A 55,996-nucleotide genomic window follows, 5' to 3' on the forward strand; every position below is an offset into this window, starting at 1 on the left:
ACCCCAGAGCTTTTCGCTCGTTATCCGGCAAGGAATGCAATATCGACGCATAAAAATCATCAGCGCCATGCAGATGCTGACCCTGCTCGTCTCGCGCCTGATATCGACCCTCTCCATCGAATATCAGTACTTTGCGTACCGGCGCATCCTCAGGGCCGATGCTCGCATGCATCTCGCCGCTGAACGAAAACGCACGGATTTCGATGCGCACATTGGGCGACCAGCCTGGCAGGGTCGCCAAAGACGCCAGCTCAAGCCTGAGGGTGTCGCCGTTTTCCAGCGGCTTAAGGTAGAGCCCCTCATAAGCCCGACTCAATCGCACACGAGCTTGCGCGCTTCGCACTTGTTCACGCAGGCGCAACGGAAGGCGCTTCTTCTCTGACAAGTACCGCAGATCTTCAGCTTCTGCATCGAGTAGCAGCTCGTCGGCAACAGCACTCGGCAGCTGTGGAGATTCATTGAATAACAGCGCGGTCCTGGGATCGCCGGACACATCGCGTTGTCGGTAGAGAGCCTCGAACAAGCGTTTTTGATGCATCTCGGCCTGACTGGTCAGCTGGTTTTGCAATACCTCGATACGCGCTTGCCGGTCACTGGAGACGCCATCGCCGAGGAGTTCATGAATTTCCCGTTCACTGAAATTCTCGATGACTCGTTGTGGCAGTTGACCGGTTCGAAGCTGAGCGCGGGTAAGCTTGATGTTGCCGGAACTCTTCGCATCGATGTTGCCGTAAATGACGGGTTTACCCGTCAACCCAGGACCTTCGAACAGCTCCACAGCTCTGGACTGGGGCCAATTGGACAACTCGGTCATGAAGGCCGGAATAAAGCCCTCCAGCTCTTCGGGAGCCCGGTTGGCGAGTATCTGCCGGCTGAACTCGCCGGCATCGGCCCAGGCCTTGAAACGCTTGAAGGTGTCGACCAGCATCGCCGGAGGGGATTCGTGCTCGACATGCAGCCTGCGCAATGCATTTTCCGGCACGCCGCTAACAGTCAGCATTTGCTCGAGGGCTTCATCGGACCACGCATCCGCCGATGCCCCTAACCGGCGTAACAGCCGGATCTTGTCCCATTCAAGCGGCTGGTCGAGTTCGGTCTTCCAGCTCCCGGCGCCGTTATGCTCCAGGACAGGCTGATAGGCCCTTGGCCGGGTGGGATGCTTGAGACGGTGCTGTCCGGTCTCGGAATCCTGCGTGACCACATAGTGTTTGTCATCGAGACGCAGGACTTCCTGTCCTTCATGTGAATAAAGCCCCAGATCGCTTGCCTGCGTGTTTTCGGGCAACGCGATCGAGTGCTCGTAAGACGTCAGATCGGGATTCCAGAGACGCTCCTTGCCATTGACTTCTATGGGTTTCAGGTTATCGACGAAAGGCGAGACCTTGATCGGCGTAAGCGTCCCTCGGGGCAAAACGTGTCCAGCCCCCATCAAGGCCAACTGGGCAAAGTTGATCAGGACCCCGTTCAAGTGCGCCGCGGCCTCCTCCTTGTCGCCCTTGCTCCAGTCCTCAATGCCCTCCAGCAGTTCGGCGGCCATCTGCGCCACCATCAAGCCCAGCACGGCTTCGCCCAGCCCCGGCACCAACATCGCGCCAACGTTGAAAATGTTCCAGCCAATATCCAGATAACTGGTCAGACGCTTCCAGCGAGTCGTTGCATCTTCATCAGCGGTGGGCACCGCGATGGCCCGCGAATCGCTAATGGCCTTGTCACGTTTTTCACGGTAAAGGCCTTGCCACAGATCACCCGAGATCAGATTGGTGATGGGCTCGGCGTTGGGATTCTCGACTGCGCTCTCCCGCCACCATGGCCCCATGTCCAGTGGCTCGCGCTGCTGCCAGGTGATCCGCGTCAGACGCTCGTTGACCCGTGCGAAAAATCTTCCCTTATCTTTTTGCGCCACAAAGCGGCTGAAAAACTCCTGATAGTCCGACTGTCGTAACTGGCTGATCAGCTCTTTCATGAAATCCGCCAACGAGTCGTACTCTTTGAGCGGGTGCAACGGGTCATCCGGGATATAGGCAATCAAGGGGCCGCTCAAATGGCTTTGCTTATAGATGCCGTCCCGGCGCAGCATCTCTTCACTGACGCCGCTCGGGCCATTGGCAAAAAACGACTGCAACAGTTTGAACTTCTCGTACGGGTTACCCGACAACGCGGGCACACGTTGCGACCATGTGGTCCAGAACTTGAGCGCATCCGGTGTCAGCTCATCAATCGCTGCCTCAATCTTTGACGGCTCGCTCAGGACACTGAACAACACGATGCCGCGCAGCCTGAACCCCATCAGCGACAGCCGATGACTGTGCAACGGGCGATCATGAAACCTGATCTCGCCTTTGTTATTGCCTATTCCCCGGAGTATTCCGTACGCATACGAGCTGATGTCTTTTTTCAAATAGGCGATCAGTGCGTCCAGCTTGAACGTCGCTTTTTCGCTGGCGACTGCCGTCTGCTCCAGCGCTTGCCTTGCGCTTGGATCGGCAGGCAAAAGTATGCTTTTTATATGAGTCTGATACTGCGCACCAATGTCCAGCCGACGACACAGCGTGGCTATTTTACTGATGCTCATTACCGGTACGAGACTAAGTTCTCCTCTGGCGTTTTTCCGATACACGCCTGAGCCGCTGCCAAAATAATCGGCAGCGGTTTCAGGCTCTTCAAAGTTATGCAGCGCAGCGTCCAATAGCGAGGATTCACGCAAGCGGCTGGCGCCACTATTGATACCGAAGATGATCGTGTCCGGAATGTACAATTTCAGCGTCAGCGTGCTGACGTCTTCGTGGCTGTTGAAGTTCGAGCTGATTAACGATGAGAACAACTGTTTGGCAAACGCTTGTATGTCCTGTTGCAGGTTTTCCAGAGGGCCGTCCACTTGCCTCTGCAATCGCCAACGCTCATCAAACAACTCCTTGAGATACTGCCGTTGGATCTCGGAAGCGTTCAGATACCATTCCGGCATTTTTGTTACACTTGACTCAGCCAATAATGACAGTCGAGCCGGCGGTGCATCTTTAATGGCGGCCGGCAGCGCTTTAATAATAGTTTCATAATGAACACCTTTATTTTCCCGCAACGAGCCAGCTCTTCCTTCTACACGTTCGGACCGGTTCAACTCAGACATAATGCAATAACCAAAGATAACAGTAGGAACCGCCAGCTTAAGCAAAAGCCCGCCCAACAAAAAAACTAAAAACCTGCTCAGCAGCTTCTGAAAAAGACCTTAACCATTCGAATATTAAAGAGCCAAAACTATATATATAACGCCATTATTTTCCGTTGGTCTCATGCCGCCGTTACACACTGTTTTACTCCAGCGCCATGGCGTTATGATGGAAGTACTTTCAGTCCTCACTGCCCGAGGGCATTCGACCATGCGTTTAGCTGAGTTCATCGTGCAACACGTCGACCGTATCGTCGATGAATGGGAGCAGTTCGCCAGAACCATAGCCCCCGACCCTGACTCCATGGACCGGACACTCCTGCGCGACCACGCCACGTCGATCCTGCTGGCCGCTTCCCGTGACATGACCACCGCCCAGACCGCCCGCGAACAAGCGGCCAAAGCCAGAGGCGAAGGCCCGGAAAAAACCCCAAGCCTGGACGAGGCCGCGGCCAGTCATGGCGAGCTTCGGCATAACGTGGGTTTTGATCTGGTGCAGATGACCTCTGAGTTCCGGCATTTACGGGCCAGCGTGATCCGCCTGTGGGTCAACAGCCTGGAGTCGCCGGACGTGGCGTACTTGCAGGACATGATCCGTTTCAACGAAGCCATCGACGAAGCCCTGGCCGAGTCCACCGCAGCGTACGCCGAGCAGGTCAATCGTTCGCGGGACATCTTCCTGGCCATTCTCGGCCATGACCTGCGCACGCCTTTGCAAGCGGTGAACATGTCCACCGAGATGCTGCTGCGCAAGGCCAAACTGGACACTGACGCCCAGGCCTATGTGACGAGCATCAAGAGCAGTGCCCGGCACATGGCGGCGATGGTCAGCGATTTGCTGGAACTGGTGCGCAGCCGCCTGGGCAGCAGCCTGCCGATCGAACCGGCACCGATGGACCTGGCCTCCGCTGCAAAAGCTGCGCTGGACGAAGCCGGCGCCGGGCAGCCGGACTGCACCTCACAACTGATAGTCGAAGGCGACACCCATGGCATCTGGGACCGCACGCGCCTCGGCCAACTGCTGCAAAACCTTGTCGGTAATGCCTTGCAGCACGGGGCCAATCGACACCCTGTGACGCTGAGAATCATTGGAGAAAAAGATCAGGTGACGCTGACCATGCACAACCATGGCGACCCGATTCCCGCCGACGCACTGCCGACGATTTTCGACCCACTGGTACGCAGCTCCAACGAAGACCTCACCGGCCCGTCGACCAGCCTCGGGCTCGGCCTGTTCATCGTCAAACAAGTGGTGGACGCACACCAGGGCACGATCGAGGTCAGCTCCAGTGAGGCCGAAGGCACGACGTTCAGCGTGGTGTTGCCGAGGGTGTCGCGGGTGGTTTCGTAGGCGCAAGTGACGATCTTTAATGGTTCAACACCAGCCGGGAATTACCCGACGTGTTTTAACAGTCGTAATCAACGACGAGCAACTCCCCGGGTTCATGGCTCCATAGTCCCCCTGCATTTGCCCGAACCCCCCATGTCTGCTAGTGTCGCGCCGGTTAAACGTCTACCGGAAATTGCCGCCATGGCCCGCAAAAAAGCTGCACTGGATTTCGAACAATCCCTCGCCGACCTGCAAACGCTGGTCGAGCGCCTGGAGAACGGCGAGCTGTCGCTGGAAGACTCGTTGACCGCTTTCGAGCAAGGCATCGGTCTGACCCGTGATTGCCAGGCTGCGCTGGCGCAGGCCGAGCAGAAGGTTCAGGTGCTGCTTGAGCGTGATGGCGAGCTGACCGAGGCTCCCTTTGACGCGGAACAGCCAGAATGATCGCGGCGTATTCGGCCACCAGCCAGGCCCGGGTCAACGCGGCACTCGAAACCCTGTTCAACGCGCCGAGCCCTGAACTCGAACGCTTATATGAAGCCATGCGCTACAGCGTGATGAATGGCGGCAAACGCGTTCGTCCGTTGCTGGCCTATGCGGCCTGCGAAGCGCTGGGCGGTGAGGCTGAGCAAGCCAACGGCGCGGCCTGTGCGGTGGAGCTGATCCACGCGTACTCGCTGGTGCACGACGATTTGCCGGCGATGGACGACGACGATCTGCGTCGCGGCCAACCGACCACGCATAAAAAATTCGACGAAGCCTGCGCGATTCTCGCTGGTGACGGCCTGCAAAGCCTGGCGTTCAGCGCCCTGCTCGACCCGCGCCTGAATTCAGCCGATGCTGAAATTCGCCTGCAAATGGTCAGCGCCCTGGCGTTGGCGGCAGGCCCGGCCGGGATGGTTGGCGGTCAGGCCATCGACCTGGGGTCGGTCGGCTTGAAGCTTGATCAGAACGCTCTCGAATACATGCACCGGCACAAGACCGGCGCGCTGATCGAAGCCAGCGTCAAGCTTGGCGCCCTGGCCAGCGGCCGCGCCGAGAAAGACCAACTGAAATCCTTGCAGACCTATGCACAGGCCATCGGCCTGGCATTTCAGGTGCAGGACGACATTCTCGATGTCGAAAGCGATACCGAAACCCTCGGCAAGCGCCAGGGCGCCGATATCGCCCGGGACAAACCGACTTACCCGGCGCTGCTCGGCCTCGATGCGGCCAAGGCCTATGCCCTGGAACTGCGCGATCAGGCCCTGCACGCACTGCGACCGTTTGACGCGTCGGCCGAGCCGCTGCGTGATCTGGCGCGCTATATCGTCGAACGCCGCAGCTGATCCGGCGCCCGTTGCCCACCGTAAATCGGCCAAGTTCCGAGCTCTGCGTGGGCAGCGTGCGATGCATCAGGTAAACTGCCGCATCTTTTATACCTATAACGATTCGCCTGATGCCCACGACGTTTCATGAGATTCCCCGCAAGCGCCCGACCACGCCCCTGCTCGACCGTGCCAACACGCCGGACGGCCTGCGCCGGTTAGGCGAAGCCGAGCTGGAAACCCTGGCGAATGAGTTGCGCCTGGAATTGCTCTACACGGTCGGTCAGACCGGCGGGCATTTCGGTGCTGGCCTGGGTGTCATCGAGCTGACTATCGCATTGCATTACGTTTTCGACACCCCGGACGACCGGCTGGTGTGGGACGTAGGTCATCAGGCCTATCCGCACAAGATCCTCACCGGTCGCCGCGAGCGCATGGCCACCCTGCGCCAGAAGGACGGCCTTGCGGCCTTCCCGCGTCGTTCCGAGAGCGAGTACGACACCTTTGGCGTCGGCCACTCCAGCACCTCGATCAGCGCAGCGCTGGGCATGGCGATTGCCGCCCGCCTGCAAAACAGCGATCGCAAGGCGATCGCGGTGATCGGCGACGGCGCACTGACCGCGGGCATGGCGTTCGAAGCGCTGAACCACGCGCCGGAAGTCGACGCCAACATGCTGGTGATCCTCAACGACAACGACATGTCGATCTCGCGCAACGTCGGCGGGCTGTCGAATTACCTGGCGAAAATCCTCTCCAGCCGCACTTACGCCAGCATGCGTGAAGGCAGCAAGAAGGTCCTGTCGCGCCTGCCCGGCGCCTGGGAAATCGCCCGTCGTACCGAAGAATACGCAAAAGGCATGCTGGTGCCCGGCACCCTGTTCGAAGAACTGGGCTGGAACTACATCGGCCCGATCGACGGCCATGACCTGCCCACCCTGATCGCTACCCTGCGCAACATGCGTGACCTCAAGGGCCCGCAGTTCCTGCACGTCGTGACCAAAAAAGGCAAAGGCTTCGCCCCAGCGGAAGTCGACCCGATCGGTTACCACGCGATCACCAAGCTCGAACCGCTGGACGCTCCAGCTGCCGCGCCGAAAAAAGCCGGCGGGCCAAAGTACTCCGGCGTGTTTGGCGAGTGGCTGTGCGACATGGCTGCGGCTGACCCGCGCCTGGTCGGTATCACCCCGGCAATGAAAGAAGGCTCCGACCTGGTGGCCTTCAGCGAGCGCTTCCCGCTGCGCTACTTCGACGTGGCGATTGCCGAGCAACACGCGGTCACTTTCGCGGCCGGCATGGCCTGCGAAGGCGCCAAACCGGTGGTGGCGATCTATTCGACGTTCCTGCAACGCGGTTACGACCAACTGATCCATGACGTCGCGGTGCAAAACCTCGACGTGCTGTTCGCCATCGACCGTGCAGGCCTGGTGGGCGAAGACGGCCCGACTCACGCCGGCAGTTTCGACCTGTCGTTCCTGCGCTGCATCCCCGGCATGGTGGTGATGACCCCGAGCGACGAAAACGAATTGCGCAAAATGCTCAGCACCGGCCATCTGTACAACGGCCCGGCGGCAGTGCGTTACCCGCGCGGCACCGGCCCGAATGCTCCAATCGAGAAGAACCTCGAACCGATCGAAATCGGCAAAGGCGTGATTCGTCGCCAGGGCAGCACCGTCGCCCTGCTGGTGTTCGGCGTGCAATTGGCCGAAGCACTGAAAGTCGCTGAAAAAATCGATGCGACCGTGGTCGACATGCGCTTCGTCAAACCGCTGGATGAAGCGTTGGTGCGCGAGATCGCCGGCAGCCATGAGTTGCTGGTGACCATCGAAGAAAACGCCATCATGGGCGGCGCCGGTAGCGCGGTCAGCGAGTTCCTTGCCCGCGAGAACATCCTCAAGTCGATGCTGCACCTGGGCCTGCCGGACGTCTACGTCGAGCACGCCAAGCCAGCGCAAATGCTCGCCGAATGCGGTCTGGATGAAGCGGGTATCGAAGCGGCCATCCGCGAGCGCCTGCAACTGCTGAACCTCTAAACGCAGCCCCCTGTGGGAGCGAGCTTGCTCGCGATAGCGGACTGTCAGTCAACTTGGATGTTGCCTGACACACCGTCATCGCGAGCAAGCCCGCTCCCACATTGGTTTTCGTCACCCGCGAATTTTCATCCGCTCCAAACCGCCAATGGACTGCCCATGAAACTCCCCCGCCTCGCCCTGACGTTGAGCCTTTTGCCTGCCGGTCAGCTTTTAGCCGACACCTTCGAGCGCGAGCAAGCTCTGAAACTGCCCGACGTACTGATCAGCGCCAACCGCCAGGTCGAAGCGCGCAACGACAGCAGCGCCGCCAACACTGTGTTTACCCGTGATGACATCGACCGCCTGCAACCAAGCAGCGTGACCGACCTGCTGAGCCGGGTGCCGGGCGTACAAGTCGCGCAAAGCGGTGGCCGTGGCAGCCTGCCGGGGATCTATATTCGCGGCACCAACTCAGCGCAAACGCTGGTATTGGTCGACGGTCAGCGCATCGGCAACTCGACGTCCGGCGACAGTAATCTGCAGCACCTGAATATCCAGCAGATCGAGCGCGTGGAAGTACTGCGTGGTTCACGCTCGGTGATTTACGGCAGCGACGCGATTGGCGGAGTGATTCAGATCTTTACCCGTCGTGGCGCCGAGTCAGGCCTGCAACCGCGCTTGCACATGGGTTTTGGCAGTCACCAGACATGGGAGCGCAGCCTGGGCTTGTCCGGGGGCGACGCGCAAACCCGTTTCAACCTCGGCGCCAGCCTTGATGACACGGCTGGGATCAATCGCACTCACGCGTCCTACCCCAGCGATGACGACCACGATGCCTATCGCAACCAGTCCGTCAGCCTGAGCCTGAGCCATGCCATCAATGACGATATCGAGGCCGGCCTGAACATCCTCGATAACCGTGGCAAAAACGAGTTCGATAACCCGTTCGGTCGCTACGACATCAGCTCCGGCAACAGTGTCCAGCAAAAGCCCTACAACGATTTCACCGTGAGCAGCGTCAGCAGTTATGTCGACGCACGCATCAACGATGCGTGGAAGTCCCGCGTGGAACTGGGCCACAGCGAAAACCGCGAAGAGACCTTCGACAAACTCAGCAACGATCACAGCGTGTTCAACACTTACCGCAACTCGCTGAACTGGCAGAACGACCTGACACTCAACCCGCAGAACAGCCTGATTCTTGGCGGCGATTGGTACGAAGACCGGGTCAACAGCAGCACAGCGTTTGCCGAAGACAGTCGCTGGAACCGCGCGGTGTTTATCCAGCATCGTTTCCAGGCTGAAAGTTTCTCTACCGAACTGGGTCTGCGTCGCGACCAGAATCAGCAGTTTGGCGGACAGAACAGTTGGAGCGGCACCCTTACCGTGCCGCTGAACCCGGATAACGACGTGTTGCTGAGCTACAGCGAAGGCTTCCGCGCGCCGACTTTCAACGACCTCTACTACCCGGACTTCAGCAACCCGAACCTGAATCCCGAAACCTCGAAAAGCTACGAGGTACAGTGGCGCAGCCAGCTGAGCGAAACCAGTCGGCTGGAAACCTCGCTGTACCGCACCGACCTTGAGGATGCGATCATCTTCGGCAGCCATTCACGCCCGGAAAACATTGCGTCGGCGCGGATCAATGGTTTCGAAGCCGCCCTCAAGCAGGAGTGGTTCGGCTGGTAGAGCAACCTCGGCGTTGCGATCATCGATCCACGGGATCAAGACAGCGGCCACACCCTGGCCCGCCGTGCACGACGGACCTTGAGCCTGGATCTGGACCGTCAGTTTGATCGGCTCGGCCTCGGCGCCAGCTGGCAAGCGGTGAGTGGCAGCTATGACGACAAGGACAACCGCCAGCCGCTGGGCGGTTATGCCCTGCTCGGGTTACGCAGCCGTTGGGCGGCGAGTCACGAGGTCACGCTGGAGCTGAAAGTCGATAACCTGCTGAACAAGAACTACAGCCGCGCGCTCTACGAGCATGACGGTAGCCAGTACGGGTATCGGGAAGAAGGTCGGGCGTTAATGTTTGGGGTGACGTGGATGCCGCAGATTTAACCCCTGGAATTGGTTGTGTTTTGACTGGCCCCATCGCGAGCAAGCTCGCTCCCACAGGAGATCTATGGGCGACATAGATCCAGTGTGGGAGCGAGCTTGCTCGCGATGGCCGCACCTCGGTCTCACCGGGCAGGCGCGATCAACCGGCACAACTTGGCGGTCGCTTCGATCATCTGCCCGCTCGGCCGCTCCAGGCCTTTATCCGCCACCAACAGCAATTGCCCCTGAGCCACCGCCGTCATCTGCGGCCAGGCTTTCCAGGCGTCGAGCTGTGCCTGGCTGCCGGCGAGTATCACCTGGGGATTACGCGAAAGCACAGACTCCACACTGACCTGCGGCGCCGGCAAGGTCATGTCGGCGAACACGTTGCGCGCACCGCACACTTCAAGCGCATCGCTGATGATCTGCCCGCCGCCCACGGTGTAGAGCGGCCGATCCCAGACCTGATAAAACACCCGAAGCGGTTCTTTGCGCTGATAGCGCTGGCGTAAATCGTCGAGCTGCTTGCGCAGATCAACCGCCAGCGTGTGCCCACGCTCGGGTCGGCCGAGCTGCTTGGCGATCGCTTCGATTTGGCGGGTCAGTTGTTTGAGGTTATGCGGTTCGGCGACGTAGGTCGGGATCCCCAACCGGCTCAGTTGCTCACGCTGCGCCGGGCCGACACTGCCAGGCCAGAGCAACAGTAAATCCGGCTTGAGACTGAGCAGACGCTCCATATCCAGCTGACCGTAGCGGCCAACAGACGGGATGGCATTGAGTTCTGCAGGACGCTCGCCGGCATCGAGCACGCCTACCAGCAGGTCGGCCGAGCCCAGTTCAACGACGATTTCCGAGAGTGACGGCGCGAGGCTGACCACCCGCTCTACCGCTGCCACCGAGCCACTGATGGCCAGCAGCAGAACCGCCAGCCAGCTTCGCATCAGCCGAGTTGACGCGGAATACGGTAAAGGTAGAACAGCACCGCGGTCGACAGCGCCAGCAGGACCAAAGGCACCGCTTCGAGGCCGACGAACACCGCCAGAGCACCGATCCAGGCCGGCAAGGCCGCGACAAGGAATGCCTGACGGCGTTTAGCCGCCAGGGCAACCCAGGCAGCAGGTTCTTCCGGGGTATCGAGGGCTTTCTGGGTGGCGATCAAGGCGTGTTTGTAGCCGCCGAAAAACCGCAGGCTGACAAACATTGAGGCCACCCCGGCAATGAAAAACGGCATCGCCAGCACTGGCAAAAACGCCTCGCTCTGGCCGAACACAGCGTTGATCACCAGCAGCGGCAACAAGGCCAGCGCCAGGTATTGCCACCAGCTGACGGACAGTCGCCGCCGGACCTGGCCGCGAGTCACGCCCGGTCTGCCTCGCCCTGATGCTCGTTGCCCATCATGTGGTCGAGCTTGCTGGCCTTGGTCGCCAGGTAGAGCTTGTTGTGCGGATTGTGGCCGGTGTGCAGCGGCACGCGCTCGGCAACCACGATGCCCATATCGGTCAAGGCTTTGACCTTGCGCGGGTTGTTGGTCATCAGGCGCAAGGATTTCACGCCCAGGTGCTCGAGCATCGGCAGGCACATGGCGTAGTCGCGCTGGTCGGCGGCAAAGCCCAGACGCTCGTTGGCTTCCACGGTGTCGGCGCCGCCATCTTGCAATTCATAGGCGCGGATCTTGTTCAGCAGGCCAATGCCACGGCCTTCCTGACGCAGATAAAGCAACACGCCGCGACCTTCGCGGGCGATCGCCTGCAACGCCGCCTCGAGTTGCGAGCCGCAGTCGCAACGCTGGCTGAACAAGGCGTCGCCGGTCAGGCATTCGGAGTGCAACCGGCCGAGTACCGGGGCACCGTCGGCAACATCACCCAGGCTCAGTACGACATGCTCGCGGCCAGTGGCCTCATCGAGAAAGCCATGCATGGTGAATTGCGCAAAAGGCGTTGGCAGCTTGGAAGCGGCGACAAAAACGACAGGCACCGGTGTGCTCCTGATCTGTATGTACTGGAGATTCGCAGAGGCGGCATTGTAACAGCAGGTTCCGACAGACGCTTAGGCTGAATTATCGCCCATAACGATCAAAAAGTTTGATCACTGAGCCGCCGATACACATCCCCGTAGCAGCTGGCGCAGCCTGCGTTCGGCGGCGAAGCCGCCGCAAAACCATGCACTGCGGTGCATCATGCTGACCGAGTCGTCAGGATTTACGTGCGCTGCGCACACGAACGCAGGCTGCGCCAGCTGCTACGGGGTGGCGCCAGTAGCTACTGTGTCGAATGGATAGGGTTGTTTCCAATGCTCGAAAATCGGTTTCAACTGGCCGGTTTTGACCAACAACTCCATGCGCTTGTCATACAGCGCCATCAAGGCACGGGCCCGTGGTGTATCGGCGAAACCAAGGTACAACGGCAATTCGGTCAAGTGTGTGCGCCGGTACAGGGACGGATCCTCTGCGTCTGCAAGCACTTCATTGATTTCCGTCAGCGCGTCGATATAGAAGTCCGCCCGAGCCTGCTTGAGCATCGGCAAAATTCCGGTGCGGCGTTCGATCTGGTTATAGCGGTGGATGTTCGGCAGGTAACTTTCGTAGCGATAGCCACGCACCCAGGCCAGTCGGTACGCACCCAGAGTTGCCAGGGTCGGCTCCGGGTCGCTCGCAAGACCCAGGGCATAGATATGATCAGAGTCGAAATTCCAGTGGGGATACAGCAGCTGATCGGCCTCATTGGAATAAGAGCCAACCAGCGCGTCCACTTCACGACGCTGTGCCAGCCCCACCGAACGGGTGTAAGGCACGGTGCGAATATCCAGTTTCACCCCGGCCGGCTCGAACACGGCGCGCAAAATGTCCCAGGCCAAGCCATGACCATCGGCGGCGGTGTAGTCATCCCAGTCCTCGCTGGCCAGATGAATCACGGCCGGTGTCGTCGGCACATCCGCCGCACGGGCGAGCGAACAGAACACCGCAAAAACCAGAACCCACAGCCAGCGCCCACCCATCCCCCAGCCCCTCAATCCATCCGCCACTCAATCAGCCTATCAGGCGAAATACCGGACCAGCCCCTGCAGCGCCAACCAGGCAAACACGCCTGCCAGCACGTCATCGAGCATGATCCCGATACCGCCATGCACATGTCGGTCGATCCAGCGAATCGGCCATGGCTTGAGAATGTCGAAGAAGCGGAACAGCAGGAACCCCGCCAATAGCCAGTACCAACCTGCCGGCACCAGCCACAGGGTGATCCACATCCCGACCATTTCGTCCCAGACGATGCCTTCGTGGTCGTGCACCCGCAAATCGTCAGCAACCTTGCCGCACAGCCAGAAGCCGAACAGCATTGTGATGCCGAGCATCAGCCAGTAACCCCAGTCGGGCAACATCTGCCATAACGGAATAAAGGGCAGTGCAACCAGCGAGCCCCAGGTGCCCGGCGCCTTGGGCAAGGTGCCCGAGCCGAAACCGAAAGCCAGGAAATGCCAGGGATTACGCCAGACCGATGGCGGCACGCGTCCTGCCGGACTCTGCTTGGGATGATCTGTCACGGTGTCTCCCGAAAATGTTGATAACCCCGGGCTTGCGGGGTGATGTCTTGCCCGTTCGCGTCCAGCAGCGCCACGCCCTGCCCCGCCACGACCTGCCCGATAACGTGAATCGGCCAGCCGTCGGCGAGCAAGGCAGGCAAGTGCCCGGAAGGCAAAGTGAACGCCAGTACGTAGTCGTCGCCGCCACTCAAGGCCGCCACGCGGGCGGCATTCTCACCGAGAAAGCTCACCAGTGCAGTGGACAGCGGCAGCTTTTCGCTTTCGATCAGCAAGCCGACAGCTGAGGCCTTGGCGATATGCCCGCAATCGGCGAGCAAACCGTCAGAGATATCCAGTGCCGCGGTAGCTTTGCCGCGCAACGCCATGCCCAATTCAAGCTGCGGCTGTGGCGACCAATAATGCGCCAACAACGGCCCGGCAACATCGGCGGGCGCGACGCGCTCACCCAACACCAACGACAATGCACCGGCGGCGTTGCCCAGTTCACCGCCCACGCACACCAGATCACCGGGTTGCGCACCGCTGCGGGTCAGCGCCTTGCCTGCCGGGACCTGACCGAACACGGTCATGGTCAGGCTCAGCGGGCCGCGTGTGGTATCGCCGCCCACCAGCTGTACGCCGCAGTTTTGCGCCATGGCGTTCAAGCCTCGGGCGAAGGCGTCCAGCCAATCGGCGGTCACCGTCGGCAAGGTCAGGGCAAGGGTAAAGGCAATCGGGGTGGCGCCCATGGCAGCCAGATCGCTGACCGCCACAGCCAGCGAACGCTGACCGAGCAGAAACGGGTCGCAAGGGTCTGCGAAATGCACACCGGCCACGAGCGTGTCGGTGGAAATTGCCAGCTGCTCCCCTGCGGGAACAGCGAGCAAGGCGCAGTCGTCGCCGATCCCCAGGGCAACGCCTTCGCCGCCCTGCGCACAAGGCGCGGCGGCAAAGTAATTGCGGATCAGCTCAAACTCGCCCATGGCAATGGCAGTTCAAGCGCCGATCAGCGCTTGAACGCCTTCACTTCAGCTTCACGCAGGCGCGGGGCCAGCTTGTCGAGTACACCGTTGACGAACTTGTGGCCATCGGTGGAACCGAAGACTTTAGCCAACTCGATGCCTTCGTTGATCACCACGCGGTAAGGCACGTCGACACGCTTGAGCAGTTCCCAGGTGGACAGGCGCAGAACCGCCAGTTCAACCGGGTCCAACTCTTCGATTTCGATGTCCAGGCATGGCTTGAGCGCGGTGTCGATTTCGGTCCTGTTCGCTGGAACCCCGTGGAGGATTTCGCGGAAGTAAGCACCATCGACATCGGTGAAATCGTTATCGACCCGGAACTGCGCTTCGATCTCGTTCAGCGATTGCTTGGCCATGTGCCATTGATACAACGCCTGGGTCGCGAGCTGACGAGCTTCGCGACGCTTGACGCTTTTCGATGGTTTGCCAGCATCCGCAGGCTTTGGATCGCGCGGGTTGAAACGATCGCTTTCGTCGCTAATCACTTGGCCTCCAACTGCGCCAGCAGGCTGACCATTTCCAGAGCGGACAAGGCAGCTTCAGCACCTTTGTTGCCGGCCTTGGTGCCGGAACGTTCGATGGCTTGCTCGATCGAGTCGACGGTCAGTACGCCGAAAGCGACCGGTACGCCGAATTCCATGGACACCTGGGCCAGGCCCTTGGTGCACTCGCCAGCCACGTATTCGAAGTGCGGGGTACCGCCACGAATGACCGCGCCCAGCGCGATGATTGCCGCGAACTCGCCCTTCTGAGCGACTTTCTGCGCAACCAGCGGGATTTCGAAGGCGCCAGGGGCACGGATGATGGTGATGTCGCTTTCGCTCACGCCATGGCGAACCAGGGCATCAACAGCACCGCTTACCAGGCTTTCAACAACGAAGCTGTTGAAGCGGCCAACAACCAAAGCGTAGCGGCCTTTGGGGGCGATGAAGGTACCTTCGATGGTCTTCAGGGTCATTCGACAAATCTCTTAAAGAGCCAGAGCGCGTTCAGTACGCGCTCTTTAGTGATATTTGAACCGCGAATTCAAGACAAAAACAGCCGGTCTTTATTCGGAGGGCACGTATTCTACAACTTCCAGATCGAAACCGGATATCGCATTAAATTTCATTGGCGCACTCATCAGGCGCATTTTGCGTACGCCCAGGTCACGCAGGATCTGCGAACCGGCACCGACGATGCTGTAGGTGGTCGGTTTTTTCGGCTGCGCGTGATCGGCGGTTTCGCGGATATGCGCCAGCAACACGTCGCCGTCGAGCGGGTGACCGAGCAACAGCACCACACCGCTGCCGGCCTCGGCAACCGCGGCCATGGCGGCGCGCAGGCTCCAGCGGCCTGGCTGCTTGACCATCAACAGGTCGCGCAGCGGGTCCATGTTGTGCACGCGAACCAGGGTCGGTTCTTCGGCGCAAATGGTGCCCAGGGTCAGTGCCATGTGCACGTCGCCTTCCACCGAATCACGATAGGTCACCAGATTGAACTGGCCCAGTTCGCTGTCCAGCGGCTGCTCGGCAATCCGCTGAACGGTACGTTCATGGATCATCCGGTAGTGAATCAGGTCGGCGATGGTACCGATCTTGATGTTGTGTTCGGCGGCGAAGGTTTCCAGCTCGGCGCGACGGGACATGGTGCCGTCGTCGTTCATCACTTCGCAGATCACCCCGCTCGGCTCGAAACCGGCCATGCGCGCCAGGTCGCAAGCGGCTTCGGTGTGGCCGGCGCGGGCCAGGGTGCCGCCGGCCTGGGCCATCAGCGGGAAAATGTGGCCAGGGCTGACGATGTCTTCGGCCTTGGCGTCTTTGGCGGCGGCAGCTTGCACGGTGCGCGCACGGTCAGCCGCAGAGATGCCGGTGGTGACACCGACAGCGGCTTCGATGGACACGGTGAACTTGGTGCCGAAACCGGAACCGTTACGCGGCGCCATCAAGGGCAGCTTGAGCAGCTCGCAGCGCTCGCGGCTCATCGGCATGCAGATCAGGCCACGGGCGTGCTTGGCCATGAAGTTGATGTGTTCAGGCTGGCAGCACTCGGCGGCCATGATCAGGTCGCCTTCGTTCTCGCGGTCTTCGTCATCCATGAGGATGACCATCTTGCCTTGGCGGATGTCTTCAACCAGTTCTTCGATGCTATTGAGCGCCACGCGGCACCCCCTTGAGTCAGGATTTGAGGTAGCCGTTGGCGGCCAGAAAGCTTTCGGTAATGTTGCCCTTCGAGGATTCTGCGGCCTTGTCACCCAGCAGCAGACGCTCCAGGTAACGGGCCAGCAGATCGACCTCAAGGTTGACCCGGCGACCTGGCTGGTAAGACGCCATGATGGTTTCGCTCAGGGTGTGAGGAATGATCGTCAGCAAGAACTCGGCGCCGTCGACCGCGTTCACCGTCAGGCTGGTGCCGTCGACAGTGATCGAGCCTTTATGGGCGATGTATTTGGCCAGGTCTTTCGGCGCACGAATGCGGAACTCCACGGCACGGGCATTCTCGGTACGCGCAACCACTTCGCCGACGCCGTCGACATGGCCACTGACCAGATGTCCACCAAGACGGGTGGTCGGAGTCAGGGCTTTTTCCAGGTTCACCGGGCTGCCGCTTTTCAGGTCATTCATGGCGGTGCAGTCGAGGGTTTCGCGACTGACGTCCGCTGCAAAGCCATTGCCCGGCAGTTCAACGGCGGTCAGGCAGACGCCATTGACCGCGATACTATCGCCGAGTTTGACGTCGCTCAGGTCGAGCTTGCCGGTTTCTACGTGAACCCGCACATCGCCGCCTTTTGGGGTCAATGCACGGATGCTGCCGATGGATTCGATGATGCCGGTAAACATGGAGTCCTCCTCGAGAACAAAACCTTCGCTTGTGGCGCAGGTCGGGAATTATACGCTCGCTGGCGGAACGGGAACCGCGATGACTCGCCAGTCATCGCCCACCGCGCGGATTTCTGTGATTTTCAGCTCTGGCGCATCCTTCATTTGCGCGAGTGGCCAGTCCAGCAATGGTCGCGCCGTGGAGCCAAGGAACTTGCCCGCGATGAAGATCTGGAATTCGTCCACCAACCCTTGCTGGGCAAACGCTCCAGCCAGACGCGGGCCGGCTTCCACCAGCACTTCGTTGACGCCCCGGGCGGCGAGTTCGACCAGCAGCTTGCGCAGGTCGACCTGGCCATCGTCGCCGGGCACGATCAGGCATTCGGGGCCGTTGGCGTATTGCTCTTCCACCGCGACACAGGTGGCGACCAGCGCCGGGCCGGCCTTGAAAAACGGCGCGTCGAGCGGCACACGCAGGCGGCCGTCGATCAGCACGCGAAGCGGCGGGCGGCTCATGGCGAGTGCAGTTTGCTCGGCATCCAGGCCCAACTCATCGGCGCGCACGGTCAAGCGTGCGTCATCGGCCAGCACCGTATCGGCACCGGTCAACACGACGCTGGCCTGAGCCCGCAGACGCTGCACCGCCGAGCGGGCGGCGGGACCGGTGATCCATTGGCTTTCGCCGCTGGCCATGGCGGTGCGACCGTCGAGGCTCATCGCCAACTTGACCCGCACGAACGGCAAACCGTGTTCCATGCGCTTGAGAAAACCTTCATTGAGCTTGCGCGCCTCACCTTCGAGTACGCCGCTGCGGGTCTCGATGCCCGCCTGCTCCAGACGCTGCAGGCCGCGACCGGCAACTTCCGGGTTCGGGTCCTGCATCGCCGCAACCACCCGCGCCAGGCCGGCGTTCACCAGCGCATCGGCGCACGGCGGCGTGCGGCCATGATGGCTGCACGGTTCCAGCGTGACGTAGGCGGTGGCGCCCCGGGCGTTTTCGCCGGCAGCGCGCAGGGCGTGGACTTCGGCATGCGGTTCGCCGGCGCGCACATGCCAGCCTTCGCCGACAATCTGCCCGTCACGCACGATCACGCAGCCCACCCGAGGGTTGGGATGGGTGGTGTAGTGACCTTTGCGCGCCAGTTCCAGCGCGCGCGCCATGTAATGGGCGTCGAGAATCGCTTGTTCTGAAGAAATCGTCATGGTTTGACCGGCTCACGGGCCAGGCGATCGATCTCTTCGCGGAACTCGTTGAGGTCCTGGAAGCGGCGATACACCGAAGCGAAACGAATGTAGGCGACTTCATCGAGCTTTTGCAGCTCGGCCATCACCAGCTCACCGACCACGAGGGATTTGACCTCGCGCTCGCCGGTCGCCCGTAGTTTGTGTTTGATATGGGCCAGCGCCGCTTCCAGGCGCTCGACGCTCACCGGGCGCTTCTCCAGCGCTCGCTGCATGCCGGCGCGAAGTTTTTCTTCGTCGAACGGCTGACGGCTGCCGTCGGTTTTGATCAGGCGCGGCAACACCAGTTCGGCGGTTTCGAACGTCGTGAAACGTTCGCCGCAGGCCAGACATTCGCGCCGGCGGCGCACCTGTTCGCCCTCGGCGACCAGACGCGAGTCGATAACCTTGGTGTCGTTGGCACCGCAGAAGGGACAGTGCATGGTGGCAGGCAACAAAAAAAGGGAGGGCCATGGTAGCGCATCCCACTGGCAAGACAAGCCATAGGGTTTGCGGTATATAGACGGGCTACACTGACTGATCGATGGATTTCATTTTGCTGGAGCCGCAAATGCCGCTAAGACCGCTTGTTTTACTCAGTCTCATCGGCCTGATGGTCGCGTGTAGCAGCGCGCCCAAACCGGCGGCGCCGACCCCGGGCCCTGCACCGCAGATGGCCCAGAAGAAAGCCCAGGCCTCGGCCGACCTCGGACCGCTGCCCGCGTATCAACGGGAATTGAGCGGCACCTTGCAGGGCGTGCCGGCCGGCGCCGAGGTTGAGCTGGCGCTGCTGGTGATCGACGAACGCTCCCGGCCGCAGCAATTGCTCGCCAGCGCCAACCTGATCGGCAACAACAAGGCTCTGCCATTCCATCTGCGATTCAATCCCGACTCGTTCCCGGTCGGTGCACGCGTCGAACTGCGGGGGCGCGCCAGCCAATCCGGACAGTTGATTCTGCACCTGCCGGCGCAACGCATCTTTGAGCCGAAGACCCAGGCCTTGGGCCAGCTGCAGTTCCTCAAAGCGCCATGAATGCACCGCTCGACCTGCAACTGGCATTAACTGAACTGCTCGGCGATGCACAGCTTGTCCCGTGTCCGTTGCCCGAGACCACGCTGAAACTCTGGCTGATCGACGGCGACAACATGGACCGCGCCTTCAGCCCGGAAGAAACCCGGCGCATTCTCCACGAACCACCGTACTGGAGCTTTTGCTGGGCCAGCGGCCTGGCGATGGCCCGTTACCTGGCGGAACATCCGCAGTGGGTTGCCGGCAAGCGCGTGCTGGACTTCGGTGCCGGCTCCGGTGTCGCGGGGATTGCGGCAGTCAAGGCCGGAGCGCTGGAAGTGGTGGCCTGCGACCTAGATCCACTGGCGATTGCGGCCTGCCGGGCAAATGCCGAACTCAATGACGTCACGCTCAGCTACTCGACAGACTTTTTTGCCGAGGCCGATCGTTTTGATCTGATTCTGGTGGCCGACGTGTTGTACGACCGGGCCAACCTGCCGTTGCTCGATGAGTTTCTCAGCCGTGGCCGCGAGGCGTTGGTGGCAGACTCGCGGGTGCGGGATTTCCGTCATCCGTTGTATCAGCGGCTGGAAATGCTTGAAGCGATGACATTGCCGGATCTGGCGGAACCGGAAGAGTTTCGGCATGTGAGCCTGTACCACGCCAAACGTACATGATCGCAGTCCGTAGCAGCTGCCGAGCCTGCGAGGCTGCGTTCGAGGACGCAGTCCTCGTAAATCCCGGGTACACGGTTTGCCTGAAAGAACGTGCTGCCTGAATCCACGACTGCTTCGCAGCCGAACGCAGCCTCGCAGGCTCGACAGCTGCTACGGGCGCTGGAGCAGAAAGTTGTGTAGATACTTATGCCCATCGCCGCCAGCCCTTATAGTTCCCCCATTCACGTTTCTTCGAGATGCCTCATGAGTCAAGACACGCCGTATATCTTCGACGCCAGCACTGCCGATTTCGACCAGTCGGTGATCGAGAACTCGTTCCACAAGCCGGTGCTGGTGGATTTCTGGGCTGAATGGTGTGCGCCGTGCAAGGCGCTGATGCCGATGCTGCAATCCATCGCCGAGAGCTATCAGGGCGAGTTGCTGCTGGCCAAGGTCAACTGCGACGTCGAGCCGGACATCGTTTCGCGTTTTGGTATTCGCAGCCTGCCGACAGTGGTGCTGTTCAAGGACGGTCAGCCGGTGGATGGCTTTGCCGGCGCACAACCTGAGTCCGCTGTTCGCGCACTGCTTGAGCCACACGTGAAAATGCCACCGCCGGCTGCTACCGACCCGATCGAACAGGCTCAGGCGCTGTTCGACGAAGGTCGTTTCGCGGATGCCGAAGCCATGCTGAAAGTGCTGCTGGGCGAGGACAACACCAACGCCCGCGCGCTGATCCTTTACGCGCGTTGCCTGACCGAACGTGGCGAACTGGGTGAAGCTCAGGTCGTGCTCGATGCGGTGAAAAGCGATGAACACAAAGCGGCACTGGCCGGCGCCAAGGCGCAGATCAAGTTTCTCGGCCAGGCTGCTGACTTGCCGGATGTCGCCGATCTGAAATCCCGTCTGGCGCAAAACCAGCAGGACGATGAAGCCGTCTATCAGTTGGCGATCCAGCAACTGGCCCGTCAACAATACGAGCCGGCACTGGACTCTCTGCTCAAGCTGTTCATCCGCAACCGCAGTTACAGCGAAGGGTTGCCGCACAAGACACTGCTGCAAGTGTTCGAACTGCTGGGCAACGATCACCCGCTGGTGACCGTTTACCGCCGCAAGCTGTTTGCAGCGCTCTACTAGGCCTGCTCGATCCAACTATAGAGCGGCGTATCCCCGCCGCTCACGACCTTGACCTCCGGGCTATGGCGCAAGCGCACCAGCAGACGTTTGCCGGCGACGGTGTTGCCGGTCAAACCCTGCAGTTGCTCCAGCAGGTCCGGCCCCGTCAATTGCCCGGACTTGCGCAGCAGATCCTTGGCGAGTTGCCACAGCAGCTCATCCTGATTGACCGGTTTGACCACCGGATCGGCCACTGCTGCACTGTTTTCTGATTGGCTTGCCTGCAACTGCGCGCCAAGCCTCGCCCAATCCCCATCATCCAGCTCCAGGGTCAAATCCACCGGCCAATCGCCGATGCTTCCACGAATGCGCAACATTGGGCTTTCCTCAGGTTTATGACGAACATGCTCCCACGCGTCTTGCGCAACGCCAAGCAGACAGTCAAACTCTCGCCATTCTTGTTATAAGATTACATAACAAAGTTTTCATCTTCCTTCCCGGAGAGATTCCATGCGCCGTCTGTTACTCGCTTTGCCGTTTGCCCTGTTGCCGCTGGCTATCGCTCAGGCCGCTGAAGTTCATGATCACGAGCACGAACACGGCAGCCTGGGCGCCCACGAGCACGGCGTCGGACGTTTGAACGCAGCGCTGGACGGTCAGACGCTGGAGCTGGAGCTGGAAAGCCCGGCGATGAATCTGGTGGGCTTTGAACACGTTGCCAGCACTGATGCAGACAAGGCCAAAGTCGCCGCCGCCCGTGCGCAACTAGAGAAACCGCTGGCGCTGTTCAGCCTGCCAAAAGCCGCCAACTGCGTAGTCAGCCAGCAAGAATTGAAGAGCCCGCTGTTCGGTGACAAACCGGATGCCGATGATCATGACGACGATGACGACCACGCGACCGACGGTAAAGGCCTGGCTGCCGAAGAACATCACCACGATCACAGCGAAATCCACGCGCATTACCAATTCACCTGTGCCGCTCCTGGCGCGCTGAAGAACCTGGACTTGTCGCAAGTGTTCACGACCTTCCCCGCGACGCAGAAAATTCAGGTACAACTCATCAGCCCAAGCGGCCAGCAAGGGGTTGAAGTGACCTCGAAGGCTGCAGCGCTGAAATTCTGATACCCCCGCACATCCAATGTGGGAGCGAGCTTGCTCGCGATGAGGCCAGCACATTTAACATTGATGTGATTGTAAGACCGCTATCGCGAGCAAGCTCGCTCCCACAGGGTTCACCATCAATCCGACCGGTTTCACATGACCCAAGCACTCATCGAACTGTCAGACCTGGGCTTCAACTGGCCCGGTCATCCGCCTTTACTGGATATCCCGGCGTTTCGTCTGGAGCCCGGTGAAACGCTGTTTCTCAAAGGTCCCAGCGGCAGTGGCAAGACCACCCTGCTCGGCCTGCTCGGTGGCGTGCAGAAACCCAATCGCGGGAGCATCCGCCTGCTCGGCCAGGAGCTGACCGAACTGTCCGCCGGCGCCCGCGATCACTTTCGGGTCGACCACACGGGCTACATCTTCCAGCAGTTCAACCTGCTGCCGTTTCTCTCGGTGCGCGAGAACGTCGAGCTGCCGTGCCACTTCTCCAAGCTGCGCGCCAGCCGCGCAATTCAGCGCCACGGCAGCATTGACCAGGCGGCTGCGACCTTACTCGCGCACCTGGGGCTCAAGGATGGAAACATGCTCGGCCGCCGTGCCGATTCACTGTCCATCGGCCAACAGCAGCGGGTCGCCGCCGCCCGCGCGCTGATCGGCCAGCCGGAACTGGTGATCGCCGACGAACCGACCTCAGCGCTGGATTACGACGCCCGCGAGGCATTTATCCGTTTGCTGTTCGCCGAGTGCCGCGAAGCCGGTTCCAGCCTGCTGTTCGTCAGCCACGACCAGAGCCTGGCACCGCTGTTCGATCGCCACCTGTCGCTGGCCGAACTCAATCGCGCCGCCACGCCGCTCGAGGTCTGAAATGTATTTGTTTCGTCTAGCCATGGCCAGCCTGGCTAACCGCCGCTTCACCGCGCTCCTCACTGCATTCGCCATCGCCCTGTCGGTCTGCCTGTTGCTGGCGGTGGAACGGGTGCGCACCGAAGCCAAGGCCAGCTTCGCCAGCACCATCAGCGGCACCGACCTGATTGTCGGCGCGCGCTCGGGCTCGGTGAACCTGTTGCTGTACTCGGTGTTTCGCATCGGCAACGCCACCAACAACATCCGGTGGGACAGCTTCGAGCACTTCGCCAACAACCCGAAAGTGAAATGGGCAATCCCGATTTCCCTCGGTGACTCCCATCGCGGTTATCGAGTGATGGGCACCACCGACGCCTACTTCCAGCATTACCAGTACGGCCGTCAGCAAAACCTGCAACTGGCCAGCGGCCGGGCGTTTGCCACGGATCCGTTCGAAGTGGTGCTGGGTGCCGAAGTGGCCGATGCGCTGCATTACAAACTCGGCGACAAACTGGTACTGGCTCACGGCGTGGCAGTGATCAGCCTGGTCAAGCACGACGACAAACCGTTCACCGTGGTCGGCATCCTGAAACGCACCGGCACCCCGGTCGACCGCACGTTGCACATCAGCCTCGGCGGTATGGAGGCGATTCATATAGATTGGCACAACGGTGTGCCGGCTCAGGGCAACGGTCGTATCAGCGCCGATCAGGCGCGCAACATGGACCTCACGCCGCAAGCCATCACCGCGTTCATGCTCGGCCTGAACAACAAGATTTCGACCTTCGCCGTGCAACGCGAGATCAATGAATTCCGTGGCGAACCAATGCTGGCGATCTTGCCGGGCGTCGCCTTGCAGGAACTCTGGAGCCTGATGGGCACCGCCGAAAAAGCGCTGTTCGTGGTGTCGCTGTTCGTCGTGCTGACCGGGTTGATCGGCATGCTCACGGCGATTCTCACCAGCCTCAACGAACGTCGCCGCGAGATGGCGATCCTGCGTTCGGTCGGTGCCCGGCCTTGGCACATCGCAACACTGTTGGTGCTGGAGGCCTTTGCGTTGGCGCTGTCCGGGGTGGTTGCGGGCCTGGCGCTGCTGTATGTGTGCATCGCCGCCGCCCAGGGCTACGTGCAATCGACCTACGGCTTATACCTGCCACTGGCCTGGCCAAGCGAGTATGAATGGACACTGCTCGGTGGCATCCTGATCGCCGCGCTGCTGATGGGCAGCGTGCCGGCCTGGCGCGCCTATCGCCAATCGTTGGCCGATGGTCTGTCGATCCGTTTATGAGGACACTGAAGATGCTCCGCGCTCTGCCTGCGCTGTTGATGCTGGTCGCCCTGCCCCTGTGGGCGGCCGCACCGAAAGACCTGACCTGGGCGGAAATGATCCCGCCCGACGCACCGGCAGAAGTGCCGAACATGAAACCGCTGCACGACCTGTCGCAGATGAGCAGCGCGTTGTCCGCCGAGTCCGCGCCGGCGGCCAAGCAAGACATGCCCAATGCGCCGGTGGTGAAGAACCTCGACGGCAAGAACATCCGCTTGCCGGGTTACATCGTGCCGCTGGAAGTCAGCGAGGAAGGTCGCACCACCGATTTTCTGCTGGTGCCGTATTTCGGCGCATGCATCCACGTACCGCCTCCGCCGTCGAACCAGATCGTCCACGTCAAAAGCGCGGTTGGGGTGAAGCTCGATGAGCTGTATCAGCCGTACTGGATTGAAGGTGCAATGCAGGTCAAGGCGTCGACCAGCGAATTGGCGGATGCCGGGTATCAGATGGATGCGGACAAGATCTACGTGTACGAATTGCCGGAGTGAACCCGGTAGTTATTCGTCGTCTGCAAGATAGCCATCGCGAGCAAGCTCGCTCCCACATTCGATTTGTGCATCAACACAATCCACTGTGGGAGCGAGCTTGCTCGCGATGAGGCCATCATAGTCGCCAACGAAATCAGGGCCATCACTGTTTCATTGAGCTGAGTCAAAAGCGCCGTTCCTGACGCTTCGTACCATTGGACATAGATAATTTGAATCGTCCTTTGGAGCCCCCATGCACAAGTCATTGCTTAGCGCTTCCCTCATTGCATTCGCGCTTGCAGCCCCGTTCGCCCAGGCCCATGAAGCCGGTGACATCATCGTTCGGGCCGGTGCAATCACCGTCAACCCGACCGCTGGCAGTTCCAGCGTCAAGGTTGATCGCGGTCCATTGGCGGGTGCGGATCTGGGTGGCAAGGCGACCATGGACAGCAACACGCAGCTGGGCCTGAACTTCGCGTACATGCTCACCCCCGATATCGGCATCGAGCTGCTCGCCGCCTCGCCGTTCCAACATGACGTGAACCTCAAAGGCACCTCCCTGGGCGCGGCCAACGGTAAGCTCGGCACCCTCAAACACCTGCCGCCGACCCTGAGCGTGGTTTACTACCCGCTCAACAACAAGTCTGCATTCCAGCCGTATGTGGGCGCCGGTATCAACTACACCTGGATCTACGACGAAAAGCTCAGTAACGAAGCGCAAGCCAACGGCTTCAGCAATTTCAAGACGAAAAACTCCTGGGGCCTCGCATGGCAGGTCGGTGCCGATTACATGCTGACCGACCACATCATGCTCAACGGCCAAGTGCGCTACATCGACATCGACACCACCGGCTACGTGGACAACAACGCAGTCGCTCCCGGCACCCGCGCCAAGGTCAACATCGACGTGGACCCGTGGATCTACATGGTGGGTCTGGGTTACAAGTTCTAAACCCGAGGTAACGCGAAAGGCCCTTTTGAGGCCAATACCAGAACTTGTGGGAGCGAGCTTGCTCGCTCCCACATGGGGTTAGCCAGGTTTTCAGGCTGCGAAAAGCTTAGCGCCCCAACAGCCGCGCCAGTCCGACGCTCATCGGCGTCTGCTCGGGGAAGGTGAAACGCTGCAACAAACGCTGGTTGTTCGCCCGCGAATGGCGGATGTCACCAGAGCGCGCCGGGCCGTAGGTGATCGGTGGCAACTGCCCCACTACTTCCTCCAACGCCTGAAGCATTTGCTTGAGGGTCGTCGCCTGGTTCCAGCCGACATTCACCGCACCCACTTCAAGCGTCGGCGTTTCGATGGCCTGCACCAGCAGGTCGACCAGGTCTTCGACATAGACAAAATCGCGGGTCTGTTCGCCGTCACCGAACACGGTGATCGGCAGACCTTTCTGCGCACGCTCGCTGAAAATGCTGATCACCCCGGAGTACGGCGACGAGGGATCCTGACGCGGGCCGAAGATATTGAAGAAACGGAATATCGCCGGTTCCAGGCCGTGCTGACGACGGTAGAAGTCGAGGTAGTACTCGCCTGCCAGCTTGTCTGAGGCGTACGGCGTGAGCGGTGACTTGGCGGTCTCTTCGTCGATCGACTCGCCTTCACCGTTATTGCCGTAGACAGCTGCGCTTGAAGCGAACAGCACGCGCTTGACGCCGGCCTGACGCATCGCTTCGCAGACATTCAAGGTGCCGATGAAATTGCTCTGGTGAGTGCGCACCGGATCATCCACCGAGGCCTGAACCGACGCCACGGCGGCCAAATGCGCGACCGCGCTGCAACCGACCATCACCTTTGCCACCAGAGAGGCATCGGCCACGTCACCCTCGATCAGTTCGACCCGTGGATTATCCAGCGGCAGGTTACTGCGCTTGCCGGTAGACAGGTCGTCGAGGATACGCACCGAATACCCTTTGGCGAGCAAGGCATCAGCAAGGTGCGAACCAATGAAGCCGGCACCGCCGGTGATCAAAACAGGGCCATCAGCCATGACGATAAAACCTATCCAGTAAGCCCGGGAGCGCTGCGCGCCAGGCGCGCGGCTTGATCCCGAAGGTGTGCAGAATTTTCTTGCAGGCGAGTACCGCGTGCTGCGGTTCTTCGGCGGCATCCGGCCGTGCGGCGTGAGCCTGCGCTGTCGGTGCTTCAATCGCCAGCGGGTGCAGATTGCGCGCTTCGGCGAGGATCGCCTGCCCCAGCGCCAGCGGCGTGGTCGCCTCGTGCCCGGCGTAATGGTAAGTGCCCCACAGTGGCGCTGCGCAATCGAGTTGCTTGAGCACCGAAATGATCACCCGCGCCGCATCGTCCACCGGTGTCGGGTTGCCACGCCGGTCATCGGCCATCAGCAGTTCTTCAGGCAGTTCGGCACGCGCGAGGAAACGCCCCAGGGTGCCGTCGACGCTGTCATCGAGCAGCCAGCCAAAACGCAGCATCACGTGTTGCGGGCAAGTCGCGCGCACGCTTTGCTCGATACGCCACAAGGCCTGGCCACGCAGCCCCAGCGGTACCGGTTCGTCTTTTTCGCTGTAGGCCGTCGCCCGCGAGCCATCGAACACCCGATAGCTGGAAGGCTGCACCAGGACAATATTGTGATGCTGGCACAGTTCGGCCAGCCGCTCGATCGCCCGCTCCTGAGCAGCCAAACGCGCCTCGGCCACGCTCTCCGCCTGAAACCAGTCAAAGTAATAGGCGAGATTGATCAGCGCGTCGGGACGAGTGTCGTCGAGCAGCTGCGTCAGGCTCGCGGCGTCCCAGCCATCTTGCGGTGGACGGGGGGCGAGGAAACCGATGTCTTCCTCTGCACCGAGGCGAATCAGCGCCTGCCCAAGGGCATTTCCGCCACCCAGTAACATAAGGCGCATTCGCATAGAGTCAGCAGGCCCAGTCTGTTTGGAACGATGATTTTATCGGCACAGCCCGCAGGCTTTGCCGTTGAGAATTGCCAGAATCGTTGCATTTTGCGGGTTTAAAGCGCAACCGTCACCCGTAAAGTGTAGATACCTTGGACACAGGGTGCTGCTACTGGCCCCATCGCGAGCAAGCTCGCTCCCACAGGGGATGTGCGTAGATTACAAAACCCCGGCCCGCCGCAGCCCCCATGTGGGAGCGAGCTTGCTCGCGATGGGGCACCAAGGATCGCAGGAGATCTCAAGCGGTACTTGCAACTTCCTGCCCCCAGCCGCATAAATTACCCCATGAACCTCCCCGTATCAGCCGACAGCGCCCTGGCAGGCTTCCACCCTGCCGTCAGCGCCTGGTTCAACAGCACTTTCCCGGCGGTCACCGCCGCGCAAGCCGGCGCGTGGCCGTTGATTCGCCAGCGTCGTTCGACGCTGGTCGCCGCGCCGACCGGCTCCGGCAAAACCCTCACGGCGTTTCTTGCGGTCATTGACGATCTGGTCCATCAAGGCCTGGCCCAGGGTGGCAAATTACCTGACGAAACCCTGGTGGTTTACGTCTCGCCCCTCAAGGCGTTGTCCAACGACATTCAGATCAACTTGCAAACCCCGCTGGCCGGTATCACCGAGCAACTGCAACGCCTGGGTTTCCCCGAATTACAGATCAACACCGCCGTACGCACTGGCGACACTCCGCAAAAGGACCGCTCGGCGATGCGCAAAAGCGCGCCGCACATTCTGGTTACCACCCCGGAGTCGCTGTACGTACTGCTCGGCTCCGACTCCGGCCGGCGCATGCTCGCCAGCACCCGCACAGTGATCGTCGACGAAATCCACGCCATCGCCGGCAGCAAACGTGGCAGCCACCTGGCGCTGAGCCTGGAGCGCTTGCAGGCTTTGTGTCTGGAACCGCTGATGCGCATCGGCCTGTCCGCCACGCAGAAACCCATCGAAGCGGTTTCGCGTTTTCTGGTGGGCACCGGCCGCCCCTGCGAGATCGTCGATATCGGCCATGCCCGCCGACGGGACCTGGGCATCGAAGTGCCGCCGGTGCCACTGTCGGCGGTAATGGCCAACGATGTCTGGGAGCTGGTCTATGACCGTATCGCTGAACTCGCACGCGAGCATCGGACCACGCTGATTTTCGTCAACACTCGACGGTTGGCCGAGCGATTGAGCCGTCACCTCAGCGAGCGCTTGGGCAAGGACGCCGTCGCCGCCCACCACGGCAGCCTGGCCAAGGAGTTTCGCCTCGATGCCGAACAGCGGCTCAAGCGTGGCGACCTGCAAGTGCTGATCGCCACCGCGTCGCTGGAACTGGGCATCGACATCGGCGACGTCGACCTGGTCTGCCAGATCGCCTCGCCGCGTTCGATCGCCGGGTTTCTGCAACGGGTCGGACGCTCCGGGCACCAGGTCGGCGCCACGCCCAAGGGCCGTCTGTTTGCCACCACCCGCGACGACCTGATCGAGTGCGCCGCCCTGCTCGACTGCGTGCGCCGGGGTGAACTCGATACCCTACTGATCCCCACCGCACCGCTGGACGTACTGGCGCAGCAGGTCGTCGCCGAGGTCAGTTGCCAGGAATGGCAGGAGCAGGCGCTGCTAGAGGTACTGCGCCGCGCATCACCCTACGCCGAGCTCGACGACACACACTATCAAGCGCTGCTGCAGATGCTTGCCGAAGGCTATAACGGCCGCCAGGGAATCCGCAGCGCTTACCTGCACCGCGACGCGGTCACTCGCACATTACGTGGCCGGCGCGGTGCCAAACTGACGGCGGTGACCAGTGGCGGGACGATTCCCGACAACGCCGATTACAGCGTGCTGCTGGAGCCGCAAGGGCTGAACATCGGCAGCGTCAACGAAGACTTCGCGGTGGAAAGCATTGCTGGCGATGTCTTTCAACTGGGCAACACTTCGTACCGGATCCTGCGGGTCGAAACCGGCAAGATCCGCGTCGAAGACGCTCAAGGCCAACCGCCGACCATTCCGTTCTGGCTCGGCGAAGCGCCGGGGCGCAGTGCCGAATTGTCGCTCGCTGTAGCGCGCCTACATGCGCACCTCGATGAGCTGCTGAGCGCCACGCCCGGCGATCTACAACCGAGCATCAACTGGCTGACCGAGACCCTCGGCCTGAACCTCGCCAGCGCCGAACAACTGGTGGACTACCTCGCCCGCGCCCGGCTGACACTCGGTGCCCTGCCGTCTCAGGACTCGCTGCTGATGGAGCGCTTTTTCGACGAGTCCGGCGGTACTCAGTTGATCATTCACTCACTGTTCGGCAGCCGTATCAACCGCGCCTGGGGCCTGGCCTTGCGCAAGCGCTTTTGCCGCACCTTCAACTTCGAATTGCAGGCCGCTGCCAGCGAAGACGCCATCGTCTTGTCGCTGTCCAGCAGCCACAGTTTCGAGCTGGACGAGGTCTGGCGTTATCTGCACAGCAACAGCGCCGAACAGATCCTGATTCAAGCGGTACTCGACGCGCCGCTATTCGGTGTGCGCTGGCGCTGGAACGCCGGCGTCGCCCTCGCGTTGCCGCGGTACAGCGGCGGACGCAAAGTGCCGCCGCAGATCCAGCGGATGAAAAGCGAAGACCTGATCGCCAGCGTGTTTCCCGACCAGATCGCCTGCCTGGAAAACCTCGTCGGCGAGCGCGAAATTCCCGATCACCCGCTGGTCGAGCAAACCCTCGACGATTGCCTGCACGAAGCCATGGACTGCGACGGCTGGCTGGCGCTGTTGCGACGTATGGAACGCGGTGAAGTGCGCTTGATCAGCCGCGACTTGCCCGCGCCCTCGCCGCTGGCGGCGGAAATTCTCAGCGCCCGGCCCTACACCTTTCTCGACGATGCGCCGCTGGAAGAACGCCGTACTCAAGCGGTGCTCAATCGGCGCTGGAGCGACCCGCAATCGACCGATGACCTCGGCGCACTGGATGCCGAGGCTATTCAATCAGTGCGCGATGAGGCCTGGCCACTGCCCACCAGCGTCGATGAAATGCATGAAGCGCTGATGAGCCTGGCCGCCATCAGCGACGCCGAAGCGCAGGCCAATCCGCAGTGGCTGCACTGGCTGCAAACCCTGGCGGATGGAGGGCGCGCCAGCCGTTTGCAGATCAACGCGGACCAAGCGATATGGCTGGCACTGGAGCGCCTGACCTGCCTGCAAGCAATCTACCCACACGCCGCGTTGTTACCGCCGTTGCAGGCCTTGCCGGGTTTCGATGAAGCCTGGGACACCGACGAGGCTCTGGTCGAACTGATCCGCGCTCGCCTCGGTGCATTTGGTCCGTTGCCGATTCATGCGATTGCTCAACCGCTGGGGCTTTCGACGGCTCAAGTCACCCAGGCACTGGCGCAACTGGAGCGCGAAGGCTACGTGTTGCGCGGGCGCTTCAGCCCGGCGGCCTCGCAAGAAGAATGGTGCGAACGGCATTTGCTGGCGCGCATTCATCGCTACACGGTCAAACGCCTGCGGCGGGAAATCGAGCCCGTGGCATTGCAGGACTTCATGCGCTTTCTGTTTGACTGGCAGCATCTGTCGCCAGCCACCCAAGGCCAGGGCAGCGCGGTGTTGCCGGCGATTGTCAGTCAGTTCGAAGGCTACCCGGCGGCCGCATCTGCCTGGGACAGCGATCTTCTGCCGGCGCGGCTCAAGAACTATTCATCGACGTGGCTGGATGAGCTGTGCCGCAGCGGCAAACTGGTCTGGACCCGGCTGACGGTGCGCAACAAAGCCACTGGCGCAGCGCTGCGCAGCACGCCGATTGTGTTGCTGCCACGGGCGCAGGTCCCGCTCTGGAGCAGCCTGACCGAGCCACTGGAGGTCAGCGAACTGTCGCCCAAAACCCAGAAAGTCCATCAAGCGCTGAGCCAGCAGGGTGCGTTGTTCTTCGATGAGCTACTGCACGAAGCCCATCTGCTGCGCAGTGAACTGGAGGTCGCCTTGCAGGAGCTGGTCGGCGCCGGGCTGGTCAACGCCGACAGCTTCGCTGGCCTGCGCGCGTTGATTACACCCGCCAGCAAACGCCAGGCGCGCAGCAGCCGACGTGGACGCGGAGCGTTTGTCGGTGGAATGGACGATGCCGGGCGCTGGGCCTTGTTGCGCCGTCAATCGACGCCGCCGGTTGTGGATAACCGTGGCACCCCGAGCGAAACCCTCGAACACATCGCCCTGACCTTGCTCAGGCGTTACGGCGTGGTGTTCTGGCGGCTGCTGGAACGCGAGGCCGAGTGGCTGCCGAGCTGGCGCGAATTGCTGCGTACCTTTCACCGGCTGGAGGCGCGTGGAGAGATTCGCGGCGGACGTTTTGTCAGCGGTCTGGCGGGCGAACAATTCGCCTTGCCCGAAGCGATCCCGCTGCTGCGCGAAGTGCGCCGCCGCCCGCATGACGGCAGCCTGATCAGTGTTTGCGGCGTCGACCCGCTGAACCTCGCCGGCACCCTGCTGCCGGGCCACAAAGTCCCCGCCCTCGCCAGCAACCGGTTGGTGTATCGCGATGGCCTGCCGGCCGCCGCCGAGATCGCCGGTACGCAGCATTACTGGCTGGAACTGGATCAGCCCCATACCGCTGAGTTGCACAAAAAACTGACCCAATACAGAACCCTGTAAGAGGTCTTTGGTTACGCGCCTTTGATCTTTGCTTAAAGGTCAAATATCAAATGCCCGTCTCGCTATTTTTCCGCAAGAACCCAACCCCGACACTGCGCTCCTGAATCAAACCACCGGAGTTGCAGCCATGCCCATTGCCTTGCTCGCGCTGACCCTTAGCGCTTTTGCCATCGGGACGACCGAGTTCGTCATCGTTGGCCTGTTACCCACCATCGGTGCCGACCTTGGGGTCAGCCTGCCGTCGGCCGGTCTGCTGGTCAGCCTTTACGCGCTGGGTGTCGCCATTGGCGCGCCCGTGCTCACCGCCCTGACGGGCAAAGTCCCACGCAAATTGTTGCTGCTGTCGCTGATGGTGCTGTTCACACTCGGCAACCTGCTGGCCTGGAAAGCCCCGAGTTACGAATCGCTGGTCATTGCACGCATCGTCACCGGCCTGGCCCACGGGGTGTTCTTCTCGATTGGCTCGACCATCGCCACCAGCCTGGTGCCGAAAGAAAAAGCCGCCAGCGCGATTGCCATCATGTTCACCGGCCTGACCGTGGCCCTGGTGACCGGCGTGCCGTTGGGGACCTTTATCGGTCAACATTTCGGCTGGCGCGAAACCTTCCTCGCCGTGTCGGCGCTGGGTGTGATTGCGTTCATCGGCAGCCTGATCTATGTGCCAAAAAACATCGCCCACAGCAAACCCGCGTCGTTGTTGCAGCAATTGCAGGTACTGAAACAACCGCGTTTGCTGCTGGTGTACGCCATGACGGCAGTCGGTTACGGCGGTTCGTTTATCGCCTTCACGTTCCTGGCACCGATTCTTCAGGATATTTCCGGCTTCAGCGCCAGCACCGTCAGCCTGGTGCTGCTGGTCTACGGAGTCTCGGTGGCCATCGGCAACATCTGGGGTGGCAAACTGGCCGATAAACGCGGCCCGATCAGTGCGCTGAAACTGATCTTCGCCCTGCTCGCCGCGGTGCTGTTCGTACTGACCTTCACCGCCGGTAATCCTTGGCTGGCACTGGCCACCGTACTGGTCTGGGGCGCCGTGGCGTTCGGCAACGTGCCCGGCCTGCAAGTGTATGTGGTGCGTCAGGCTGAGCATCACACGCCGAACGCGGTGGACGTTGCGTCCGGCCTGAACATCGCCGCCTTCAACCTCGGCATCGCTGGCGGTGCCTGGGGTGGCGGGTTGATCGTCGCCCACATGGGCTTGATCCATACCGCGTGGATCGGTGGTCTGGTGGTGTTGGTCGCGTTGGCGCTGACCGCCTGGAGCGGTCGTCTCGATCGCCTCGGCCCGGTGTATGCCGAGCCGGTGCAGGGTTCGGCACAGATTGTCGCCGGGCATTGATCCTTCAAACCAACGCAGCCTAAGGGCTGCGTTTTTGTATGCTTCACGTAGCAGCTGCCGAGCCCGCGAGGCTGCGTTTCTGCATGCTTCACGTAGCAGCTGCCGAGCCTGCGAGGCTGCGTTTCTGCATGCTTCACGTAGCAGCTGCCGAGCCTGCGAGGCTGCGTTCGGCTGCGTAGCAGTCGTAAACACTAAGTGCACAATTTAACTGAAAGACCGCATAGCCTGATTTCACGACTGCTACGCAGCCGAACGCAGCCTCGCGGGCTCGGCAGCTGCTACGGGGCTACGGGGGCCGTGTTGCTTATTGCCGTGCGGGGGGCGTCACCCCGAATCGTGCGCGATAATCGCTCGGCGCCAGGCCGGTGATTTTCTTGAACGTGGAGCGAAATGCACTCGGGTCCGAATACCCCACGTTCCAGGCGATGTGATCGATGGTGCCGTTGGTGAACTCGAGCATTTCCCGGGCCTTGCCGACTCGCAGGTGCTGGCAGTATTCGGTCGGTTTCAAACCGGTCGCGGCTCGAAAGCGCCGCAGGAACGTCCGCTCTTCCAGCCCTGCCTGCTGCGACATTACGCTCAGCGACACCTCCACCGCACCATTGGCTTGCAGCCAATGCTGAACCTTGAGAATCGCTGCATCGCCATGACTCAGAATCGGTGCGAAGTTACTGCCGCATTCGCTCGCACTGTCGCTGTGTTCGATCACCAGAAAACGCGCGGTACTGGTGGCAATACTCGGCCCCATCAGACGATTGACCAGCCGCAAACCCAGCTCCGACCAGGCCATCAACCCCGCGGTGGTAATCAGGTCACCATCGTCGACGATGGGCTTGTCGGCGTTGAGCGTGACCTTCGGGTAACGCTCGGCGAATTTTTTCGCCGAGGTCCAGTGAGTAGTGGCGCGGCGACCGTCGAGCAGGCCGCTTTCGGCCAACAGAATAGAGCCTACGCAAACCCCGCCAAGGGTCGCACCGGTCGCGTGTTGCTGGCGAATCCACTGGATCAGCGCTGGCGCTGCCTGGCCTTCTGAAAATCCGCCAATCGATGGCGGGATCAACAGCGCAATCAGCGCACCGTCGGCAGCGGGATGACTGTCGTAAATGCGTTGAGGCGCATGCTCGGCATCAGCCTGCCAGTGGCTGATCCGCAACAATGGCAGTTGCGCGCTCTGATGCTCGGCGGCGATGCGATTCGCCACTCCGAACAAATCCGTCAAACCATGCACCGCCGCCATCTGCGCGCCGGGATAGATCAGCACGCCCAACTCGGCGACTGCGCGTTCTACGCCCATTGTCAGTTTTCCCCCTTTTATTGTCGGTGCGGCCAATCCTCGAACGGCCGGTGAAACCCAATACTTCGTTCCACACCAACCCTTCCGAGGAAACACCCATGGCCAAGCAAGCACTCATCGTAGTCGATATCCAGAATGACTACTTCCCCCAAGGCAAATGGCCGCTGGTCGGGGCCGACGCGGCTGCCGACAACGCCGCGCGGGTGATCCGGGCCTTCCGTGATGCCGGTGATCAGGTGGTGCATATCCGCCATGAATTCACCTCTGACACCGCGCCGTTTTTCACTCCGGGCTCAGAGGGCGCGCAGTTACACCCAAAAGTCCGCAACCACAGCCATGAACCGGTGGTGCTCAAACACTTCGTCAACGCATTCCGCGAAACCGAACTGGAGTCGATCCTTGACCAACACGGCATCGACAACCTGGTGATCGTCGGCAGCATGAGCCACATGTGCATCGATGGCGCCGCACGTGCCGCGGCCGATCTTGGCTACGGCGTCACGGTGATCCACGACGCCTGCGCCACCCGAGACCTGGAGTTCAACGGCGTGACCGTCCCGGCCGCCCAGGTGCATGCCGCGTTCATGTCGGCCCTGGGCTTTGCCTACGCAACGGTGGTTTCCACCGATGATTATCTGGCGACCAATCACTGAATCTGACCCCGGCAAGACCCGAAGGCCCGCAGCACTGACACGCTGCGGGCCTTTTTTTGTGATGAAAATCAGTCGATTAAAAATCTCACGCGTGAGTTGTTGAGAGCGCTTGAATTTATCTGTAGTGTTATCACGCGTGATACAAAAAAGCGGAGCCACTGCAATGAAACGTCGCTCTCCAGCAGCCTCAGACACAACACCCGCGAGCAGCCAGGGAGAGCGCTCGAAACCTTCCGCGAAAAAACCATCGAGCTTCTATATGAAGCAGATGCGCGGAGGACTTAGCGCCGCCGGCTATGTGAAACATGAAACTTGGGTGCTTCCCGAAAACCGGAGCCTGCTCAAGCAAATGGAGAAACAGCTACGCCAGCCGATCCTGGCTGGTTCATTCATGTTGGAGGATTACATGAGCGCAGGTAACAACTGGAACATCGATCGCCTCTTCAGCGCCCTGCAGGCCCTTGATGAGGTGGTATCCAACGAAATCACCCTGACGTTGATTCAAGGCTCCGAGCAGAGCATCAAGCTTGAAATGAACGAGTTTGGCGGGCTGCCGATTTACATCGCGGTCGTCGGCGAGCAAATCATCGTCGACACCGTGCTGGTCGATCTCGAATCCATCAAGGACGTGCAGCGCTTCAACGATGCCGTGCTGCGCAGCCGGGAAATGTTCCCGCTGTCGTCGATTGGTATCGAATCCATGCCCAACGGCCAGACCGTCTACAGCATGTTCGGTGCGCTCAGTTCCGAGTCCAGCCTGACCAACGTCGTAACCGAGATCAAAACCCTCGTCGACAACGTTCAGCGCGCCAGCGAAGCCTTCGAAGGCTTCTTCAACTAATTTTCGGGAGTACCGAGTCATGCAAAACCAATCGATCTGGAGCAAGTTGTTCACCGCACTGCGTGGCGGCGCCAGCGAAGTCGGCGAAGCCATCGCCGACCAACAGGCCCTGCGCATCCTCGATCAGGAAATCCGCGACGCCGACAGCGCCCTGGCCAACGCCAAGCGCGAACTGGTCACCATCATGGCCAAGCACAAACTCTCGGCTGAACGCGTAGCGCAGTACAACGCCAAGATCAAGGACCTGGAATCCAAGGCCATGGCCGCGCTCCAGGCCAACCGTGAAGACCTGGCACTGGAAGTGGCCGAAGCCATTTCGACCCTGACCAACGAACTCGACGGCGAACAGAAGCAAACCACCGAGTTCGGCGCCTACGCCGACAAAATGCGCAAGGACATCACCAAGGCCGAAGCCCGCATCAAGAGCCTGCGCCAGCAAGTAGACATGGCCAAGGCCCGTGAAAGCGTGCAGAAAGCGCAGGTCAGCGCCTCCATCGCCAGCGGCGGCGCCAACGGCAAACTGGAAACCGCCGTCGGCACCTTGAATCGCCTGCAAGCCAAGCAGGAACAACGGGCTGCCGAGCTGGAAGCGAGCGACGAACTGGCGGACGCGTCCACCGGCAACGATCTGGAGCGCAAGCTGCGCGAAGCCGGAATCACCCCGGACCAAGGCAGCGCAAACGCAATTCTGGACCGACTGAAAAAACAATCGGCCGAGTAACCGGCTTACGCACTCATTCAAAAGGAAGGGCACCGGTGTAATGCCAGACAGTTAAGGGACTCCGAGTGCAACGCATGACCCGTAGCAGCTGGCGAAGCCTGCGTTCGGCTGCGAAGCAGTCGTAAAATCAGGGTATGCGTTACGTCAGGCAGACAGTGCAAGTAGAGCTCACGACGGCTACGCCGCCGAACGCAGGCTTCGCCAGCTGCTACAGGTCGCGTTACGGCGTAACTGACTGGCATTCACCGGCGTGCCCTTCTTTTTGTTGATTCGAGGACAAGGATGGACAGGGTAACCGGCTTCAAGATCATCGCAGGCCTGGCCATGCTGATGGTCGCGATCCAGCTGCTGAATGTGCTGACAGGCTACGGCCTGACGATGTTCGGCCTGGTCCCCCGAACTGCCCACGGCCTTGTCGGAATTGTGACCTCACCGTTCCTGCACGTGTCCTTTGCGCACTTGATCGCCAATCTGGTGCCGTTCCTGGTGCTGGGAACCCTGGTAATCGCCGAGGGTTTCAAACGCTTTGCGGCCGTCAGCGCGATCATTATTCTGGTCGGCGGCGCGCTGGTCTGGCTGTTCGGTTTCAACGGCGTTCATGTAGGCGCCAGCGCCTGGGTCTTTGGCCTCTGGGCGTACCTTCTGGCGCGTGCCTGGTTCCATCGCAGCTGGAGCAACGTACTGATCGCCGGCATTGTCGCATTCATCTATGCAAGCCTGATTTTTGGCTTTATTCCGCGCCAGGGTACCTCATTTGAAGGGCATATTAGCGGCGCATTCGCTGGATTTATTGCAGCACGGCTACTTCTCTCCAGGCCGCGCAGCAGGTCTAATGCAACCCGGTAAACAAGCGGGCACCAAAATGGTCCACGGCGGGTTTATTCGTCAAGGACGCGTCACCCCAGGGAGCCAGGGACAAATGTCGATTTTCCTCTTGTTACGCATGTACGCAGCGTCGCCCTTCCACAAGTCTGGATGGGCCGGCCTTGCCATTGCCTTGGGCGTACACGCTGCCACCGCCTGCCTGGGCGAGTTGGCGCTCCTCATCGGTCAACAGCCTTCGATCAACCCGCCCGGCGCCACCCGCGTCCCGGGTGGCGAACGTATCTATATCCCTTCCACCCGCCTGAAGGAAATCACCCATGGGATGGTTTAAACAGTTGATGGGCCTCGAAGCCCCGACACCCAAGGACAGTGCACCGGTTGCCGGCCCCCTCGGGCTCGGCCAGGGAAAAGCGCTGATGTTCGACACCACGCTCAAGCTGTTGCTTGACGAAAAAACCAGCGTAGTCATTCCCGGCACCCAGCAGATCTGGAGCGTCGGCACTGTCGACCTCGGCCAGTCGACCTGGCTCTCGCGCTACTACATGGACGACGAAGACTTCTGGCTGCAGGTCCACACCACCGGCGCCATCGCCGGCCAGGTCGAGTCGGTGATCCTGTTCAATTACCTAAGCTACGTCACCCTCAACAGTGAAGCCGAACTGCGCAGGCTCGCAGGGCCGGACAGCCTGATCGGCCTGCCGACCTATACCCATGACGGCGTCGAATACACCCGCGAATGGGGCTCCGAGGCCGGGCAGACCGAGCTGGTGGCCTTCACCGAGCAGGTCAGCAATCCGGATCAGTCCTACGTCGTGGAACATCGCTCGATGCTCTACGCCCGCGAGACCGGCCTGACCGACCGCCGCGAATTCCTGCTGTTCTCGGTGGAAGAAGACGCCGAAGGCAGCATCAGCTTGAGCACCTCACTGGGTATCTCGCTGTACACCACCGACCTCACTACTCTTTAAAAAGGAACAGCCCATGCTAGAAGCACTCTCCGTCTCGCTGAACAAAGCCGCCGTCCTGGGATTTGTTTCGTACATCATCGGCGCCGCCCTGCTGTTCGCGATTTTCCAGTTCGTCTACACCCGCATCACGCCGCACAAAGAGTTCGAACTGATTCGCTCCGGCAACACCGCGGCCGCCATCGCCCTGTCCGGTGCCATCATCGGTTTCGCTATCCCGGCGAGCAATGTGATTGCCTACTCGGTCAGCCTGCTGGACTTCGCGGTATGGGCACTGATTGCCGCAGTGGTGCAACTGCTGGCATTCCTGATGACCAGCCTGGTGCTCAAAGGCACCTCCGAACGCATCCGTAATGGTGAAATCGCTGCCGCCATCTACGTCGCAGCCGTCGCCATCAGCGTTGGCCTGCTCAATGCTGCGTGCATGACCCCTTCGCAGAACTGATCGCGCCACGGAGGCAATGATGAAACGAAGCAAGTACGTTCAACTGTCCCTGGCAGCATCGGTCGCCGTCGCGATATCAGGTTGCGGGCCGACAGAAAAAACCTACGCAGTGAATCAGAAGTTCAACTTTCAATCCGTGCAGCAGTGCGTGGATCAAAAGCTTCCGGTGAGTGTCTGCTCCAATGCCTACATGACCGCCCTCACCGAACACCGTCGCATTGCGCCGCTGTACGACAGCCAGGCCGATTGCGACGCCGACTTTGTCGCCGACTGGTGCCAGCAGGACTCCACCGGCAAGTTCATTCCTAAGCTCGGCGGCTTCGAGCTGGCAGCCAATGGCGAGGTCACCCAGACCCAGCTGGACGCCGCCAGAGCCCAACTGCCCGCCTCCGAAGTGAGCTCAGGCGGTTCAGGAGGAATGGTTAACGGTCTTCTGGCCGGCATGCTGATCAGCAACATGCTGAACAGCAACCGGGGCAGCTACAACTCCGAACCGGTTTACCGCTACCGCGACTCACGTGGCGATTACTCATCGTCGACGCTCAGCCAGCGCATCGCCACCGGATCGAGCTTCACCAAATCGGACCAGGCGAAATACGGTAGTGGCTACAGCAGCTCCACGTTCAAGTCGAGCAGCTCCAAGCCAATCTCGGTATCCTCATCCACTTCCCGGGGCGGTTTTGGTAGTCAGGCCAGCGCCCGCAGCGGCTGGGGCGGCTCGAGCAGTTTCGGTCGATCGAGCAGTTAAGGAGCGAGCGCCATGAAGAAAATCCTCTGCCAGGAACGTCACGACTGGAAGCAGACCGCCGAAAACCTCGGCTTCATGTTTCACACCATCGACGACGAACCCTACTGGGACGAGAGCGCGTATTACCAATTCACGCTCAAGCAGATCGAGAACGATCTCGAAGACCCGACTACCGAGATCCATGAGATGTGCATGGACCTGGTCGACCGGGTGGTGCAGAGCGAAGAACTGCTGGAGCGCCTGAGCATTCCGGCGCCCTTCTTCGATATGATTCGCACTTCATGGCGCGAAGGCCATCCGCACCTTTACGGTCGCCTGGACTTCTCCTACAACGGCACCAGCCCCGCCAAATTGCTGGAACTCAACTACGACACGCCCACCAGTTTGTACGAGGCCTCGGCGTTTCAGTGGGGCTGGCTGGAGCAATGCATCGAGCGCGGCTTGCTGCCCAGCCATGCCGACCAGTTCAACAGCATCGACACCAAGCTGCATCAGGCCTTTGCGCAGCTGCAGATCAAACAGCCTTTCTACTTCGCCTCGATGAAACAATCGGTCGAAGACAAGGGCACCACCGACTACTTGCGGCTGATCGCGGAAAAAGTCGGGATCGAGTCACGCCACATCGATATCGAAGACATCGGCCTCAACAGCGAAGGACGCTTCGTCGATCTCGAAGAACGCTGGATCCCTCACCTGTTCAAACTGCACGCCTGGGAATTCATTTTCCACGAGCCATTTGGTGAGGCCATCGCCCAGAGTGACACGCAGTTTTTCGAGCCGGCCTGGAAATCGATCATCTCGAACAAAGGCATCCTGCCCCTGCTGTGGGAGTTCAACAAAGGGCACCCGAACCTGCTCGCCACGCACCTGGATCCCGAGCCCGGCAAAGCGGTGCCAAAGGGCTGGGTGCGCAAGCCGTTCTTCTCCCGCGAAGGCGCCAACATCGAACTGCAGACCCCGGAGGGTCTGGTCGTGAAGGAAGACGGGCCGTACACCGATGCACCGTTCATCCTCCAGGAGTTCGCCCCGCTGCCGAAGTTCGGTGACAGCTACACGCTGATCGGCTCCTGGGTGATTGGCGATCAGGCCGCGGGCATTGGTGTGCGCGAGGACAACAGCCTGATCACCAAAGACTCAAGCCGGTTTTTGCCGCACCTGATACTCGACTGAAAAACCTCGCCCAGCAGGCAAATGCCAGTCAGTTAAGCGCAATCCATGTGGGAGCGAGCCTGCTCGCGATAGCGGTGGGTCAGTCAACATTGATGTTGAATGTTATGCCGTCATCGCGAGCAAGCTCGCTCCCACAAAAAAGGCCCATCGCATCAAGCGACGGGCCTTTTTATTTAGAACGGATTCAGCGACAAATCAGAACGGAATATCGTCATCAAAGCTGTCGAAATCCGGAGCTGGCTGCGGTGCGGCCTGCTGTGGCGCCGGAGCCGAACGCTGTTGCGGAGCCGACTGCTGCGGACGCGGAGCTTGCTGACGCGGAGCGGATTGCTGGTAGTTGTTACCGCCGCCCTGGCCCTGTTGGTCGCCCTGTGGACGGCCGCCCAGCAGTTGCATGGTGCCTTGCATGTCGACCACGATTTCAGTGGTGTAACGCTTGATACCGTCTTTTTCCCACTCGCGGGTTTGCAGCTTGCCTTCGATGTAGACCTGCGAACCTTTACGCAGGTATTCGCCGGCGATTTCCGCAACCTTGCCGAACATCGATACACGGTGCCATTCGGTCTTTTCGACTTTCTGGCCGGTTTGCTTGTCGGTCCATTGTTCGCTGGTCGCCAGACTCAGGTTGGTCACGGCGTTACCGTTAGGCAAGTAGCGAACTTCGGGATCCTGGCCGCAAGTGCCGACCAATATGACTTTGTTAACCCCACGGGCCATAACGTTCTCCTAGGCTTCGCACGCGGTCGGGGCCGGGTTGTTGACCAGGCTCTCGAGGGTCGTGCGATCCAATAGTTCGGTGTCCAATTTGATGTAAATGGCCGCTTCATCAGCAACCACCACTGCATCTGTTACCCCAACGACGGCCAGCAGGCGCTCGACCAAACCAGCTTCGCGGATCGCTTCAGGCGATAACGGCAAGCGCAGGCTCGTCACATAGGGAGGTTCACGCATGGTAACAGCAAAGGCCAACCAGAGGGCAGCCAGTCCTGCGCATCCAAGGAACACAGCCGACAGACCGCCATGCTGGAACATCCAGCCGCCCATGATCCCGCCCAGTGCCGAACCGAGGAACTGACTGGTGGAATAAACCCCCATCGCCGTACCCTTGCCGCCTGCCGGTGAAACCTTGCTGATCAGCGACGGCAACGAAGCTTCGAGCAGATTGAACGCGGTGAAGAACACCACCGTACCAATCACCAGAGCCCGCAAACTGTCGCCGAACTGCCAGAAGAATAGCTCAGTGAGCATCAGCGTACTGACCGCACCAAGTAAAACTCGTTTCATTTTGCGTTTCTTCTCGCCGTAGATAATGAACGGGATCATGGCGAAGAACGAAATCAGCAGCGCGGTCAGGTACACCCACCAGTGCTGCTCCTTGGGCAGCCCGGCCTTTTCGACCAGCGCCAATGGCAACGCGACGAAGCTCGACATCAACATCGCGTGCAACACAAAAATACCGAGGTCCAGGCGCAGCAGGTCCGGATGCTTGAGTGTCGGGATCAGCGCCTGACGGGCAACGCCGGATTCGCGGTGATGCAACGGGCTGGTGGCGCGCGGCACCATGAACATCACGATCACGATGCCAAACAGCGCCATGCCGCCCGTCGCCAGGAACAAACCGGACAGACCAAAGGCGCGGGTCAGCAACGGCCCGACCACCATGGCCACGGCGAACGACAGACCGATGGTCATGCCGATCATGGCCATGGCTTTGGTGCGGTGCTGTTCGCGGGTCAGGTCCGACAGCAAGGCCATGACCGCCGCGGAAATCGCCCCGGCGCCTTGCAGGACGCGTCCGGCGATCACACCCCAGATCGAGTCGGCATTGGCGGCCAAAACGCTACCGAGGGCGAAGACGATCAGCCCCAGGTAAATCACCGGGCGACGACCGATACGGTCGGAAATGATCCCGAACGGAATCTGAAAAATCGCCTGAGTCAGGCCGTAAGCGCCAATCGCCAGACCGATGAGGGCCGGGGTCGCTCCTGCGAGATCCATTCCATAGGTCGCCAACACCGGCAACACCATAAACATGCCAAGCATACGGAAGGCGAACACCAGGGCCAGACCGCTTGCTGCGCGGGTCTCGCCACCACTCATGCGTTCGCTGTGGGGATCGTGCATGGAATAACCTCATGTGAACCGGCGGCGATTCTACCAGTCCCATCGGTTGACGGGGTATAGGGCGACGCTTTGTCGCGAGCCTGCCTCGTGCCGTTGTCAGGCGCCGTTCAGCAAGCGTCATTTGATAGTGTGCATCCATCCAGTATTTGCCCGTATACTCCTACGTTTTCGACGCCCGCCAAGCGAGGCCACCTTGGACAAGATCCTGATTCGTGGGGCTCGAACCCACAACCTGAAGAACATCGACCTGACCCTGCCACGGGACAAACTGATCGTCATCACCGGTTTGTCCGGGTCCGGCAAGTCTTCCCTGGCATTCGACACGCTGTATGCCGAGGGTCAGCGACGCTATGTCGAGTCGCTGTCGGCCTATGCCCGGCAGTTCCTGTCGATGATGGAAAAGCCTGACGTCGACACCATCGAAGGTCTGTCGCCGGCCATCTCCATCGAACAGAAGTCGACCTCGCACAACCCGCGCTCGACGGTCGGCACCATTACCGAAATCTACGACTACCTGCGCCTGCTTTATGCTCGCGTGGGTATTCCGCGCTGCCCGGATCACGACATTCCGCTGGAAGCGCAGACCGTCAGCCAGATGGTCGACCTGGTCCTCGCCGAGCCCGAAGGCAGCAAGTTGATGCTGCTGGCACCGGTAATCCGCGAGCGCAAGGGCGAACACCTTTCGGTCTTCGAAGAGCTGCGCGCCCAAGGCTTTGTCCGGGCCCGGGTCAACGGCAAGCTCTTCGAACTGGACGAATTGCCGAAGCTGGATAAACAGAAGAAGCACTCGATCGATGTCGTGGTCGACCGCTTCAAGGTCCGCGCCGATCTGCAACAGCGGCTGGCCGAGTCGTTCGAGACGGCGCTGAAACTGGCCGACGGAATTGCGCTGGTCGCGCCAATGGACGACGAACCGGGCGAAGAAATGATCTTCTCCGCGCGCTTCGCTTGCCCGATCTGCGGCCACGCCATCAGCGAACTGGAACCCAAGCTGTTCTCCTTCAACAACCCGGCCGGCGCCTGCCCGACCTGCGACGGCTTGGGAGTTAAACAGTTCTTCGACATCAAGCGCCTGGTCAATGGCGAGCTGACCCTGGCTGAAGGGGCGATTCGCGGCTGGGACAGGCGCAACGTCTACTACTTCCAGATGCTCGGCTCACTGGCCTCGCATTACGGCTTCAGCCTGGAAGTGCCGTTCAACCAGCTCCCGGCCGATCAGCAGAAGATCATCCTGCATGGCAGCGGCACACAGAACGTCGATTTCAAATATTTGAACGACCGTGGCGACATCGTCAAACGCTCACACCCGTTCGAAGGCATCGTGCCGAACCTGGACCGTCGCTACCGTGAAACCGAGTCCGCGTCAGTACGCGAAGAACTGGCCAAGTTCCTCAGCACCCAGCCTTGCCCGGATTGCCGCGGTACTCGCCTGCGCCGCGAAGCGCGGCATGTGTGGGTCGGCGAGAAGACACTGCCGGCGGTGACCAACCTGCCGATTGGCGATGCGTCCGATTACTTCGGCACGCTGAAACTGACCGGTCGACGCGGTGAAATTGCCGACAAGATTCTCAAGGAAATCCGAGAGCGCTTGCAGTTCCTGGTCAACGTCGGTCTCGACTATCTGTCGCTGGACCGCAGTGCCGACACCCTGTCTGGCGGTGAAGCGCAACGTATTCGTCTGGCCAGCCAAATCGGCGCCGGCCTGGTGGGCGTGCTGTACATTCTCGACGAACCGTCGATTGGCTTGCACCAGCGCGACAACGATCGACTGCTGGGAACGCTCAAGCATCTGCGCGATATCGGCAACACGGTAATCGTGGTCGAGCACGACGAAGATGCGATTCGTCTGGCCGACTATGTGGTGGACATCGGTCCGGGTGCTGGCGTGCACGGTGGTCATATTGTCGCTGAAGGCACCCCGGCCGAAGTCATGGCGCACCCTGACTCGCTGACCGGCAAATACCTGTCCGGCCGCGTGAAGATCGAAGTCCCGGCCAAACGCACAGCGCGCAACAAGAAGCTCTCGCTGTCGCTCAAGGGCGCCCGAGGCAACAACTTGCGCGACGTCGACCTGGAGATTCCGATTGGTTTGCTGACCTGCGTGACCGGCGTATCCGGCTCGGGCAAGTCGACGCTGATCAACAACACTCTGTTCCCGCTCAGCGCCACCGCACTGAACGGCGCGACCACCCTGGAAGCCGCAGCCCACGACAGCATCAAGGGCCTTGAGCATCTGGACAAAGTCGTCGACATCGACCAAAGCCCGATCGGCCGTACGCCACGCTCCAACCCGGCGACCTACACCGGGCTGTTCACACCGATTCGTGAATTGTTTGCCGGCGTGCCGGAATCCCGCTCACGTGGCTATGGTCCGGGGCGTTTCTCCTTCAACGTGAAGGGCGGGCGCTGCGAGGCCTGTCAGGGCGACGGCCTGATCAAGGTGGAAATGCACTTTCTGCCGGACATCTATGTCCCGTGCGACGTCTGCAAGAGCAAGCGCTACAACCGCGAAACCCTGGAGATCAAGTACAAGGGCAAGAGCATCCACGAAACGCTGGAAATGACCATCGAAGAAGCCCGGGTGTTTTTCGATGCGGTTCCAGCGCTGGCGCGCAAGCTGCAGACGTTAATGGATGTGGGCCTGTCGTACATCAAACTGGGGCAATCGGCGACCACCCTGTCGGGCGGTGAAGCCCAGCGGGTCAAGCTGTCCCGCGAGCTGTCCAAGCGCGATACCGGCAAAACCCTGTACATCCTCGATGAGCCGACCACTGGCCTGCACTTCGCGGATATCCAGCAGTTGCTTGATGTACTCCATCGCCTGCGCGATCACGGCAACACCGTGGTGGTGATCGAGCACAATCTGGATGTGATCAAGACCGCTGACTGGCTGGTGGACCTTGGGCCGGAAGGCGGTTCCAAGGGCGGGCAGATCATTGCAGTGGGTACGCCGGAGGAAGTTGCCGAGATGAAGCAGTCGCATACCGGCTTCTACCTCAAGCCGTTGCTGGAACGCGATCGGGCTTAACGTCCACGCATGAAAAAGCCCCGGTCACTTCATCAGTGACCGGGGCTTTTTGCTTTTGTGGGAGCGAGCTTGCTCGCGATAGCAGAGTAATAGTCGACATCAATGTCGAATGTCATGACCTCATCGAGAGCAAGCTCGCTCCCACATTCAATCGCAGTTAGAACTGCGATTGCAGGTAGTTTTCCAGGCCTACCAATTTGATCAGACCCAACTGCTTCTCCAGCCAGTACGTGTGATCTTCTTCGGTGTCAGCCAATTGAACCCGCAGGATCTCGCGACTGACGTAATCCTTGTGCAGCTCGCAGAGCTCGATGCCCTTGCAGAGTGCGGCACGGACTTTATATTCCAGGCGCAAGTCGGCAGCGAGCATCTCGGGCACCGTGGCGCCGATGTCCAGATCGTCTGGACGCATACGCGGCGTGCCTTCGAGCATGAGGATCCGACGCATCAATGCATCTGCGTGCTGGGCCTCTTCTTCCATCTCGTGGTTGATGCGCTCGTAGAGCTCGGTAAAACCCCAGTCCTCATACATCCGCGAATGGATGAAATATTGATCACGTGCTGCCAGTTCGCCTGTGAGCAACGTGTTGAGGTAATCGATTACGTCTGGGTGGCCTTGCATCGCCCTACATCTCCCTGCTTGAAAGTCTGTAGTTTGAACCAAGCGGACTGATTGGTCACTCGAATAGCGCGATAAAAGCGAAGATACTCCGAGAAAAGTAGCTTAAATAACGCAAAAACCGCCAAAATGAGGGCGGTTCTGCTTATCGTTTAGACTTAGTTAAGCTGTACACCCAAGGCCTTTGCGATGCCTTCTCCGTAAGCAGCATCTGCCTTGTAGAAGTGCTGCAGCTGACGCTGAACCACATCACTGGAAACGCCCGACATAGCACCGGCAATGTTGTTGATCAGCAGGGTTTTCTGCTCATCGTTCATCAAGCGAAACAACGCACCGGCGTGGCTGTAGTAATCCGTATCTTCACGGTGATCGTAACGATCAGCCGCGCCGCTCAGGGCCAGTGCTGGCTCTGCGTATTGTGGAGCTTGCTTCGGTGCACCGGCGTAGCTGTTAGGCTCATAGTTCGGTGCACTGCCACCGTTGCTGCCAAATGCCATCGAGCCGTCGCGCTGGTAGCTGTTGACCGGGCTGCGCGGCGCATTCACCGGCAACTGCTGGTGATTGGTACCGACACGGTAGCGGTGCGCATCGGCGTAGGCGAATACCCGACCTTGCAGCATACGGTCTGGCGACAAGCCCACACCCGGCACCATGTTGCTTGGACCAAATGCCGCCTGCTCGACTTCAGCGAAGTAGTTTTGCGGATTGCGATTAAGCTCAAGCTCACCGACCTCGATCAGCGGGAATTCCTTCTGCGACCAGGTTTTGGTCACGTCGAACGGGTTCTCGTAATGCGCCGCGGCCTGGGTCTCGGTCATGACCTGAATGCACACGCGCCATTTCGGGAAATCACCGCGCTCGATCGCACCAAACAGGTCACGTTGAGCGTAATCAGGATCAGTACCGGCCAGGCGTGCAGCTTCTGCCGGCGCCAGGTTCTTGATGCCCTGTTTGGTCTTGTAGTGCCACTTCACCCAGTGACGCTCGCCTTTGGCGCTGATCAGGCTGTAGGTGTGGCTGCCAAAGCCGTGCATGTGCCGGTAGCCGTCAGGGATGCCGCGATCCGAAAACAGGATGGTGACCTGGTGCAGCGCCTCAGGCGAATGCGACCAGAAGTCCCACATCATTTGTGCGCTTTTCAGGTTGCTTTGCGGCAAACGTTTTTGGGTATGGATAAAGTCCGGAAACTTCAGAGGATCACGAATGAAGAACACTGGCGTGTTGTTACCCACGATGTCCCAGTTGCCTTCTTCGGTGTAGAACTTCAGCGCAAAACCACGCGGGTCGCGTTCGGTATCTGCAGAGCCGCGTTCGCCGCCCACGGTGGAGAAACGCAGGAAGGTCGGGGTTTGCTTGCCAACGGACTCAAACAGCTTGGCACTGGTGTATTGGGTAATGTCGCGGGTAACGGTGAACGTACCGTAAGCACCCGAGCCTTTGGCGTGTACGCGGCGCTCAGGGATGTTTTCACGGTTGAAGTGGGCAAGCTTCTCGATCAGGTGAAAGTCGTCGAGCAGCAGCGGGCCACGAGGGCCAGCGGAACGGGAATTCTGGTTGTCGGCGACGGGCGCGCCACTGGCAGTGGTAAGCGTTTTATTCTGGCTCATGCGATCTCTTCCTGTGTCAGTCTTGGAACTGCCGGCTAATCGGCTTGGAGGGAAGTATTAATCATCAATATGACAGCCACAAATTCATTAACTTGCAGACATCGATAGATAAATACTAATTACCAACCCACGCCTATAGTGCAGACAGGAAAAGGCTTGAAGCTTGTATGTAGAGCGCATTTCTTACAGGCACAAAAAACCGGGCACTAGGCCCGGTTCTTCGTTTCAGACTGACGTCTTACTCAGCGGATACAGCTTCACCGCCGACAGCACGATCAACCAACTCGACGTACGCCATAGGCGCGTTGTCGCCAGCGCGGAAACCGCACTTGAGGATGCGCAGGTAGCCACCCTCACGGGTAGCGTAACGCTTGCCCAGGTCGTTGAAGAGCTTACCGACGATAGCTTTCGAACGAGTACGGTCGAAAGCCAGACGGCGGTTAGCCAGGCTGTCTGTCTTGGCCAAAGTGATCAGCGGCTCAGCAACGCGACGCAGTTCTTTAGCTTTTGGCAGTGTAGTTTTGATCAGCTCGTGCTCGAACAGCGACACCGCCATGTTTTGAAACATGGCCTTGCGGTGCGAGCTGGTGCGGCTCAGGTGACGACCACTTTTACGATGACGCATGGTTCATTCCTTACCAAACACAACGTTCGGTGATTACGACGATCAGGCAGTCGCCTTGTCGTCCTTCTTAAGACTTGCAGGCGGCCAGTTGTCGAGGCGCATGCCGAGGGACAGACCGCGGGAGGCCAGAACGTCCTTGATTTCAGTCAAGGATTTCTTGCCAAGGTTCGGAGTCTTCAACAGTTCTACTTCGGTACGCTGAATCAGGTCACCGATGTAGTAAATGTTTTCCGCCTTAAGGCAGTTAGCCGAACGTACAGTCAGTTCCAGATCGTCAACCGGGCGAAGCAGGATCGGATCGATCTCGTCTTCTTGCTCGATTACCACTGGTTCGCTGTCACCTTTGAGGTCGACGAACGCAGCCAACTGCTGTTGCAGAATGGTTGCAGCGCGGCGGATAGCCTCTTCAGGATCCAGAGTACCGTTGGTTTCCAGATCAATAACCAGCTTGTCCAGGTTAGTACGCTGTTCGACACGGGCGTTTTCCACCACGTATGCGATACGGCGAACCGGGCTGAACGAAGAGTCAAGCTGCAAGCGACCGATGCTGCGGCTTTCGTCTTCATCGCTCTGACGCGAGTCGGCCGGTTCATAACCACGACCACGAGCTACTACTAGCTTCATGTTCAGGGCGCCGTTAGACGCCAGGTTAGCGATTACGTGATCGGGATTAACGATCTCGACATCATGATCCAGCTGAATATCGGCAGCGGTAACCACCCCCGAACCCTTCTTCGACAAGGTCAGCGTAACTTCGTCACGGCCGTGCAGCTTGATAGCCAGACCTTTAAGGTTCAACAGGATTTCAATTACGTCTTCCTGTACACCTTCGATGGCGCTGTACTCGTGGAGCACACCGTCAATCTCGGCCTCGACTACTGCACAGCCGGGCATTGAGGACAACAGGATGCGGCGCAGCGCGTTGCCCAGGGTGTGGCCAAAACCACGCTCGAGAGGCTCGAGAGTGATCTTGGCGCGGGTTGGACTGACAACCTGCACATCAATATGGCGGGGTGTCAGGAACTCATTTACCGAAATCTGCATGGATGCACCTATTTTCTAGCCCTTACTTGGAGTAGAGCTCGACAATCAGGCTTTCGTTGATGTCGGCGGACAGATCACTGCGAGCTGGAACGTTCTTGAAAACGCCCGACTTCTTCTCAGTGTCTACTTCTACCCATTCTACGCGGCCACGTTGGGCACACAGATCGAGAGCTTGGACAATGCGAAGTTGGTTCTTTGCTTTCTCGCGAATCGCGACCACGTCACCAGCACGAACCTGGTAGGACGGAACGTTTACGGTCTGACCGTTAACGCTGACGGATTTGTGCGATACCAGCTGACGGGATTCGGCACGAGTCGAACCAAAGCCCATACGGTATACAACGTTGTCCAGACGGCATTCGAGCAGCTGCAACAGGTTTTCGCCAGTTGCGCCTTTCTTGCCAGCAGCTTCTTTGTAGTAGCCGCTGAATTGACGCTCGAGAACGCCGTAGATACGACGGACCTTCTGCTTTTCACGCAGTTGGGTGCCGTAATCGGACTGGCGACCGCGGCGTTGGCCGTGGATACCAGGTGCTGCTTCAATGTTGCACTTCGATTCGATCGCGCGCACGCCGCTCTTCAGGAAGAGATCGGTGCCTTCGCGACGAGCGAGTTTGCATTTTGGACCAATGTAACGAGCCATTCTTTACAATCTCCTGGATTACACGCGGCGCTTCTTCGGCGGACGGCACCCGTTGTGCGGGATTGGCGTCACGTCGGTGATGCTGGCGATCTTATAGCCACAGCCGTTCAAAGCACGGACAGCGGACTCACGACCTGGACCTGGACCTTTGACGTTAACGTCGAGGTTTTTCAGGCCATATTCCAGCGCAGCTTGACCAGCACGTTCAGCAGCTACTTGAGCAGCAAACGGGGTGGACTTGCGGGAACCGCGGAAACCCGAACCACCGGAGGTAGCCCAGGAAAGAGCGTTACCTTGACGGTCGGTGATGGTCACGATTGTGTTGTTAAAAGACGCGTGGATGTGGGCGATGCCATCAACCACTGTCTTTTTGACTTTTTTACGAGGACGAGCAGCAGGTTTTGCCATGATTAAATTCCTGTCGATTCGCTGGGGCGATTACTTGCGGATCGGCTTACGCGGACCTTTACGGGTACGCGCGTTGGTCTTGGTACGCTGACCGCGTACTGGCAGACCACGACGATGACGCAGACCGCGATAGCAACCGAGGTCCATCAAGCGCTTGATTTTCATGTTGATTTCGCGACGCAGGTCACCTTCAGTGGTGAACTTCGCCACTTCGCCACGCAGCTGTTCAATCTGCTCGTCGCTCAGATCCTTGATCTTTGCGGCTGGGTTTACCCCAGTCACTGCACAGATCTTCTGTGCAGTTGTGCGACCAACACCATAGATGTAGGTCAGCGAGATAACAGTATGCTTGTTATCTGGAATGTTGACGCCTGCAATACGGGCCATTCAGTGGGACTCCAATTGACAGCTACCTACGCCCCGGAAGCCAAGAAATAGGGCGCGAGATAATATCGCTGTAATAACAAATAATCAACCCAGCAGCGCACTAGCTGCTGGGCTTGAAGCACAATCACACTCAGCCTTGGCGCTGTTTGTGACGCGGTTCCGCGCTGCAAATTACTCGAACAACACCTTCGCGGCGAATAATCTTGCAGTTACGGCACAGCTTTTTCACCGATGCACGAACTTTCATCACCAACTCCTCGAACCTTATGGGTCAGCGCAGCATGCCGCTGCCGTAACCCTTCAGGTTGGCTTTCTTCATCAGGGATTCGTACTGGTGCGAAACGAGGTGCGATTGTACTTGGGACATGAAGTCCATCACAACCACGACCACGATCAGCAACGAGGTCCCGCCAAGGTAGAACGGAACGTTTGCTGCAACCACCAGGAACTGGGGCAACAGGCACACGGCCGTCATATAAAGAGCACCGAACATGGTCAAGCGAGTCAGAACGCCATCAATATAGCGCGCAGACTGCTCACCTGGACGGATACCCGGAATAAAGGCACCGGACTTCTTCAGGTTTTCCGCTACGTCTTTCGGATTGAACATCAACGCCGTATAGAAGAAGCAGAAGAAAATAATCCCTGCACTAAACAGCAGAATATTCAACGGCTGACCAGGAGCGATCGACTGCGAGATGTCCTGCAACCAGCCCATACCTTCAGACTGACCAAACCAGGCACCCAACGAAGCCGGGAACAGCAAAATGCTGCTCGCGAAAATAGCCGGAATAACACCGGCCATGTTCACTTTCAGCGGCAAGTGGCTAGTCTGCGCAGCAAACACCTTGCGGCCCTGCTGACGCTTGGCGTAGTGAACAGCAATACGACGCTGACCACGCTCAATGAACACCACGAAACCGATAATCGCTACTGCCAGCAAACCGATGGCAACCAAGGCGAAGATGTTGATATCACCCTGACGCGCAGACTCGAAAGACTGCCCGATTGCTCTCGGAAGACCGGCGACGATACCCGAAAAAATCAACATCGAGATACCGTTGCCAACACCACGCTCAGTAATCTGCTCACCCAGCCACATCATGAACATCGCACCAGCCACAAACGTGGATACCGCGACGAAATGGAAGCCAAAGTCACCAGTGAACGCAACGCCCTGCCCCGCCAGGCCAATGGACATGCCAATAGCCTGAACGAGAGCGAGGACGACAGTGCCGTAGCGGGTGTACTGGCTGATCTTGCGACGGCCAGCTTCACCTTCCTTCTTCAACTGCTCCAGCTGCGGGCTGACGGCTGTCATCAGTTGCATGATGATCGATGCCGAAATGTACGGCATGATCCCCAGTGCAAAGATGCTCATCCGCTCCAGCGCGCCGCCGGAAAACATGTTGAACAAGCTAAGAATGGTCCCCTCATTCTGTCGAAACAGGTCTGCGAGTCGGTCCGGGTTGATACCTGGAACCGGGATGTGTGCGCCTATTCGGTAGACGATAATCGCCAGGAACAGAAAACGCAGACGAGCCCAGAGTTCAGACATACCGCCTTTGCCGAGCGCAGAGAGAGCACCTTGCTTAGCCATTTATTCCTCGAACTTGCCGCCAGCTGCTTCGATAGCCGCACGCGCACCTTTGGTGGCGCCGATTCCCTTTCCGATGGTGACAGCGCGAGTAACTTCGCCGGACAGCATGATTTTCACACGCTGAACGTTGACGTTGATCACGTTGGCATCTTTCAGGGACTGCACGGTGACGATGTCGCCTTCCACTTTAGCCAGCTCGGACAGACGCACTTCTGCGCGGTCCATGGCCTTCAGGGAAACGAAACCGAACTTCGGCAGGCGACGATGCAGCGGCTGTTGACCGCCTTCAAAGCCTGGAGCAATGGTGCCACCGGAGCGGGAGGTTTGACCTTTGTGACCACGGCCACCAGTCTTACCCAAACCACTACCGATACCACGGCCCGGACGATGCTTTTCGCGACGGGAACCCGGCGCTGGACTCAGATCATTGAGTTTCATCGATTAACCCTCGACACGCAGCATGTAGTAAGCCTTGTTGATCATCCCGCGATTCTCGGGAGTATCCTGGACTTCTACAGTGTGACCGATGCGACGCAGACCCAGACCCTTAACGCACAGTTTGTGGTTAGGGATGCGGCCGGTCATGCTTTTGATCAGCGTAACTTTAACGGTAGCCATGATCAGAAGATCTCCTTGACGCTTTTGCCACGCTTGGCGGCAATGGATTCAGGAGACTGCATAGCTTTCAAACCTTTGAAAGTGGCGTGAACCACGTTTACCGGGTTAGTCGAGCCGTAGCACTTGGCCAGAACGTTCTGAACGCCAGCAACTTCGAGGACAGCACGCATAGCGCCGCCAGCGATGATACCGGTACCTTCAGAAGCAGGCTGCATGTACACCTTCGAAGCGCCGTGAGCGGACTTCATTGCGTACTGCAGAGTGGTGCCGTTCAGATCAACTTGGATCATGTTGCGGCGAGCAGCTTCCATTGCCTTCTGGATCGCAGCAGGCACTTCACGCGACTTGCCACGGCCGAAGCCAACACGCCCTTTACCATCACCAACCACGGTCAACGCGGTGAAAGTGAAGATACGGCCGCCTTTAACGGTTTTGGCTACGCGGTTAACTTGAACCAGCTTCTCGATGTAGCCTTCGTCGCGCTTTTGGTCGTTATTTGACATAACTTAGAACTCCAGCCCAGCTTCACGAGCAGCATCAGCCAGCGCCTTGACGCGACCGTGGTACTTGAAGCCAGAGCGGTCGAAAGCCACCTGCGAGACGCCAGCGGCTTTAGCACGCGTAGCGACCAGCTGGCCAACCTTAGTGGCCGCGTCGATGTTGCCAGTGGCGCCATCACGCAGTTCTTTATCCAAAGTCGAGGCACTTGCCAGGACTTTGTTGCCGTCGGCCGAAATGACCTGGGCGTAGATGTGCTGCGACGAGCGGAACACGCAGAGACGCACGACTTCGAGTTCGTGCATTTTCAGGCGTGCTTTGCGAGCGCGACGCAGTCGAGTAACTTTTTTGTCGGTCATTTGCTATGCCCTACTTCTTCTTGGCTTCTTTACGACGGACGACTTCGTCCGCGTAGCGCACACCTTTGCCTTTGTACGGCTCTGGTGGACGGAAGTCGCGGATCTCGGCGGCCACTTGACCTACCAGCTGCTTGTCGATGCCCTTGATCAGGATATCGGTCTGGCTAGGAGTCTCAGCGGTGATGCCTTCCGGCAGTTCATAATCCACTGGGTGCGAGAAGCCAAGAGCCAGGTTCAGCACTGTGCCTTTTGCTTGCGCTTTGTAACCAACACCGACCAGCTGGAGCTTGCGCTCGAAGCCTTGGCTTACGCCTTGGACCATGTTGTTTACCAACGCACGAGTGGTACCAGCCATTGCGCGAGTTTGTTGATCGCCATTGCGAGCAGCGAAACGCAGCTCACCAGCTTCTTCAACGATCTCAACGGACGAATGGATGTTCAGTTCGAGAGTGCCCTTGGCACCCTTCACCGAAAGCTGTTGGCCTGCGAATTTAACTTCGACACCGGCTGGCAGCTTAACGGGGTTCTTAGCGACGCGAGACATGCTTATCCCCCCTTAGAACACAGTGCAAAGAACTTCGCCGCCGACACCGGCAGCGCGCGCAGCACGATCCGTCATCACACCTTTGTTGGTGGAGACGATAGACACACCGAGACCGCCACGAACTTTTGGCAGATCATCGACGGACTTGTACTGACGCAGGCCTGGACGGCTAACGCGCTTCACTTCCTCGATGACCGGACGGCCTTCGAAGTACTTCAGCTCGATGGACAGCAGTGGTTTGATTTCGCTGCTGATCTGATAACCCGCGATGTAACCTTCGTCCTTCAGGACTTTAGCTACAGCCACCTTCAACGTGGAAGACGGCATGCTTACGACGGACTTTTCAGCCATCTGGGCATTACGGATTCGAGTTAGCATGTCCGCTAACGGGTCCTGCATACTCATGGGCTAGACGCTCCTAATACAAAAAAATAAGCCTTGCGGCTACTAC

57 protein-coding genes and 2 pseudogenes (1 of these 59 only partly in view) are annotated in these 55,996 nt (G+C 59.8%); 25 read left to right on the forward strand and 34 right to left on the reverse strand.

The window, feature by feature from the left end; all coding sequences use genetic code 11:
* Positions 1–3,124, reverse strand: the 5' portion of a protein-coding gene (locus AC1DIG_RS19835) for an NEL-type E3 ubiquitin ligase domain-containing protein (RefSeq protein ID WP_477768665.1). Its footprint begins 2,144 nt before the window's first position; 3,124 of the gene's 5,268 nt are visible here — the first part of the coding sequence; its start codon is at positions 3,122–3,124; its stop codon lies beyond the left edge, outside the window.
* A gap of 250 nt (positions 3,125–3,374) precedes the next feature.
* Here AC1DIG_RS19835 and AC1DIG_RS19840 point away from each other — a divergent pair, with 250 nt between their 5' ends.
* From AC1DIG_RS19840 to AC1DIG_RS19860, 5 genes and pseudogenes are all read left to right on the forward strand, one after another.
* Positions 3,375–4,514: a sensor histidine kinase gene (locus AC1DIG_RS19840; RefSeq protein ID WP_477768666.1), complete on the forward strand. Its 1,140-nt coding sequence runs from the start codon at positions 3,375–3,377 to the stop codon at positions 4,512–4,514.
* Between the two features lie 180 nt (positions 4,515–4,694).
* Positions 4,695–4,937, forward strand: coding sequence for an exodeoxyribonuclease VII small subunit (locus tag AC1DIG_RS19845; protein ID WP_019693836.1), 243 nt, complete (start codon positions 4,695–4,697; stop codon positions 4,935–4,937).
* Complete coding sequence (gene ispA, locus AC1DIG_RS19850; RefSeq protein WP_477768667.1) at positions 4,934–5,821, forward strand: (2E,6E)-farnesyl diphosphate synthase; 888 nt, start codon at positions 4,934–4,936, stop codon at positions 5,819–5,821. Before AC1DIG_RS19845 ends, ispA begins: the two co-directional genes overlap by 4 nt.
* 110 nt (positions 5,822–5,931) lie before the next feature.
* Entirely contained in the window at positions 5,932–7,830 is a 1,899-nt protein-coding gene (dxs, locus tag AC1DIG_RS19855; RefSeq protein ID WP_477768668.1) for a 1-deoxy-D-xylulose-5-phosphate synthase, read from the forward strand.
* A 156-nt stretch (positions 7,831–7,986) separates the two neighbouring features.
* Positions 7,987–9,870 (forward strand): annotated as a pseudogene (locus AC1DIG_RS19860) (TonB-dependent receptor domain-containing protein).
* A 122-nt stretch (positions 9,871–9,992) separates the two neighbouring features.
* Here AC1DIG_RS19860 and AC1DIG_RS19865 read toward each other — a convergent pair.
* The 12 genes from AC1DIG_RS19865 to nrdR all read right to left on the reverse strand — a co-directional run bounded on the left by AC1DIG_RS19865 (position 9,993) and on the right by nrdR (position 18,849).
* Positions 9,993–10,790 (reverse strand): cobalamin-binding protein, encoded by a 798-nt coding sequence (locus AC1DIG_RS19865; protein WP_477768669.1) that lies wholly within the window; start codon positions 10,788–10,790, stop codon positions 9,993–9,995.
* Positions 10,790–11,209 (reverse strand): MFS transporter, encoded by a 420-nt coding sequence (locus AC1DIG_RS19870; RefSeq protein WP_477768670.1) that lies wholly within the window; start codon positions 11,207–11,209, stop codon positions 10,790–10,792. The genes AC1DIG_RS19865 and AC1DIG_RS19870 overlap by 1 nt, the downstream gene beginning before the upstream one ends.
* Entirely contained in the window at positions 11,206–11,823 is a 618-nt protein-coding gene (gene ribA / locus AC1DIG_RS19875) for a GTP cyclohydrolase II (RefSeq protein WP_019693842.1), read from the reverse strand. The genes AC1DIG_RS19870 and ribA overlap by 4 nt, the downstream gene beginning before the upstream one ends.
* 264 nt (positions 11,824–12,087) lie before the next feature.
* Positions 12,088–12,843, reverse strand: a complete 756-nt coding sequence (locus AC1DIG_RS19880) for a substrate-binding periplasmic protein (protein ID WP_477768671.1) — start codon at positions 12,841–12,843, stop codon at positions 12,088–12,090.
* A 39-nt stretch (positions 12,844–12,882) separates the two neighbouring features.
* Complete coding sequence (locus AC1DIG_RS19885) at positions 12,883–13,386, reverse strand: phosphatidylglycerophosphatase A family protein (RefSeq protein ID WP_477768672.1); 504 nt, start codon at positions 13,384–13,386, stop codon at positions 12,883–12,885.
* Complete coding sequence (thiL, locus tag AC1DIG_RS19890) at positions 13,383–14,348, reverse strand: thiamine-phosphate kinase (protein ID WP_477768673.1); 966 nt, start codon at positions 14,346–14,348, stop codon at positions 13,383–13,385. The genes AC1DIG_RS19885 and thiL overlap by 4 nt, the downstream gene beginning before the upstream one ends.
* 23 nt (positions 14,349–14,371) lie before the next feature.
* Positions 14,372–14,872, reverse strand: a complete 501-nt coding sequence (gene nusB, locus AC1DIG_RS19895) for a transcription antitermination factor NusB (protein ID WP_477768674.1) — start codon at positions 14,870–14,872, stop codon at positions 14,372–14,374.
* Entirely contained in the window at positions 14,869–15,345 is a 477-nt protein-coding gene (ribH, locus tag AC1DIG_RS19900) for a 6,7-dimethyl-8-ribityllumazine synthase (protein WP_003228649.1), read from the reverse strand. Before ribH ends, nusB begins: the two co-directional genes overlap by 4 nt.
* A gap of 90 nt (positions 15,346–15,435) precedes the next feature.
* On the reverse strand, positions 15,436–16,527 hold the full coding sequence (gene ribBA, locus AC1DIG_RS19905; protein ID WP_054594246.1) for a bifunctional 3,4-dihydroxy-2-butanone-4-phosphate synthase/GTP cyclohydrolase II: 1,092 nt from the start codon (positions 16,525–16,527) through the stop codon (positions 15,436–15,438).
* A 16-nt stretch (positions 16,528–16,543) separates the two neighbouring features.
* A complete protein-coding gene (locus tag AC1DIG_RS19910; protein WP_081427298.1) occupies positions 16,544–17,206 on the reverse strand; it encodes a riboflavin synthase in 663 nt (220 codons plus the stop codon).
* A gap of 48 nt (positions 17,207–17,254) precedes the next feature.
* Positions 17,255–18,388: a bifunctional diaminohydroxyphosphoribosylaminopyrimidine deaminase/5-amino-6-(5-phosphoribosylamino)uracil reductase RibD gene (ribD, locus tag AC1DIG_RS19915; protein WP_477768675.1), complete on the reverse strand. Its 1,134-nt coding sequence runs from the start codon at positions 18,386–18,388 to the stop codon at positions 17,255–17,257.
* Entirely contained in the window at positions 18,385–18,849 is a 465-nt protein-coding gene (gene nrdR, locus AC1DIG_RS19920) for a transcriptional regulator NrdR (RefSeq protein ID WP_019693850.1), read from the reverse strand. The genes ribD and nrdR overlap by 4 nt, the downstream gene beginning before the upstream one ends.
* Positions 18,850–18,977: 128 nt before the next feature.
* Here nrdR and AC1DIG_RS19925 point away from each other — a divergent pair, with 128 nt between their 5' ends.
* From AC1DIG_RS19925 to trxA, 3 genes are all read left to right on the forward strand, one after another.
* Positions 18,978–19,439: a hypothetical protein gene (locus AC1DIG_RS19925; protein ID WP_477768676.1), complete on the forward strand. Its 462-nt coding sequence runs from the start codon at positions 18,978–18,980 to the stop codon at positions 19,437–19,439.
* A complete protein-coding gene (locus AC1DIG_RS19930; protein WP_477768677.1) occupies positions 19,436–20,092 on the forward strand; it encodes a class I SAM-dependent methyltransferase in 657 nt (218 codons plus the stop codon). Before AC1DIG_RS19925 ends, AC1DIG_RS19930 begins: the two co-directional genes overlap by 4 nt.
* A gap of 243 nt (positions 20,093–20,335) precedes the next feature.
* A complete protein-coding gene (trxA, locus tag AC1DIG_RS19935) occupies positions 20,336–21,208 on the forward strand; it encodes a thioredoxin (RefSeq protein WP_477768678.1) in 873 nt (290 codons plus the stop codon).
* Here trxA and AC1DIG_RS19940 read toward each other — a convergent pair.
* Positions 21,205–21,564, reverse strand: coding sequence for a hypothetical protein (locus tag AC1DIG_RS19940; protein ID WP_477768679.1), 360 nt, complete (start codon positions 21,562–21,564; stop codon positions 21,205–21,207). The two genes, trxA and AC1DIG_RS19940, sit on opposite strands and share 4 nt — an antisense overlap.
* Positions 21,565–21,697: 133 nt before the next feature.
* Here AC1DIG_RS19940 and AC1DIG_RS19945 point away from each other — a divergent pair, with 133 nt between their 5' ends.
* From AC1DIG_RS19945 to AC1DIG_RS19965, 5 genes are all read left to right on the forward strand, one after another.
* A complete protein-coding gene (locus tag AC1DIG_RS19945) occupies positions 21,698–22,309 on the forward strand; it encodes a DUF2796 domain-containing protein (protein ID WP_477768680.1) in 612 nt (203 codons plus the stop codon).
* A 135-nt stretch (positions 22,310–22,444) separates the two neighbouring features.
* Complete coding sequence (locus AC1DIG_RS19950; protein ID WP_477768681.1) at positions 22,445–23,155, forward strand: ABC transporter ATP-binding protein; 711 nt, start codon at positions 22,445–22,447, stop codon at positions 23,153–23,155.
* 1 nt (position 23,156) lies between these two features.
* Positions 23,157–24,422 (forward strand): ABC transporter permease, encoded by a 1,266-nt coding sequence (locus tag AC1DIG_RS19955; RefSeq protein ID WP_477768682.1) that lies wholly within the window; start codon positions 23,157–23,159, stop codon positions 24,420–24,422.
* 11 nt (positions 24,423–24,433) lie between these two features.
* Positions 24,434–24,952 (forward strand): DUF3299 domain-containing protein, encoded by a 519-nt coding sequence (locus AC1DIG_RS19960; RefSeq protein WP_477768683.1) that lies wholly within the window; start codon positions 24,434–24,436, stop codon positions 24,950–24,952.
* Between the two features lie 232 nt (positions 24,953–25,184).
* On the forward strand, positions 25,185–25,883 hold the full coding sequence (locus AC1DIG_RS19965) for an OmpW/AlkL family protein (protein ID WP_477768684.1): 699 nt from the start codon (positions 25,185–25,187) through the stop codon (positions 25,881–25,883).
* Between the two features lie 106 nt (positions 25,884–25,989).
* Here the strand turns inward: AC1DIG_RS19965 and AC1DIG_RS19970 are convergent, their stop codons facing one another.
* Together AC1DIG_RS19970 and AC1DIG_RS19975 are read right to left on the reverse strand one after the other, a co-directional pair.
* A complete protein-coding gene (locus tag AC1DIG_RS19970) occupies positions 25,990–26,919 on the reverse strand; it encodes an NAD-dependent epimerase/dehydratase family protein (RefSeq protein ID WP_477768685.1) in 930 nt (309 codons plus the stop codon).
* A complete protein-coding gene (locus tag AC1DIG_RS19975; RefSeq protein ID WP_477768686.1) occupies positions 26,912–27,796 on the reverse strand; it encodes a sugar nucleotide-binding protein in 885 nt (294 codons plus the stop codon). Before AC1DIG_RS19975 ends, AC1DIG_RS19970 begins: the two co-directional genes overlap by 8 nt.
* A gap of 327 nt (positions 27,797–28,123) precedes the next feature.
* Here AC1DIG_RS19975 and AC1DIG_RS19980 point away from each other — a divergent pair, with 327 nt between their 5' ends.
* Complete coding sequence (locus AC1DIG_RS19980; RefSeq protein ID WP_477768687.1) at positions 28,124–32,440, forward strand: DEAD/DEAH box helicase; 4,317 nt, start codon at positions 28,124–28,126, stop codon at positions 32,438–32,440.
* A gap of 127 nt (positions 32,441–32,567) precedes the next feature.
* A complete protein-coding gene (locus AC1DIG_RS19985) occupies positions 32,568–33,779 on the forward strand; it encodes an MFS transporter (protein WP_019693863.1) in 1,212 nt (403 codons plus the stop codon).
* A 304-nt stretch (positions 33,780–34,083) separates the two neighbouring features.
* Here the strand turns inward: AC1DIG_RS19985 and AC1DIG_RS19990 are convergent, their stop codons facing one another.
* Entirely contained in the window at positions 34,084–35,073 is a 990-nt protein-coding gene (locus tag AC1DIG_RS19990; RefSeq protein ID WP_477768688.1) for a GlxA family transcriptional regulator, read from the reverse strand.
* 98 nt (positions 35,074–35,171) lie between these two features.
* On the opposite strand from AC1DIG_RS19990, the gene AC1DIG_RS19995 reads away from it, so the two are divergent.
* The 9 genes and pseudogenes from AC1DIG_RS19995 (at position 35,172) to AC1DIG_RS20035 (ending at position 41,441) form a co-directional block, all read left to right on the forward strand.
* Positions 35,172–35,726, forward strand: coding sequence for a cysteine hydrolase family protein (locus tag AC1DIG_RS19995; protein ID WP_477768689.1), 555 nt, complete (start codon positions 35,172–35,174; stop codon positions 35,724–35,726).
* Between the two features lie 163 nt (positions 35,727–35,889).
* Positions 35,890–36,567: a YjfI family protein gene (locus AC1DIG_RS20000; protein WP_019693866.1), complete on the forward strand. Its 678-nt coding sequence runs from the start codon at positions 35,890–35,892 to the stop codon at positions 36,565–36,567.
* Positions 36,568–36,586: 19 nt separating this feature from the next.
* Positions 36,587–37,288 carry a PspA/IM30 family protein gene (locus AC1DIG_RS20005; protein WP_477768690.1) on the forward strand — a complete coding sequence of 234 codons (702 nt, stop codon included), beginning with the start codon at positions 36,587–36,589 and terminating at the stop codon, positions 37,286–37,288.
* 282 nt (positions 37,289–37,570) lie between these two features.
* The gene (locus AC1DIG_RS20010; protein WP_477768691.1) at positions 37,571–38,134 is read left to right on the forward strand and encodes a rhomboid family intramembrane serine protease; all 564 of its coding nucleotides are present in this window, start codon (positions 37,571–37,573) and stop codon (positions 38,132–38,134) included.
* A gap of 73 nt (positions 38,135–38,207) precedes the next feature.
* Positions 38,208–38,345: pseudogene (locus AC1DIG_RS20015) on the forward strand (potassium channel protein); the annotation flags it as partial.
* Between the two features lie 85 nt (positions 38,346–38,430).
* The gene (locus tag AC1DIG_RS20020) at positions 38,431–39,081 is read left to right on the forward strand and encodes a DUF2491 family protein (protein WP_477768692.1); all 651 of its coding nucleotides are present in this window, start codon (positions 38,431–38,433) and stop codon (positions 39,079–39,081) included.
* Between the two features lie 13 nt (positions 39,082–39,094).
* Positions 39,095–39,523, forward strand: coding sequence for a DUF350 domain-containing protein (locus tag AC1DIG_RS20025; protein ID WP_123423439.1), 429 nt, complete (start codon positions 39,095–39,097; stop codon positions 39,521–39,523).
* A 19-nt stretch (positions 39,524–39,542) separates the two neighbouring features.
* Positions 39,543–40,271 carry a DUF1190 domain-containing protein gene (locus tag AC1DIG_RS20030; RefSeq protein WP_477768693.1) on the forward strand — a complete coding sequence of 243 codons (729 nt, stop codon included), beginning with the start codon at positions 39,543–39,545 and terminating at the stop codon, positions 40,269–40,271.
* A 12-nt stretch (positions 40,272–40,283) separates the two neighbouring features.
* Positions 40,284–41,441 (forward strand): glutathionylspermidine synthase family protein, encoded by a 1,158-nt coding sequence (locus AC1DIG_RS20035; RefSeq protein WP_477768694.1) that lies wholly within the window; start codon positions 40,284–40,286, stop codon positions 41,439–41,441.
* Positions 41,442–41,636: 195 nt separating this feature from the next.
* Here AC1DIG_RS20035 and AC1DIG_RS20040 read toward each other — a convergent pair whose 3' ends face one another.
* Positions 41,637–42,158, reverse strand: coding sequence for a single-stranded DNA-binding protein (locus AC1DIG_RS20040; protein ID WP_053162823.1), 522 nt, complete (start codon positions 42,156–42,158; stop codon positions 41,637–41,639).
* Positions 42,159–42,167: 9 nt separating this feature from the next.
* Positions 42,168–43,565 carry an MFS transporter gene (locus AC1DIG_RS20045; protein WP_477768695.1) on the reverse strand — a complete coding sequence of 466 codons (1,398 nt, stop codon included), beginning with the start codon at positions 43,563–43,565 and terminating at the stop codon, positions 42,168–42,170.
* 193 nt (positions 43,566–43,758) lie between these two features.
* On the opposite strand from AC1DIG_RS20045, the gene uvrA reads away from it, so the two are divergent.
* Positions 43,759–46,593, forward strand: coding sequence for an excinuclease ABC subunit UvrA (gene uvrA / locus AC1DIG_RS20050; protein ID WP_477768696.1), 2,835 nt, complete (start codon positions 43,759–43,761; stop codon positions 46,591–46,593).
* 157 nt (positions 46,594–46,750) lie between these two features.
* On the opposite strand, the gene bfr is transcribed toward uvrA, so the two are convergent.
* From bfr to rpsH, 15 genes are all read right to left on the reverse strand, one after another.
* Positions 46,751–47,215, reverse strand: a complete 465-nt coding sequence (gene bfr / locus AC1DIG_RS20055; protein WP_477768697.1) for a bacterioferritin — start codon at positions 47,213–47,215, stop codon at positions 46,751–46,753.
* Positions 47,216–47,370: 155 nt separating this feature from the next.
* Entirely contained in the window at positions 47,371–48,819 is a 1,449-nt protein-coding gene (locus AC1DIG_RS20060) for a catalase (RefSeq protein WP_477768698.1), read from the reverse strand.
* A gap of 238 nt (positions 48,820–49,057) precedes the next feature.
* On the reverse strand, positions 49,058–49,444 hold the full coding sequence (gene rplQ / locus AC1DIG_RS20065; protein ID WP_007924175.1) for a 50S ribosomal protein L17: 387 nt from the start codon (positions 49,442–49,444) through the stop codon (positions 49,058–49,060).
* 42 nt (positions 49,445–49,486) lie between these two features.
* Positions 49,487–50,488 (reverse strand): DNA-directed RNA polymerase subunit alpha, encoded by a 1,002-nt coding sequence (locus AC1DIG_RS20070; RefSeq protein ID WP_007924176.1) that lies wholly within the window; start codon positions 50,486–50,488, stop codon positions 49,487–49,489.
* A 22-nt stretch (positions 50,489–50,510) separates the two neighbouring features.
* Complete coding sequence (gene rpsD / locus AC1DIG_RS20075) at positions 50,511–51,131, reverse strand: 30S ribosomal protein S4 (RefSeq protein WP_003210056.1); 621 nt, start codon at positions 51,129–51,131, stop codon at positions 50,511–50,513.
* Positions 51,132–51,149: 18 nt separating this feature from the next.
* Positions 51,150–51,539 (reverse strand): 30S ribosomal protein S11, encoded by a 390-nt coding sequence (gene rpsK / locus AC1DIG_RS20080; protein ID WP_002555466.1) that lies wholly within the window; start codon positions 51,537–51,539, stop codon positions 51,150–51,152.
* A gap of 30 nt (positions 51,540–51,569) precedes the next feature.
* Positions 51,570–51,926 carry a 30S ribosomal protein S13 gene (gene rpsM, locus AC1DIG_RS20085; protein ID WP_003186020.1) on the reverse strand — a complete coding sequence of 119 codons (357 nt, stop codon included), beginning with the start codon at positions 51,924–51,926 and terminating at the stop codon, positions 51,570–51,572.
* 130 nt (positions 51,927–52,056) lie between these two features.
* The gene (gene rpmJ, locus AC1DIG_RS20090; protein WP_002555468.1) at positions 52,057–52,173 is read right to left on the reverse strand and encodes a 50S ribosomal protein L36; all 117 of its coding nucleotides are present in this window, start codon (positions 52,171–52,173) and stop codon (positions 52,057–52,059) included.
* A gap of 24 nt (positions 52,174–52,197) precedes the next feature.
* Entirely contained in the window at positions 52,198–53,526 is a 1,329-nt protein-coding gene (gene secY, locus AC1DIG_RS20095; protein WP_003228718.1) for a preprotein translocase subunit SecY, read from the reverse strand.
* Complete coding sequence (gene rplO / locus AC1DIG_RS20100) at positions 53,527–53,964, reverse strand: 50S ribosomal protein L15 (protein WP_003228720.1); 438 nt, start codon at positions 53,962–53,964, stop codon at positions 53,527–53,529.
* Positions 53,965–53,967: 3 nt separating this feature from the next.
* Positions 53,968–54,144, reverse strand: a complete 177-nt coding sequence (gene rpmD / locus AC1DIG_RS20105; protein WP_003176408.1) for a 50S ribosomal protein L30 — start codon at positions 54,142–54,144, stop codon at positions 53,968–53,970.
* A gap of 2 nt (positions 54,145–54,146) precedes the next feature.
* Positions 54,147–54,647, reverse strand: a complete 501-nt coding sequence (gene rpsE, locus AC1DIG_RS20110) for a 30S ribosomal protein S5 (protein ID WP_003186035.1) — start codon at positions 54,645–54,647, stop codon at positions 54,147–54,149.
* A gap of 3 nt (positions 54,648–54,650) precedes the next feature.
* The gene (gene rplR / locus AC1DIG_RS20115; RefSeq protein WP_003186037.1) at positions 54,651–55,001 is read right to left on the reverse strand and encodes a 50S ribosomal protein L18; all 351 of its coding nucleotides are present in this window, start codon (positions 54,999–55,001) and stop codon (positions 54,651–54,653) included.
* A 10-nt stretch (positions 55,002–55,011) separates the two neighbouring features.
* A complete protein-coding gene (rplF, locus tag AC1DIG_RS20120) occupies positions 55,012–55,545 on the reverse strand; it encodes a 50S ribosomal protein L6 (protein ID WP_003176412.1) in 534 nt (177 codons plus the stop codon).
* Positions 55,546–55,557: 12 nt separating this feature from the next.
* Entirely contained in the window at positions 55,558–55,950 is a 393-nt protein-coding gene (gene rpsH, locus AC1DIG_RS20125) for a 30S ribosomal protein S8 (protein ID WP_003186040.1), read from the reverse strand.
* Between the last annotated feature and the right edge of the window lie 46 nt (positions 55,951–55,996).

The sequence above is a fragment of the Pseudomonas sp. 05N431 genome (assembly GCF_056397005.1).

Bases quoted from the DNA above. Each gene is read 5' to 3' on its own strand.
- rpsH (WP_003186040.1), bottom strand. From the start codon at position 55,950: ATGAGTATGCAGGACCCGTTAGCGGACATGCTAACTCGAATCCGTAAT.
- AC1DIG_RS19985 (WP_019693863.1), top strand. From the start codon at position 32,568: ATGCCCATTGCCTTGCTCGCGCTGACCCTTAGCGCTTTTGCCATCGGG.
- AC1DIG_RS20070 (WP_007924176.1), bottom strand. From the start codon at position 50,488: ATGCAGATTTCGGTAAATGAGTTCCTGACACCCCGCCATATTGATGTG.
- AC1DIG_RS20000 (WP_019693866.1), top strand. From the start codon at position 35,890: ATGAAACGTCGCTCTCCAGCAGCCTCAGACACAACACCCGCGAGCAGC.
- ribD (WP_477768675.1), bottom strand. From the start codon at position 18,388: ATGACGATTTCTTCAGAACAAGCGATTCTCGACGCCCATTACATGGCG.
- AC1DIG_RS20035 (WP_477768694.1), top strand. From the start codon at position 40,284: ATGAAGAAAATCCTCTGCCAGGAACGTCACGACTGGAAGCAGACCGCC.
- nrdR (WP_019693850.1), bottom strand. From the start codon at position 18,849: ATGCACTGTCCCTTCTGCGGTGCCAACGACACCAAGGTTATCGACTCG.
- AC1DIG_RS19925 (WP_477768676.1), top strand. From the start codon at position 18,978: ATGCCGCTAAGACCGCTTGTTTTACTCAGTCTCATCGGCCTGATGGTC.
- rpmJ (WP_002555468.1), bottom strand. From the start codon at position 52,173: ATGAAAGTTCGTGCATCGGTGAAAAAGCTGTGCCGTAACTGCAAGATT.
- rpsD (WP_003210056.1), bottom strand. From the start codon at position 51,131: ATGGCTCGTTACATTGGTCCAAAATGCAAACTCGCTCGTCGCGAAGGC.
- secY (WP_003228718.1), bottom strand. From the start codon at position 53,526: ATGGCTAAGCAAGGTGCTCTCTCTGCGCTCGGCAAAGGCGGTATGTCT.
- AC1DIG_RS20020 (WP_477768692.1), top strand. From the start codon at position 38,431: ATGGGATGGTTTAAACAGTTGATGGGCCTCGAAGCCCCGACACCCAAG.
- AC1DIG_RS19975 (WP_477768686.1), bottom strand. From the start codon at position 27,796: ATGCGAATGCGCCTTATGTTACTGGGTGGCGGAAATGCCCTTGGGCAG.
- dxs (WP_477768668.1), top strand. From the start codon at position 5,932: ATGCCCACGACGTTTCATGAGATTCCCCGCAAGCGCCCGACCACGCCC.
- AC1DIG_RS19840 (WP_477768666.1), top strand. From the start codon at position 3,375: ATGCGTTTAGCTGAGTTCATCGTGCAACACGTCGACCGTATCGTCGAT.
- AC1DIG_RS20045 (WP_477768695.1), bottom strand. From the start codon at position 43,565: ATGCACGATCCCCACAGCGAACGCATGAGTGGTGGCGAGACCCGCGCA.
- AC1DIG_RS19910 (WP_081427298.1), bottom strand. From the start codon at position 17,206: ATGTTTACCGGCATCATCGAATCCATCGGCAGCATCCGTGCATTGACC.
- AC1DIG_RS20005 (WP_477768690.1), top strand. From the start codon at position 36,587: ATGCAAAACCAATCGATCTGGAGCAAGTTGTTCACCGCACTGCGTGGC.
- AC1DIG_RS19960 (WP_477768683.1), top strand. From the start codon at position 24,434: ATGCTCCGCGCTCTGCCTGCGCTGTTGATGCTGGTCGCCCTGCCCCTG.
- AC1DIG_RS19940 (WP_477768679.1), bottom strand. From the start codon at position 21,564: ATGTTGCGCATTCGTGGAAGCATCGGCGATTGGCCGGTGGATTTGACC.
- rpsM (WP_003186020.1), bottom strand. From the start codon at position 51,926: ATGGCCCGTATTGCAGGCGTCAACATTCCAGATAACAAGCATACTGTT.
- AC1DIG_RS19965 (WP_477768684.1), top strand. From the start codon at position 25,185: ATGCACAAGTCATTGCTTAGCGCTTCCCTCATTGCATTCGCGCTTGCA.
- thiL (WP_477768673.1), bottom strand. From the start codon at position 14,348: ATGGGCGAGTTTGAGCTGATCCGCAATTACTTTGCCGCCGCGCCTTGT.
- trxA (WP_477768678.1), top strand. From the start codon at position 20,336: ATGAGTCAAGACACGCCGTATATCTTCGACGCCAGCACTGCCGATTTC.
- rpsK (WP_002555466.1), bottom strand. From the start codon at position 51,539: ATGGCAAAACCTGCTGCTCGTCCTCGTAAAAAAGTCAAAAAGACAGTG.
- AC1DIG_RS20030 (WP_477768693.1), top strand. From the start codon at position 39,543: ATGAAACGAAGCAAGTACGTTCAACTGTCCCTGGCAGCATCGGTCGCC.
- AC1DIG_RS19990 (WP_477768688.1), bottom strand. From the start codon at position 35,073: ATGGGCGTAGAACGCGCAGTCGCCGAGTTGGGCGTGCTGATCTATCCC.
- AC1DIG_RS20010 (WP_477768691.1), top strand. From the start codon at position 37,571: ATGGACAGGGTAACCGGCTTCAAGATCATCGCAGGCCTGGCCATGCTG.
- ispA (WP_477768667.1), top strand. From the start codon at position 4,934: ATGATCGCGGCGTATTCGGCCACCAGCCAGGCCCGGGTCAACGCGGCA.
- rpmD (WP_003176408.1), bottom strand. From the start codon at position 54,144: ATGGCTACCGTTAAAGTTACGCTGATCAAAAGCATGACCGGCCGCATC.
- AC1DIG_RS19880 (WP_477768671.1), bottom strand. From the start codon at position 12,843: ATGGGTGGGCGCTGGCTGTGGGTTCTGGTTTTTGCGGTGTTCTGTTCG.
- bfr (WP_477768697.1), bottom strand. From the start codon at position 47,215: ATGCAAGGCCACCCAGACGTAATCGATTACCTCAACACGTTGCTCACA.
- rplO (WP_003228720.1), bottom strand. From the start codon at position 53,964: ATGAAACTCAATGATCTGAGTCCAGCGCCGGGTTCCCGTCGCGAAAAG.
- AC1DIG_RS19950 (WP_477768681.1), top strand. From the start codon at position 22,445: ATGACCCAAGCACTCATCGAACTGTCAGACCTGGGCTTCAACTGGCCC.
- AC1DIG_RS20040 (WP_053162823.1), bottom strand. From the start codon at position 42,158: ATGGCCCGTGGGGTTAACAAAGTCATATTGGTCGGCACTTGCGGCCAG.
- rplR (WP_003186037.1), bottom strand. From the start codon at position 55,001: ATGACCGACAAAAAAGTTACTCGACTGCGTCGCGCTCGCAAAGCACGC.
- AC1DIG_RS19970 (WP_477768685.1), bottom strand. From the start codon at position 26,919: ATGGCTGATGGCCCTGTTTTGATCACCGGCGGTGCCGGCTTCATTGGT.
- rplQ (WP_007924175.1), bottom strand. From the start codon at position 49,444: ATGCGTCATCGTAAAAGTGGTCGTCACCTGAGCCGCACCAGCTCGCAC.
- AC1DIG_RS19930 (WP_477768677.1), top strand. From the start codon at position 19,436: ATGAATGCACCGCTCGACCTGCAACTGGCATTAACTGAACTGCTCGGC.
- ribH (WP_003228649.1), bottom strand. From the start codon at position 15,345: ATGACCCTGAAGACCATCGAAGGTACCTTCATCGCCCCCAAAGGCCGC.
- AC1DIG_RS19980 (WP_477768687.1), top strand. From the start codon at position 28,124: ATGAACCTCCCCGTATCAGCCGACAGCGCCCTGGCAGGCTTCCACCCT.
- AC1DIG_RS20025 (WP_123423439.1), top strand. From the start codon at position 39,095: ATGCTAGAAGCACTCTCCGTCTCGCTGAACAAAGCCGCCGTCCTGGGA.
- AC1DIG_RS19845 (WP_019693836.1), top strand. From the start codon at position 4,695: ATGGCCCGCAAAAAAGCTGCACTGGATTTCGAACAATCCCTCGCCGAC.
- AC1DIG_RS20060 (WP_477768698.1), bottom strand. From the start codon at position 48,819: ATGAGCCAGAATAAAACGCTTACCACTGCCAGTGGCGCGCCCGTCGCC.
- AC1DIG_RS19865 (WP_477768669.1), bottom strand. From the start codon at position 10,790: ATGCGAAGCTGGCTGGCGGTTCTGCTGCTGGCCATCAGTGGCTCGGTG.
- rplF (WP_003176412.1), bottom strand. From the start codon at position 55,545: ATGTCTCGCGTCGCTAAGAACCCCGTTAAGCTGCCAGCCGGTGTCGAA.
- AC1DIG_RS19955 (WP_477768682.1), top strand. From the start codon at position 23,157: ATGTATTTGTTTCGTCTAGCCATGGCCAGCCTGGCTAACCGCCGCTTC.
- AC1DIG_RS19945 (WP_477768680.1), top strand. From the start codon at position 21,698: ATGCGCCGTCTGTTACTCGCTTTGCCGTTTGCCCTGTTGCCGCTGGCT.
- AC1DIG_RS19995 (WP_477768689.1), top strand. From the start codon at position 35,172: ATGGCCAAGCAAGCACTCATCGTAGTCGATATCCAGAATGACTACTTC.
- rpsE (WP_003186035.1), bottom strand. From the start codon at position 54,647: ATGTCAAATAACGACCAAAAGCGCGACGAAGGCTACATCGAGAAGCTG.